The 53,408-nt window shown below is 63.9% G+C and carries 50 protein-coding genes; 24 read left to right on the top strand and 26 right to left on the bottom strand.

The annotated features are described in order from the left end of the window. The 6 genes from VFZ66_11130 to VFZ66_11105 all read right to left on the bottom strand — a co-directional run. Positions 1–265: hypothetical protein (locus tag VFZ66_11130; GenBank protein HEX6289737.1), on the bottom strand; the 265-nt coding region annotated here is incomplete at its 3' end. A gap of 218 nt (positions 266–483) precedes the next feature. After that, positions 484–918 carry a hypothetical protein gene (locus VFZ66_11125; GenBank protein ID HEX6289736.1) on the bottom strand — a complete coding sequence of 145 codons (435 nt, stop codon included), beginning with the start codon at positions 916–918 and terminating at the stop codon, positions 484–486. Between the two features lie 114 nt (positions 919–1,032). Next, a complete protein-coding gene (locus tag VFZ66_11120; protein ID HEX6289735.1) occupies positions 1,033–1,656 on the bottom strand; it encodes a redoxin domain-containing protein in 624 nt (207 codons plus the stop codon). Beyond that, on the bottom strand, positions 1,653–2,177 hold the full coding sequence (locus VFZ66_11115) for a MauE/DoxX family redox-associated membrane protein (protein HEX6289734.1): 525 nt from the start codon (positions 2,175–2,177) through the stop codon (positions 1,653–1,655). The genes VFZ66_11120 and VFZ66_11115 overlap by 4 nt, the downstream gene beginning before the upstream one ends. Positions 2,178–2,680: 503 nt before the next feature. Further along, complete coding sequence (locus VFZ66_11110; protein HEX6289733.1) at positions 2,681–3,265, bottom strand: hypothetical protein; 585 nt, start codon at positions 3,263–3,265, stop codon at positions 2,681–2,683. 158 nt (positions 3,266–3,423) lie between these two features. Further along, complete coding sequence (locus VFZ66_11105) at positions 3,424–3,822, bottom strand: DUF2721 domain-containing protein (GenBank protein ID HEX6289732.1); 399 nt, start codon at positions 3,820–3,822, stop codon at positions 3,424–3,426. 220 nt (positions 3,823–4,042) lie between these two features. Between VFZ66_11105 and VFZ66_11100 the strand changes: the two genes are divergently transcribed. Further along, entirely contained in the window at positions 4,043–4,510 is a 468-nt protein-coding gene (locus VFZ66_11100) for a DUF6789 family protein (protein HEX6289731.1), read from the top strand. Positions 4,511–4,534: 24 nt separating this feature from the next. Here the strand turns inward: VFZ66_11100 and queA are convergent, their stop codons facing one another. Genes queA through VFZ66_11085 form a run of 3 tightly spaced genes read right to left on the bottom strand, consistent with a single transcriptional unit; the run spans position 4,535 to position 7,332 of the window. Then, positions 4,535–5,596, bottom strand: coding sequence for a tRNA preQ1(34) S-adenosylmethionine ribosyltransferase-isomerase QueA (gene queA, locus VFZ66_11095; GenBank protein ID HEX6289730.1), 1,062 nt, complete (start codon positions 5,594–5,596; stop codon positions 4,535–4,537). Positions 5,597–5,656: 60 nt separating this feature from the next. Further along, positions 5,657–6,556: a carbohydrate kinase family protein gene (locus VFZ66_11090; protein HEX6289729.1), complete on the bottom strand. Its 900-nt coding sequence runs from the start codon at positions 6,554–6,556 to the stop codon at positions 5,657–5,659. Beyond that, positions 6,553–7,332 (bottom strand): CPBP family intramembrane glutamic endopeptidase, encoded by a 780-nt coding sequence (locus VFZ66_11085; protein HEX6289728.1) that lies wholly within the window; start codon positions 7,330–7,332, stop codon positions 6,553–6,555. The genes VFZ66_11090 and VFZ66_11085 overlap by 4 nt, the downstream gene beginning before the upstream one ends. 141 nt (positions 7,333–7,473) lie before the next feature. Between VFZ66_11085 and VFZ66_11080 the strand changes: the two genes are divergently transcribed. Next, positions 7,474–7,722, top strand: coding sequence for a hypothetical protein (locus VFZ66_11080; GenBank protein ID HEX6289727.1), 249 nt, complete (start codon positions 7,474–7,476; stop codon positions 7,720–7,722). A gap of 28 nt (positions 7,723–7,750) precedes the next feature. Here VFZ66_11080 and VFZ66_11075 read toward each other — a convergent pair whose 3' ends face one another. The 13 genes from VFZ66_11075 to VFZ66_11015 form a co-directional block, all read right to left on the bottom strand. Next, positions 7,751–9,061: an extracellular solute-binding protein gene (locus VFZ66_11075; GenBank protein HEX6289726.1), complete on the bottom strand. Its 1,311-nt coding sequence runs from the start codon at positions 9,059–9,061 to the stop codon at positions 7,751–7,753. Positions 9,062–9,226: 165 nt separating this feature from the next. Next, the gene (gene fusA, locus VFZ66_11070; protein HEX6289725.1) at positions 9,227–11,329 is read right to left on the bottom strand and encodes an elongation factor G; all 2,103 of its coding nucleotides are present in this window, start codon (positions 11,327–11,329) and stop codon (positions 9,227–9,229) included. A 610-nt stretch (positions 11,330–11,939) separates the two neighbouring features. Then, a complete protein-coding gene (gene meaB / locus VFZ66_11065) occupies positions 11,940–12,893 on the bottom strand; it encodes a methylmalonyl Co-A mutase-associated GTPase MeaB (GenBank protein ID HEX6289724.1) in 954 nt (317 codons plus the stop codon). Positions 12,894–12,900: 7 nt separating this feature from the next. Then, on the bottom strand, positions 12,901–13,323 hold the full coding sequence (locus VFZ66_11060; GenBank protein ID HEX6289723.1) for a cobalamin B12-binding domain-containing protein: 423 nt from the start codon (positions 13,321–13,323) through the stop codon (positions 12,901–12,903). A gap of 100 nt (positions 13,324–13,423) precedes the next feature. Next, a complete protein-coding gene (locus VFZ66_11055; protein HEX6289722.1) occupies positions 13,424–14,410 on the bottom strand; it encodes a prephenate dehydrogenase in 987 nt (328 codons plus the stop codon). A gap of 201 nt (positions 14,411–14,611) precedes the next feature. Then, positions 14,612–15,499, bottom strand: coding sequence for a hypothetical protein (locus VFZ66_11050; GenBank protein ID HEX6289721.1), 888 nt, complete (start codon positions 15,497–15,499; stop codon positions 14,612–14,614). A 5-nt stretch (positions 15,500–15,504) separates the two neighbouring features. Further along, positions 15,505–15,948 (bottom strand): GNAT family N-acetyltransferase, encoded by a 444-nt coding sequence (locus VFZ66_11045; protein ID HEX6289720.1) that lies wholly within the window; start codon positions 15,946–15,948, stop codon positions 15,505–15,507. 54 nt (positions 15,949–16,002) lie between these two features. Next, positions 16,003–17,085 carry a chorismate synthase gene (gene aroC, locus VFZ66_11040; protein ID HEX6289719.1) on the bottom strand — a complete coding sequence of 361 codons (1,083 nt, stop codon included), beginning with the start codon at positions 17,083–17,085 and terminating at the stop codon, positions 16,003–16,005. After that, positions 17,082–18,281 carry a hypothetical protein gene (locus VFZ66_11035; GenBank protein ID HEX6289718.1) on the bottom strand — a complete coding sequence of 400 codons (1,200 nt, stop codon included), beginning with the start codon at positions 18,279–18,281 and terminating at the stop codon, positions 17,082–17,084. Before VFZ66_11035 ends, aroC begins: the two co-directional genes overlap by 4 nt. 213 nt (positions 18,282–18,494) lie before the next feature. Further along, positions 18,495–19,703, bottom strand: a complete 1,209-nt coding sequence (locus VFZ66_11030) for a glycosyltransferase family 4 protein (GenBank protein HEX6289717.1) — start codon at positions 19,701–19,703, stop codon at positions 18,495–18,497. 251 nt (positions 19,704–19,954) lie between these two features. Further along, on the bottom strand, positions 19,955–22,639 hold the full coding sequence (locus VFZ66_11025) for a tetratricopeptide repeat protein (GenBank protein ID HEX6289716.1): 2,685 nt from the start codon (positions 22,637–22,639) through the stop codon (positions 19,955–19,957). Positions 22,640–22,813: 174 nt separating this feature from the next. After that, a complete protein-coding gene (locus tag VFZ66_11020; GenBank protein HEX6289715.1) occupies positions 22,814–24,514 on the bottom strand; it encodes a DUF4938 domain-containing protein in 1,701 nt (566 codons plus the stop codon). A 141-nt stretch (positions 24,515–24,655) separates the two neighbouring features. Next, on the bottom strand, positions 24,656–26,392 hold the full coding sequence (locus VFZ66_11015; GenBank protein HEX6289714.1) for a VWA domain-containing protein: 1,737 nt from the start codon (positions 26,390–26,392) through the stop codon (positions 24,656–24,658). Positions 26,393–26,722: 330 nt separating this feature from the next. Here VFZ66_11015 and VFZ66_11010 point away from each other — a divergent pair, with 330 nt between their 5' ends. The 4 genes from VFZ66_11010 (at position 26,723) to VFZ66_10995 (ending at position 29,893) form a co-directional block, all read left to right on the top strand. Continuing rightward, positions 26,723–27,397, top strand: coding sequence for an alpha/beta fold hydrolase (locus VFZ66_11010; protein ID HEX6289713.1), 675 nt, complete (start codon positions 26,723–26,725; stop codon positions 27,395–27,397). 133 nt (positions 27,398–27,530) lie between these two features. Continuing rightward, a complete protein-coding gene (locus VFZ66_11005; GenBank protein HEX6289712.1) occupies positions 27,531–28,082 on the top strand; it encodes a GNAT family N-acetyltransferase in 552 nt (183 codons plus the stop codon). Beyond that, the gene (locus VFZ66_11000; GenBank protein HEX6289711.1) at positions 28,072–28,512 is read left to right on the top strand and encodes an alpha/beta hydrolase-fold protein; all 441 of its coding nucleotides are present in this window, start codon (positions 28,072–28,074) and stop codon (positions 28,510–28,512) included. Before VFZ66_11005 ends, VFZ66_11000 begins: the two co-directional genes overlap by 11 nt. A 262-nt stretch (positions 28,513–28,774) precedes the next feature. Then, entirely contained in the window at positions 28,775–29,893 is a 1,119-nt protein-coding gene (locus tag VFZ66_10995) for a hypothetical protein (protein ID HEX6289710.1), read from the top strand. A 73-nt stretch (positions 29,894–29,966) separates the two neighbouring features. Here the strand turns inward: VFZ66_10995 and VFZ66_10990 are convergent, their stop codons facing one another. After that, positions 29,967–30,227 carry a hypothetical protein gene (locus tag VFZ66_10990; protein HEX6289709.1) on the bottom strand — a complete coding sequence of 87 codons (261 nt, stop codon included), beginning with the start codon at positions 30,225–30,227 and terminating at the stop codon, positions 29,967–29,969. Between the two features lie 170 nt (positions 30,228–30,397). Between VFZ66_10990 and VFZ66_10985 the strand changes: the two genes are divergently transcribed. From VFZ66_10985 to VFZ66_10970, 4 genes are all read left to right on the top strand, one after another. Next, entirely contained in the window at positions 30,398–31,009 is a 612-nt protein-coding gene (locus VFZ66_10985) for an HAD family phosphatase (GenBank protein HEX6289708.1), read from the top strand. Between the two features lie 10 nt (positions 31,010–31,019). Next, a complete protein-coding gene (locus VFZ66_10980) occupies positions 31,020–32,216 on the top strand; it encodes a glycosyltransferase family 4 protein (protein ID HEX6289707.1) in 1,197 nt (398 codons plus the stop codon). Between the two features lie 156 nt (positions 32,217–32,372). Further along, complete coding sequence (locus tag VFZ66_10975; protein ID HEX6289706.1) at positions 32,373–33,614, top strand: pectin acetylesterase-family hydrolase; 1,242 nt, start codon at positions 32,373–32,375, stop codon at positions 33,612–33,614. A gap of 386 nt (positions 33,615–34,000) precedes the next feature. Next, positions 34,001–34,918 carry a hypothetical protein gene (locus VFZ66_10970; protein HEX6289705.1) on the top strand — a complete coding sequence of 306 codons (918 nt, stop codon included), beginning with the start codon at positions 34,001–34,003 and terminating at the stop codon, positions 34,916–34,918. 66 nt (positions 34,919–34,984) lie between these two features. Here VFZ66_10970 and VFZ66_10965 read toward each other — a convergent pair whose 3' ends face one another. Beyond that, a complete protein-coding gene (locus VFZ66_10965; protein ID HEX6289704.1) occupies positions 34,985–36,487 on the bottom strand; it encodes a hypothetical protein in 1,503 nt (500 codons plus the stop codon). 139 nt (positions 36,488–36,626) lie between these two features. Between VFZ66_10965 and VFZ66_10960 the strand changes: the two genes are divergently transcribed. Next, positions 36,627–37,394 (top strand): polyprenol monophosphomannose synthase, encoded by a 768-nt coding sequence (locus VFZ66_10960; GenBank protein HEX6289703.1) that lies wholly within the window; start codon positions 36,627–36,629, stop codon positions 37,392–37,394. A gap of 329 nt (positions 37,395–37,723) precedes the next feature. After that, positions 37,724–38,800: a histidine kinase gene (locus tag VFZ66_10955; protein HEX6289702.1), complete on the top strand. Its 1,077-nt coding sequence runs from the start codon at positions 37,724–37,726 to the stop codon at positions 38,798–38,800. A 124-nt stretch (positions 38,801–38,924) separates the two neighbouring features. Here VFZ66_10955 and VFZ66_10950 read toward each other — a convergent pair whose 3' ends face one another. Next, the gene (locus tag VFZ66_10950; protein HEX6289701.1) at positions 38,925–39,623 is read right to left on the bottom strand and encodes a response regulator transcription factor; all 699 of its coding nucleotides are present in this window, start codon (positions 39,621–39,623) and stop codon (positions 38,925–38,927) included. Positions 39,624–39,779: 156 nt separating this feature from the next. Here VFZ66_10950 and VFZ66_10945 point away from each other — a divergent pair, with 156 nt between their 5' ends. The 12 genes from VFZ66_10945 (at position 39,780) to VFZ66_10890 (ending at position 52,330) form a co-directional block, all read left to right on the top strand. Next, positions 39,780–40,463: a hypothetical protein gene (locus VFZ66_10945; protein HEX6289700.1), complete on the top strand. Its 684-nt coding sequence runs from the start codon at positions 39,780–39,782 to the stop codon at positions 40,461–40,463. Positions 40,464–40,536: 73 nt separating this feature from the next. Next, positions 40,537–41,502: an alpha/beta hydrolase gene (locus tag VFZ66_10940; protein ID HEX6289699.1), complete on the top strand. Its 966-nt coding sequence runs from the start codon at positions 40,537–40,539 to the stop codon at positions 41,500–41,502. A gap of 128 nt (positions 41,503–41,630) precedes the next feature. Beyond that, positions 41,631–42,263: an ABC transporter ATP-binding protein gene (locus VFZ66_10935; GenBank protein HEX6289698.1), complete on the top strand. Its 633-nt coding sequence runs from the start codon at positions 41,631–41,633 to the stop codon at positions 42,261–42,263. A 2-nt stretch (positions 42,264–42,265) separates the two neighbouring features. Beyond that, positions 42,266–43,006 (top strand): heme exporter protein CcmB, encoded by a 741-nt coding sequence (locus VFZ66_10930; protein HEX6289697.1) that lies wholly within the window; start codon positions 42,266–42,268, stop codon positions 43,004–43,006. A 244-nt stretch (positions 43,007–43,250) separates the two neighbouring features. Continuing rightward, positions 43,251–44,213, top strand: a complete 963-nt coding sequence (gene ccsA, locus VFZ66_10925; GenBank protein HEX6289696.1) for a cytochrome c biogenesis protein CcsA — start codon at positions 43,251–43,253, stop codon at positions 44,211–44,213. Beyond that, positions 44,213–44,461: a hypothetical protein gene (locus tag VFZ66_10920; protein ID HEX6289695.1), complete on the top strand. Its 249-nt coding sequence runs from the start codon at positions 44,213–44,215 to the stop codon at positions 44,459–44,461. The genes ccsA (VFZ66_10925) and VFZ66_10920 overlap by 1 nt, the downstream gene beginning before the upstream one ends. Then, complete coding sequence (locus VFZ66_10915; GenBank protein ID HEX6289694.1) at positions 44,442–44,864, top strand: cytochrome c maturation protein CcmE; 423 nt, start codon at positions 44,442–44,444, stop codon at positions 44,862–44,864. Before VFZ66_10920 ends, VFZ66_10915 begins: the two co-directional genes overlap by 20 nt. 51 nt (positions 44,865–44,915) lie before the next feature. Beyond that, the gene (gene ccsA, locus VFZ66_10910) at positions 44,916–47,267 is read left to right on the top strand and encodes a cytochrome c biogenesis protein CcsA (GenBank protein HEX6289693.1); all 2,352 of its coding nucleotides are present in this window, start codon (positions 44,916–44,918) and stop codon (positions 47,265–47,267) included. Continuing rightward, positions 47,268–48,272: a DnaJ domain-containing protein gene (locus VFZ66_10905; protein HEX6289692.1), complete on the top strand. Its 1,005-nt coding sequence runs from the start codon at positions 47,268–47,270 to the stop codon at positions 48,270–48,272. Between the two features lie 102 nt (positions 48,273–48,374). Further along, the gene (locus VFZ66_10900; GenBank protein ID HEX6289691.1) at positions 48,375–49,148 is read left to right on the top strand and encodes a redoxin domain-containing protein; all 774 of its coding nucleotides are present in this window, start codon (positions 48,375–48,377) and stop codon (positions 49,146–49,148) included. A gap of 24 nt (positions 49,149–49,172) precedes the next feature. After that, complete coding sequence (locus tag VFZ66_10895) at positions 49,173–49,853, top strand: response regulator transcription factor (GenBank protein ID HEX6289690.1); 681 nt, start codon at positions 49,173–49,175, stop codon at positions 49,851–49,853. Positions 49,854–50,077: 224 nt separating this feature from the next. Further along, positions 50,078–52,330 carry a heterodisulfide reductase-related iron-sulfur binding cluster gene (locus VFZ66_10890; GenBank protein HEX6289689.1) on the top strand — a complete coding sequence of 751 codons (2,253 nt, stop codon included), beginning with the start codon at positions 50,078–50,080 and terminating at the stop codon, positions 52,328–52,330. A 76-nt stretch (positions 52,331–52,406) separates the two neighbouring features. On the opposite strand, the gene VFZ66_10885 is transcribed toward VFZ66_10890, so the two are convergent. Then, positions 52,407–53,408, bottom strand: a 1,002-nt coding sequence (locus tag VFZ66_10885; GenBank protein ID HEX6289688.1) for a DUF4173 domain-containing protein, incomplete at its 5' end; no start/stop codon positions are given.

The raw sequence follows: 53,408 nt of genomic DNA, 5'->3' as shown, positions 1-53,408 counted from the left end.
TCCAGGTCAGAAATCCCAGGCCAAGGATCAGACCCCAGAGCGTAGCCGCCCGCTGATCGCCTTTGGCAACCCACGCGGCAGGCACGACGAAGCTGCCAACGGTCCACAGATGCGCCTTGCCCAGGATTTCGAGCATCAATGCCAGGAGCAGCACGGCTGCAAAGAGCATGAGCCGGACATCATGGCCGATAAACGCTCGGAAGATCTGCCCCGCCGAGGAAACGATGACACCCGTGATGAGGCCGCCGACCACCGACGCCAGCACATAGATCAGCGCATATGCTTTTCGATTAATCTTGGAACCATCCAGGCTCCCTATAACATTCAGCCCTCAAGTGCTATCGGTGCCCGCCAGTGCCGCGCCGACCGCTACGAGTATGAGCATTTCAAGCATTGAATGATCCTCTCAGCAATGAATCTGGGTAGCCCGAAACGAAGCGTGCTCGCCTTTCCTGAGCTACCCAGAGTCGTCTGTCGTCCGGGCTAGTAGTGGAGCGTTGACCGGCAGCCGCAGTAGTTACCACCCTTGCACAGGATAGGACCGGAGCGGATACAGTCGCGGCACTTGTGGCGCTGTCCAATGGGGCTGCTCGTGTACCACCAGCCGATCGAGTAGATGCACTGCCCGCTGCTGGTCAGGCGCGTGCCATCGCTGCACACGTCGTTTGATGTCGTGCAGGTCGAGTAGTACGATGGGCAGGTGCTGTCGGCTCCACAGCCTGAGCAGTACACGCCGTAGGGTGGATAGCAGGGCGCGCTGTCGGCAAAGGCCGTCTCGGTGCCCTCCATTTTACCAATCACCGCCGCCGCGATCATGCCTGCTACGGCTGCTGCTCCCCGTGACAGGAAATTCCGGCGGCCCATCTTCCGTGCAAATGCGCCTACTTTTGCCTGGATCTCTAAGTCTTTGTTGTCCATCGTATGTCTCCATAAAACTTATCCAGTCGGCACGGGCGTCTCCGCTATCTACAGATAGCCGATCACGGCAGGCCCGCCAAGACCGCCGTGTCCATTGCGCTTCGATCGCGAGAGCTATCCGTAGTTCACGGCTGTATCGGTGGTGCTCTCTGCGCTAGCTGCCTCCTCAAGCTGAATGATCGGACGATTTTGGGGATATTCGTCGCCCAGAGCGGCCTGTGCAATCGCTTCTAGCTGGCGGCGAGAGTTAACCAGCCCCTTGGCGCGAATAATTCCTTGACTATCGACCCCATACGCGAACGGAGAAACTTCGACGTCGAATTTTGCCCCTAGCTCTTGCGAGGCGATAATCACGTCGTAGCTCAGGTTGTGCCGCTCTGCGTATTTTGCCGACTGTTCAATGTCGGAGAACATCAACAGGATCGGCTGGACGCCAAACATAGTTTGCACCCGGCTCAGATCAGGCATGATCGCGCTACATTCCTTGCAGGTTGTCGAGCCAAAGAGCAACACATGTGGCCGTCCCTTAACGCTCTCCGACGACCAGGGCTTGCCGTGGATCGTGACGCTATTCACAGCGGGCAGCCGCCGACCGGCGGGGATGCCGCTCTGGTTAACGCCGCGCGCGGTACCCATGACCATAATGCCCACCTGTCGAAACAGCAGCAGATTCAAGATGACCAGCGGTACGATCAGCAGCCATAGCGCCACATATGAGGCCCAGAAGAAGGTGCTCACGGTAATAACTCCTTATACCCATTGATCCACGAGCGATACCGCTCGACGGCACGCTGCCCACCCCGCAGGGCATACAATGCATCCGGCAGGCCGGTTGTTACGAGCAGGCCAAGCAAACACATCACGAAGCCGAGAAACAGGCCCGATCCCGGCGCAAAGACCACCTGCTCGCGCGTGCTGAGCAGCGCCGCACAGGCCAGCAGCAGGTCGGCGGCTACCAGCCGCCAGGTCAACGGGTGCTCGCTCTGCGATCCCATGCAACCGCATGGCACATCGCCTTTGGTGAGTTTGAAATATGCCGCGCCGCTGCCAAGCGCCAGGTACATCAGCGCGAGCGCGATCCGCGCCGGAAGCGGATACCATGTCGAGGCCACCCAGGTCGCGATCGTGAGCTGGGCGACGATCAGCAGCACGTGAGCCTGAGGACCGATCGGTGATCGCTCCTCGGCGCCGAAGTAGCGCGACCATGCATAGCTTGCGGCAGAAGCGAACAGTGGAAACGTGAGGACAAGTCCAAACAAGCATAGCCTCCTTGGGTGGCGGACAGACCTTGTAGAGGAGAGCGCATCACGACATACTGCGATGGAGACTCAAGATTTGGCTGGCAAGCCTGCCGTACTGGTGCTATTGAAGCACGGTCATCGTATCAATACCAGGACTGAAGCGGTGGGTACACGTAGCCTGCGGCAGTGCGGTACGTCGTCTTTACGGAAGATGTGCCTTGCTGCCGCAGGCTGAACAATAGGTTAGGCAGAGCAACCGCATAACGATTACGCTAGCTTGCCAGCGGGCTGTTGTGTGCCACTACCAGCAGGGGGGATGTGGTAGAGCATGGGTCAAGGAGATATACGCACAATCAGGAATAGTATAAATCAGGTAAACAGTATACATGATTGTGAGCATCTACGTCAAGTGTTTTTCACACAATGAGTAGTGGAGGTAAGAGCAGGGAACAAAGAATAGAGAACAAAAGAACAAAGGATTGACTCCCTTGTTCCCCTGTTCCCTTGTTCCCGCGCTTTGGCTAGCCGCGACTTCGCTCCAGCAGGATCATCATCAGCACGCTCAGCAGCGCGAGCTGCTCCTCCGCGTCGTGCATGGGCGCTTTCTGCTCCACGGTAAAGCTGCTCTCCAGAAAGGAGCGCTGTTTTTCGATGCGCATCACCGTGGTGCCGTCCGGCCTGGAGATGAGGTAGGCCGGATGGAAGAGATAGCCGGTAAACAGGCCAAGAATCGGCACCTCGCCGACCAGAGCGTCCATAACCTTAATCCAGGGGTTTTCTTCCCTGATGGTCATCACCGGCGTCTCGCCATTGAGAATATCGTAGTGCGCCTTCCAGATCGAGCGCATGCCCTGCCGCTTCACCGCTCCGATCGCCAATCCCTGCGAGTCGGTGATCGTATAGCGGGCCGAGAAGTCCAGCAGGCGGTCGGCGTTGATCGAGAAGAGCTGCCGGGTCTGGCTCTCGTCGGCAAAGATATTTACCGCCTCTTTAAGCTTGAAGAGCTTTTGCTTGACGTAGAGGAGTAGATTACCCTGCCCGTCTCTTACGGAGATCTGGGGGGCAAGCGCGACGATCTTGAACGAGAAGGTAAGCGGGTAGTTCATCAATAATCTCCAAGGGTTCCTTAAACACGTCGCAGCAGTATAGCCTGTTGCTGTCGGTGGTCCAATCACTCGATAGTTGGTGGATCAGGTCGCAAGATGGGTGATGGTGGAGCGTGCAGCAGCGGGCGGCGCTGACATGGTTAAGATTCGGTAATAGCCTACGCCTCATCATCATCCAGATCCGCCACCTGGAGCGTGAGCGCATCGATCGATACCTGGATCTCACGCAGGGAAAGGCCCAGCGAGATCAGCAGCAGGATCAGGCTGCCGCCAAAGATCCACTTGCCAAGGGTCGGCTGTCCGGCGAACAGGACGAACATGCAGAGCACGCAGAAGAAGAAGCTGGAGACGCCAAAGATCTGCATGTCGCGGATAATCACGATGCGATAGCGCAAGTTGGCAAGCTGCCGCTTGATTTTCGGGTCTGGCTGAGCTTTGTAGCGGGTATATAGCTCGCGCATCAGCGCGGCGAGCGTGAGGAAGCGGTTGGTGTAGGCCAGCAGCAGCAGCGAGATCGCCGGGAAGAGGAGCGCGGGTGTCGTCAGGGTCAGTTCCATAGGGATTCGGAGCGCCTCCTCAAGCATCATGGCAGCGCCGCGATTATAGCACGTCCGATGAGTTCGGAGTTTCGAGTTCGGAGTTTCAAGTTTCGAGTTGCAGGTTCTCCTATGTTCCGTTGTTCTGTTGTTCTCTGTTCTTTGTGCTTCCCCGGCTGGCATGAGTGTTGCTCCCCAGGATAGCGCAATGGGATATAGCAGATCGAGGAGTATACGTACGATGGTAGCTACGCACATTCTTTCCGGCGCGCTGGCCGGATTCATCGCTACGGCACCGATGACGGCGTCGATGGAGCTGATGCATCGGCTGCTGCCGCGCCGCGAGCAATATCCGCTGCCGCCGAGCGAGATCACGGCGGAGCTGACCGATCAGATCGGCGTGGGCGACAAGCTCAATCAGGATGAGCATGTTGGGCTGACGCTGCTGAATCACTTTGCCTATGGCGCGGCGGCGGGCGCGCTGTACGCGCCGCTGGCGAATCAGATGCGCATCTCGCCCTCGCTCAAAGGGATCGCCTTTGGGCTGGTGGTCTGGACGGTAAGCTATCTTGGCTGGCTGCCCGCGATGGGCATTCTGCGCCCGGCAACCGAGCATCCGCCCCGGCGGAATCTGCTGATGATCCTGGCGCACGTCGTCTGGGGCTCGGTGACGGGCGTGCTGGTGGAGGCGGCCCGGCGACGCGCCTAAGACTCGATGGCGCTGCCGGATGACTCACACGATCAGCATCGCATCGCCGAAGCTGAAGAAGCGGTAGCGCTCGCGCACGGCCTCCGCGTACGCCGCGAGGATCTGCTCGCGGCTGGCGAGCGCGCTGACGAGCATCAGCAGCGTGGACTTGGGCAGGTGAAAGTTCGTGATCAGCGCATCCACCACACGAAAGCGGTACGGCGGGTAGATAAAGATATTGGTATCGCCGCCGCAGGGCCGGATCGTAGCCAGACCGTCACGCTCAGCCCACTGCGCGGCGGTTTCGAGCACGCGCACGGTCGTCGTGCCCACGGCGATCACCCGCCGTCCCTCCGCCCGCACCTGGTTGATCGCGTCGGCGGTGGCGGCGCTTAGCTCGAAGTACTCGCTGTGCATCGTATGCTGCGCGGGGTCCTCGACCTGGACCGGGCGAAAGGTATCCAGGCCGACATGCAGCGTGACGGTGGTCCAGGCGATGCCCTGCTCCTGCAACGCGGCGATCAGCTGGGCCGTGAAGTGCAGCCCGGCGGTCGGCGCGGCAGCCGATCCCTGCGTCTTGCTGTACACGGTCTGGTAGCGCTCAGGATCGGCGACCTGCTGGTGGATGTAGGGCGGCAGCGGCATCTGCCCAAGCTCCGGCAGCAGCGGCTCGATCGGCGTCTCGAACTGGATCAGCCGCCCGCCATGCGGCAGCGCATCCAGCACCTCGGCGCGCACCGGCCCGTGATGGGTCGCGGCCTGCGGCTCGATCTGAAGCGTGGTGCCGGGCCGCACGCCCTTGCCGCCGACCAGCGCCTCCCAGGTGCGATCGTCGCGACGGCGCAGCAGCAGCACCTCGACTTTGCCGCCGGTCGGTTTGTGGCCGAAGAGCCGCGCCGGAAGCACTCGGCTTTCGTTGGCGACCAGCAGATCGCCTGGCTGGAGGTAGTGCCCGATGTTGAAGAAGCGGTCGTGGTGGAGCGCGCCGGTCTGACGATCCAGCACCAGCAGCCGCGAGGCGTCGCGCGGCTCGACCGGCGTCTGAGCGATTAGCTCCTGAGGCAGATCGTAGTCAAAATCATCTGTGCGTAGCGGTCGTTCGTGCATGGCTGTATTCTAACGCACCGCCGCAGATCGTGAGCTGGTGCCGATAATCTTTGTTCTCATCTACCAGGGAGCCACGCCAACCGTCGGCATCAGCGATTCGATCTCCTCACGAGTCGCGGGATGCTCGCACGGGCCGCGATGGAGGCATTGCAGGCTGGCGGCGGCAATCGCCCAGCGCAACATTTCTTCGATCGGCCACTCATGCAGCCAGCCCATGATCAGCCCGGCCTTGAGCGCGTCACCGGCTCCGGTCGTGTCCACGGGCGCGATCTGCGGCGGCTGCACGCTCCACCATCTGCCGTCGGCAGCCAGCGCCAGCACGGAGCGCGGCCCGTCGCTGACGACGACCAGCGCGCGGCTGACGGCATGAACCGCCTCGATCCACGCCTCGATCTCGCGCACATTGTGCCGCTGCTCCAGCACGGTGCGCGAGGTGGCGACAATCGCCGCGCCCGGCAGCCGGGAATCGTCGGGTCCTGAAATATCAGCGACCGCCAGCGGCAACTGCCAGCGCCGCGCCAGCGCGACCATCGCATCCATGCCGGGGCCATAGATCGACACGCTGACCATCCGCGCCACCCGCATCAGGTCATCACCGGGCAGCATCCAGCCGGTCGGCGTCGGCCACGAGGGTACGATCGTCCGCTCGCCGTCGGGCGTCGTCCAGATGTAGCAGGTTGGCGTCCGAACCTCGGCAGCGCCCTCGACAACCGGCGTAGTGCGCAGGCGCTCACGGAGGCGCGCTCCGACGAACGATCCGAGCGGATCAGTGCCGAGCCGATTGCCCGCGATCACCACGTCCACGCCCCAGGCCGCGAGATGCCCGCCGACGTTGCAGGGCTCGCCGCCGACGTAGAGGTGCTCGCCGAGGGCGTGCATGCCCTCGCCGGGCCGTGGAAAGCGCGGCAGCTCCAGCACCCGGTCGGCGATCAGCGAGCCATAGCAGATCACCGCGCTCATGTCTGCGGCACAAGGTTGGGATACGCCTGAAGCAGAAAAAAGACGCTGATCGCCATCGCATTCTGGAAGAAATGCAGCACGATCGTGATCCAGAGCGATTTGGTCCACTCAAAGACCGCCGCCAGGATCACGCCGACGGCGAAGAGCGGCAGCAGCACCACGGGATAGATATGCACCAGGGAGAAGATCATGCCTGAGACGACGATCGCGGCGACCGCGCTGGTATGCGTGCGCAACCATTGGTAGAGCAGCCCGCGAAAGACTATCTCCTCGACGATCGGCGCGATGATCGCCCCGACGATGAAGACAAAGGCGAAGTTGAGCCAGGAGAAACCCCTGGGATCGGTCAGCGCCGCGATCTGCGGATTCTCGAACTCGCCAATGAGCGTCATGAGGATCACGTTGACGACCATCAGCACGAGCAACTGGCCGAAAAAGAGCAGCGGCGTGAGCAGCAGCGCCAGCAGCGGCGGCATCCGAAAGCCGATCTCGCGCCAACTGCTGCGTCGTCGCCGGACGATCACGATGTAGGTCGCGACGACCGCGAGCAGATAGATCGTGCCGCCGATGATCATGCTCAGCACCAGCGGTCGGTCGTTCAGCAGGTCGCGCACGAGGGTCAGACCAAACAGACCCGGCAGCGCCAGCACCAGCAGCAGCGCGGCGCTCAGCCCGATCGTCAGCAGGCCGGTCAGCACAAGATCGGCCAGGGTCCAGCGCACGCGCGGCTGCACCGGCGGCGCTGGCGGCGCGGAAACAAAAGGTTGGCTACTCATATCTACAGTGTACCCTTAATCGTGGCTGCCGCCGCACACGCCGTGTGGCGGCCACTCAATCTTCTGGCACGCGACATGCTTAGGCGGGCACCAACGGAGGAACAGATGCTTGAGTGGACGATGATAGCAGGAGCAACCGATATGGCACTGGATCGAGACACATCGGATCGGGAGCGCAGCGAGCAGAGCGGAAAGACACCCTCGACGGCTCCCAATGCTTCGTGGGATACGGGCGCGGGCGATGGCACGACCGGCTTCGACTCACCGGCGACCGGGAGCGAATGGCTCTCGAATCCAGAGGTCGACGGCGACACCCACAGCGAGCCGTACTACCCGCCCGGCGGCGGCGCGGACAACGATCCTGATCTGCACGACGAGCGCAAGGGCTGAGCGCCTAGCCACCGTCCTGTGATCGCGCTTATTTGCCGTTCGCCTCGTTCATCGCGGTACAGGCGCTCTGTACGGCGGCGACCGGATCGGCGTTGTTTTCCAGCACCTCCACGAGCGCGCCGTCGAACGGCTGCCAGAAGCGATCAAGCTCGGTGCGCTGCGGGTAGGGCGCGCTTGCTCGCGCCGCCTCGGCCAGACTTGCCAGCGCCGGATCGGCGGTCGCTACCCCCGGATTGGACGGCACGAACGCGCTCTGCTCGACGAAGCGCTGCTGGACCTCCTGGCTGGTAAGCGCCAGCGCCAGCGCGGTCGCCTGCTCGAAGGTGTCGGTGTTGGCGTTGACATACACGCCTGTTCCGCCGAGCAATGGACTGGCCGCTCCACCGGGACCGTCCGGCATCGGCGCGACGCCAAGCTGCTCGCCCAGCGCGGCACGAAAATCATCGAGCAGCCACGAGCCGTTGATCGCCAGATCGACCTGACCTTCCTTGAAGAGCGCCTCCGCCTCGCGTCCGCTGGTGACGAACTGCGCGCCAGCCGCTTTCAGCTCCCGTAAATAGTTGAGCGCCTCTGCAAAGCCGCCCGCGTCGGCAACGCAGCGCCCGCTATCGTCGAAGAGCCGCCCGCCGAACGCGCCGAAAAACCCGAAATTGTGGAATGTGCTGCGGATCAGCGCGATCCTGGCTCCGCCCTTGACGGCGCTCAGCAGCTCGTCGGTGGTGCGCGGTGGGTTTTGGATCGTTCCCGTGTTGTAGTACAGCGCGATCGTCGTCAGCGAGGCCGGAACGCCGTAGAGCTTGCCGTCGACCCTCATGCTGTCGAGCGCGTTCGGCAGGTACCGGCTGGCCTGCGGCGCGACGGCGCTATCCAGGTCGCGCAGCATCCCGGCGCGTGCCTGACGGCCAAGTCCGCTGCTGGACGCGAGCAGCAGATCGGGGCCGCCGCCTGCCGCCGCCTCAGTCTCGAAGCGGTTGACGATCTGATCGCCGGGGATCGACGTTGCCGCGATCTGCATGTCGGGCGCTGCCTGTCGCGCCTGTGCGATCAGGTCGTCGAGGATCTGCGCCGCAGGGCTGTCGGCGGCGTAGCTGTGCCACAGCGTCAGCGCGTTGGGCAGCGTTGGCGTTGGTGCGCTCGTGCGCTCGGCTGTCGCCGCGACCGTCGGCGTCGGATCGCTGGTCGCGGCGGTCGTCGGGGCGGCGCTGGCGGCTCCTGTGGCTGTCGTGCTTGTCGGCGCAGCCGTCGCGTCAGGCTCGACGGGGAGGCGACTTGCGGTGCTACATGCGGCCAGCACCGCAGCTACCAGCACGAGGCTAACGAAGAATGCGATCTGCCGCATGAACGATCAGGCTCCTATCTCGATGGTTCAACGTCTCTGTCAGGTCGCGACATGATAGCACGACTGGCGGACGATGCAGTTTGAACATGTCATTGGGACCCGTCTGGAAAAACCAAGCCCCTCTCCGGTTGCGACAGGAGAGGGGCCGGGCTGAGATCCAGCAGCCTAGGAGGTTGTATTTGCCGCCTGGGTCTGCTCCTTGATCTGCTCCGCCAGATGTGCCGGAACATCCTCATAGTGCTCGAAGCGCATCGAGAACGTGCCGCGTCCCTGCGTGATCGAGCGCAGGTCGGTCGAGTAGCGCTGGCACTCGGCCAGCGGCACATGTGCGGTCACGGTGGTGCGGTTGCCCTCGCTGTTGACACCCATGATCCGCCCGCGCCGCGTGTTGAGATCGCTCATCACGTCGCCGGTAAACTGGTCGGGCACGTTGATCTGGAGCTCGTAGATCGGCTCCATCAGCGCGGGCTGTGCCTTATTGACCGCCTGCCTGAAGCCCTGGTAGCCCGCTGTTTTGAATGCGATTTCCTTGCTGTCGACCGGGTGCTCCTTGCCGTCGAAGACCCCGACGCGCACATCGACCATCGGGCTGCCTGAGATCAGGCCCTCCTGCATCGCCTCGCGCACGCCCTTTTCGATCGCGGGCGCAAAGCCACGGCTGATCACGCCGCCGACGATCTCCCACACAAATTCGAGCGGATCTTCGCGATTCGGATCGGGTGGGAGCGGCTCGACGCGGAGCGAGACGTTGGCGTACTGGCCCGCGCCGCCGGTCTGCTTTTTGTGGATGTAGGTCGAGTCGGCCTTGCCGCGGATCGTCTCGCGGTAGGGCACGCGCGGCAGCTCAAGGTCGATCGATACGTGGAACTTGTGCTTGAGCCGGTCGGCGATGTTTTGGAGATGCGTCTCGCTGATGCCGCTGAGCAGCGTATCGCCCGTGACTGGGTCGCGGCTGACCTGCAACGACGGGTCTTCCTCCATCACGCGGTGCAGGGCCGTGCCCATCTTGTCCTGGTCCGCGCGCGAGTGCGGCTTGACGGCGGCGGTAAAGGCCGGAGCCGGGTACTGAATGCCGCGTAGCTGGAATGGCCGATCCGGCGAGCAGAGCGTATCGCCGCTGGTCGTCTCGGTTAGCTTGATCACCGCGCAGAGATCGCCCGGCCCCGCCGCGTGGATCGGCGTCTGCTCCTTACCCTTGATCGCGTACAGTTGCCCGATGCGCTCTTCTTTGCGGGTGCGGCTGTTGTACACGCTGGAGTTGGATTGGAGCTGGCCGGAGTAGACTCGCACCAGGCTCAGCTTGCCGACGTGTGGATCGACCATCGTCTTGAAGACCAGCGCGCCGAGCGGCTCCTTGGTATCGGGGTGGATCTGGATCGCCTTGTCGCCGTTGAGATCGGTCGCGTTGGCGATCTTGCGCGCCGCCGACGGGAAGCTGTCGAGAATGCCGTCCAGCAGTTGCGCCATACCCGCTATCGCGGTCGCCGAGCCGACGAAGACCGGCACGATCGTGTTGGTGGTGATGCCGACTCGCAGGCCGTCGCGCAGCTCGTCGAGCGTCAGCGCGTCCGCACCGCCTTCGAGATATTTTTCGATCAGCGTGTCGTTGGTGACGGCGATCTTATCGACCAGCGCCTCGCGCATCTCGCTCTCACGATCCGCATAGTCGGCGGGAATCTCCGCCTCCTCAAACGAGCCGTCATGCTTCGCGCTGATCATCCAGGCGCGCTGGCGGCGGAGCGAGATGATCCCGCGAAAATCTTTCTGGCTGCCGATCGGCAACTGCATCGGAATCACCGCGCCGTCGAGGGTCGTCTGCGCGTCCTGCACCGAGCGATCGAAGTCGGCGTTCTCGCGATCCATCTTGTTGATGAAGATCAGCACCGGCACGTTCGCCGCCTTGGCCGCCTGCCAGACCATCTCGGTGCCGACCTCGACGCCCGCCGAGGCATCCATCACGATCACCGCGCCGTCGATCACGCGCATCGCTGCCGCGACCTCCGAGGCATAGTCGGCTGAGCCGGGCACGTCGATCAGATTGATTTTGTCGTCTTTCCACTCAAGCGGGGCGATTGCCAGGTTAATCGATTGCCGACGTTCCTTTTCGTCGGGATCGTAGTCCGTCACGGTGTTGCCGTCCTCGACGCGGCCCAGGCGGGTGGTTGCGTGGGCGGTGAAGAGCAACGCTTCGACGAGCGTGGTCTTGCCACTGCCAGCGTGACCGAAGATGCCGACGTTATGGATTTTTTCAGGGCCGTAGGGCTTCATGTAGTCCTCCTTGACCAAATGCTGCACAACGATACAGATGGACAAAGCACGCTACCGAGCCTTCACACGCAGGTGGGGAGTCTACGCGGCTGATAGCTGAGTTTACATAAACAGAACAAACCTCCTGTCTTGAACGTATGATGCGATTGGAGCCTTCAAGCACGAGACGCAGGCGTACACCGCGCTATGTTACCACCGTTCCTGCATCATCTCGCGACGTTTCTGCTCGAACTCGTCTGCGCCGATCAGCTCGTCGTCGCGGAGCCTCGTCAGCTTGCGCAGACGTATCTCAAAATCGTCTGAGGCAGCCGAGCGCTCTTGTTCGACATCGATCTCGTAGATCGCTCCGCCGCGCCGGGTGAAGAAATTGTAGGCGTACTAGAGTGCGATCCCGCCCACAACCAACGTCCACAAGCTGCCGAATATTCCAAACTATAACGACAAGAATTCCGGTGCCGACAAAGACACTGCCCACAAGCATCCCCAGGAGCGACATCGGCGTGCTCGGCTTGACCCGGCTACGGTATCGCATGGCTGTTCCTTTCCGCCGCATGTCCTCAGCCGCCGGAACGTAAACGGGCTGCGCAGCATCGCGCAGCCCGTCCGGCCTCTATTTCAATTCGGCTACACCGAGCGCTTCGGCCAGTATCCTTTCCGCAGCCGTGTAGGGATCGATCTCCCGCTCCTGGATGCGTGTCAGCAGGGCCTCGCGCTGCGACTCCGGCACGCGCTCACGGACTAGCTCAAGCGCGAGGCCCTGCAAGATCGTCTGGAACTCTCGCACGATCCGGCCCCGTTCGCGCCGCGCCAGGTGGCCGGTCTGCATGAGATGCCGCCAGTGCCCTTCGATCGCCTCGACCGTCTCCGCGATGCCCGTGCCCTTGGTCGCCACGGTCATCACGATCGGCACGCTCCAGCCCTCGCGCGGCGCTGCGCCAAGCTGCATCATCGTTTGCAGGTGCCGACGGGTCTTCTCGGCGTCCTCACGATCGGCCTTGTTGACCACGAACACATCCGCGATCTCCAGAATGCCCGCTTTGATCGCCTGCACGTCGTCGCCCAGGCCCGGCACCTCGACGACCACCGTAGTATGCGCCTCGCGCGCGATCTCGACCTCGGCCTGTCCCGCGCCGACGGTTTCGACGATGATCTTGTCGAAGCCTGCGGCGTCAAGCACTTTGATCACGTCGCCGGTCGCGCGCGCGATGCCGCCGAGCTGGCCCCGGCTTGCCATCGAGCGGACGAAGATTTCCGGATCGTGGCCCAGCGGCTGCATCCGAATGCGGTCGCCCAGGATCGCGCCGCCGGTGAATGGCGATGTCGGATCGACGGCCAGGATGCCCACGCTGTGGCCCCGGCGGCGCAGATCCAGCGTCAGCTCGTTGACCAGCGTGCTCTTGCCCGCGCCGGGCGGGCCGGTGACGCCGATAATATGCGCTTTGCCTGTGTGCTGGTAGAGCTTGGCGAGCGCGCGATGTCCATCGTCCCCGCCGTTCTCGACGATTGTCACCAGCCGTGAGAGCGCGCGACGGTCGCCGCCGCGCATCTGATCGATCAATCCCACGGCGGACCTACACTTCCGCGCCCGAAAATCGTTCGGGCTTGACGTTGCTGCGGATAAACTCAACGATCTCGTTGGTCGAAGCGCCCGGCCCGTAGACCGCCGCGATGCCGTGCTCGTTTCTCAAAATCTCGGCGTCGGTATCGGAGATGATGCCGCCGGCAACGACCAGCACGTCGTCAACACCGGCCTCGCGCAGCAGCTCCGAGATCTTGGGCAGCAGTGTCATGTGCGCGCCCGACAGGATCGACAGGCCGATCACGTCGACATCTTCTTGCAGCGCCGCGTCCACGATCATCTGCGGCGTTTGCTGAAGGCCGGTATAGACAACCTCCATCCCGGCGTCGCGCAACGCCCGCGCGATCACTTTCGCGCCACGGTCGTGCCCGTCGAGGCCCGGCTTCGCGACAAGTACCCGTATTTTACGCTCCATTGCGCTTCCTTCGTTGTCTATGGGACGGTTCATGGCGATACCTCGAACCTTTCTTGTATTCTAGCATCCCGCGTCGATCGGGCGCAACCTGCCGCCGATCTCAGCGCTCGCGATCGCCTCTGGGCTTGCGCCGCCCGAAGAAGAGCGCGCCTAGGCCGCGATCGATCTCCGGCTCGTTCTGCCCATAAAAATCGCTCTCGCCGGGCCGCATATGGGGCTGCGCGGTCATCCACTGCGCGTGAGCGTCGCGGGCATGGGCAAAGATCGCCTCAAGCTGCTCGCCATGCTGAAGAGTATCGCGCAGCTCGACCAGCGTCCGAATCAGGTCGTTGATCCAGCGCTCGATCGCCTCGCTGTTGCTCTGGCAGAGCGCGCGGCTGGCAGCCGGATCGGACGCCGCAAGCTCGGTCATCGCGCCGAACGCTGCTCCGGCGATCGGCTGCATCTCGCGCCAGCCTCGGCTGCGGCTGAGCGTCTCCATCAGCGCGGTCGCGACGATCTGCGGCAGATGGTCGACTCCGGCGATGTAGGCGTCGTGCTCGACGGCGTCGATGTAGTAGGGCTTTGCGCCGATCGCCGTCACCAGGAGATCGAGCGTGTTGAGCGCATTGGGCTGCGCGCTGGTGCCCGCAACCAGGCAGTAGATCGCGCCTTTGAACAGGTCGATCGAGGGCTTGGTGGGCCGCTTCTCCGCGTGGCTCAGCAGCGCGTGCCCGCCGATGAAATCGACGTTGCGCGGCAGGCGCGCCTCGGCGAGAGCTAGCACCTGCGCTTTGCTGCCGAGCGTATCGGTGACGATCGCGCCGTACTTGAGATGCCGCGCAATCCCGTCGAAGGTCGCGGCCAGATCGTCGAACGGCACGTTCACGACCACGATGTCTGCATCGCGCACCGCATCGGCCAGGTCACGCGCCGCCCGGTCGATCATCAAACGCCCGCGCGCGTCCTGTAACGTGCGCTTGTCGTCGTCCCAGCCGGTAATCGCGGGCCGTCCCGTCGGCAGCGCCTCCTGGTCCAGCGTGCCGAGCGCCAGGCCAAGCGATCCGCCCAGCAGATCCAGCCCGATAATCGTAATGTTTAGCGCCATCCTTATCCTCTGCTGCAAGTTCAAAGCTGCGGGTTCAACGTTCAAAATTTTGGGTTTCGGGCCTTCCTTATTTTCGCCGTCTTTTGCGCTGTGCTCGTTGTGGTTTATTCGCTGTTCGTTGTGTTTTGTTCTCGATCCCGCCGAGGGATCGAGGATCAGGGTAATCAAGGCTCCCTTGTTCCTTTGTTCTTTTGTTCTTTCTTACCCCTCAGGCTGCACCTGCGACAGCAGCAGCGCCTCGGTCAGCACGATCACCAGCGCCAGCAGCCCGAACGTGATCGGCGAGAGCACGCGCAGACCGGCCATCACCAGCGCGACGACGATCAGCAGCCCAACCTCGTACGCCTGCCGCCGCGCGCGGCCAACGTCCAGGCGGTGGATGCGCAGCTTGTAGTAGCGCTGGCCCAGCAGGTAGGTCAGCGGCACGATCGCGGCGCTCACGGCGTAGAAGATTGCCAGAAACAGCAGCAGATAGACCGGCAGATCCGGCAGATCGAGCAGCCAGCCGCTCGGCGCGGGCACGAACGCCAGGATATAGCCCAGCAGCCCGAATCCGACGATGCCCTGCCAGCCGACGCCGGGCAGCGCCAGCCGTAGCTGGATCGGCACGAAGGTGATCGCCGCAGCCGTGGCCCAGATCAGCGGTACCAGCAGGCGCAGCAGGCCGGTGACGCGCTCGATCTGCGCGGGAACGCTCATCAGCAGGCCCAGCGCGACGATCCAGGCCACGATCGCCAGGCCGACCACGAACGGCTTTGCTCGCCACGGCCCGGTCATCGGCTCCGGCTCCCAGTCCAGCACCACCGGCTCGCGCACCCGCCTGGGCGGCGCTGCATTCAGCGGCTGCGAGCGGACGCGCGTTTTACGCTCCTGGGCCTGCTGCTCAAGGCGACGTTTGAGCGATCGAGGATGCGAGTGTGACTCGTGGTGCGGCTCGGTAGGCGGTGTGGGCGGCGCGACCGGATGAGATTCGTCGGTGGCAGGCAGCGCCGATGTTGGCTCCGGCTGCGTCTCGACCTCCGGCTGCGCCGCTGCGGGCGCTGATTCGCCGCCGGGAGTCTGCTCGTGTTCTGCTTCGTGTTCAGGCATAGACATTAGCACATCTTCACGTCCAGCCGCGCGACAATCTCGCCCTCTTCGATCTCGCCGGTAGGCGCGAAGCCCAGGCTGTGGTATAACCGTTCGGCCTGGTGATTGTCCGGCTCATAGCTAATCTTTATGGTAGTGCAATCAGGCCGGGCCGTGAGCTTCGCAATCGCCTGCTCCATCGCGGCGCGACCGTAGCCCTTGCCCTGGTGGTCGCGATCGATCATCAGGCGGATGATCCAATCGTGCCCGTGCTCGTCGCGGCCATGCATCAAGAAGCCGACCATCGTATCGCCGTGGTAGATTGCCAGCGGCACAAAGGTCGGCTCGAACTTGGACTCGGCGATCGAGTAGAGATTGGAGGCGACAAAGTGCTCCTGGCCCTCGGCAACCTTGAGCCTGATCGCCTGATGCCAGTTGTCGCGGGTGATCTCGCGTAGCACAACGCTCATCGTCGTCTGTTCCCTGCGGATGCGCGACCGGCACAGCAGCGGCGCGACCTGCGCTTATCCTTCAACCGTCAGCCGCGCCGCGCGCTGTCGCAGCCAGTGATCGGCCAGCACCAGCAGCAGCATCGCCTCGGCGACCGGCACCAGACGCGGTAGGACCGTCGGGTCGTGGCGGCCTTTGACGACGATCGGCGTGGGCTGTCCAGTACGGTCGACGGTCTGCTGCTCCTGGGCGATCGACGCGGGCGGCTTGGCCGCCAGCCGCACGACGATCTCAGCGCCGTTCGAGATGCCGCCCAGGATACCACCAGCGTTGTTGGTCGCCGTGCCGATCGAGCCATCGGGCTGCCGCACAAACGGATCATTGTTGCTGGAGCCGCGCTGGTTGGCAGCATCGAAGCCGCTGCCGATCTCAACGCCTTTGATCGCCGGGATGCTGAACATCGCCTTGCCGATGTCGGCGTCGAGCTTATCGAAGACCGGCTCGCCCAGCCCGGCGGGAACGCCCCGCGCGCGCACCTCGACCACACCGCCGAGCGAGTCTAGCTCGCGGCGCGCCTGCTCCACCAGCGTGATCATCTCCTGCGCTACCTCAGGGTCAGGGCAGCGCATCGGGTTACGCTCGATCTCGGCCTCGTCGATCGTCCGTGCCCGCAGATGCGCCAGTTGCAGCGTGTACCCTACCACGCTCACGCCGATCGTGCCGAGCAGCTTGCGGGCGACCGCTCCGGCGGCTACCCGCCCGATCGTCTCGCGCGCCGAGGCCCGCCCACCGCCGCGATAGTCGCGCATGCCGAACTTGGCATCCCAGGTAAAATCGGCATGTCCGGGCCGGTACAGGTCCTTGATCGCGTCGTAGTCCTGCGAGCGCTGGTTGGTATTTTCCACCATCATCGCGATCGGCGTGCCCGTGGTGCGGCCCTCGAAGACACCCGACAGAATCCGCACGCTGTCAGGCTCGTTGCGCGCGGAGGTCATGCGGCTTTGCCCAACCCGCCGCCGATCGAGATCGCGCTGGATCTCGGCCTCGTCGATCGGCAGACCGGCGGGACAGCCATCCAGCACCACGCCGACCGCCGCGCCGTGCGACTCGCCGAAGGTGGTGATCCGAAAAAGTGTACCGAAGCTACTGCCACTCATGCCCGCTGCTCAACCCGCCGTCGGAAGAAGGCCCGCCGACTTGCAAGAGATAGCAAGAAGAAGACAACCGTAAAGGCCAGCAATCCGCCCAGGATCTGCTCCGCCAGGCTGCCGAGCGTGAAGCCATCCGGCGCAAGCGGATTGGCACCGGCGTAGTCCAGCCCCACGAGGCTAAACAGATTCACGCCAGCGGCGTCCAGCCCCACCAGCGCTGCCGCGCCGAGCATCGCGACCGTGGCGATCAGCGCGTTGAATACCCAGGACCAGCGGCCACGGAAGAGCATGCCCAGGATCAGCATCAGATCGACGACGGCCAGCGCGCCGAGCGCGATCGCCGTGCCAATCCGCGTTGCCTCTACGTCCGCCGGGACCAGCCGCAGCCGGAAGATCGCCAGCACAGGCTGCACGGCTGCCTCGAAGCTGTTTGGAAAGGCCAGGATCATCGCGGCAGAGGTCGCCACAGCGCCCAGGACGAAGAGCCACGTCAGCAGCACCAGCCAGCGCGCCACCTCCGCGCCGACACTGCGCCGATAGACGACCTCGGCGGGCACTGCGGTCGGCGGCGGCACCGTCGCCATCCGATCGGTGCGTCCGCCATCGATCGTCGTCGTGCTCAGCGGCGTGTACGCCGTCATCCGGTCGGTCTGCTGGCCGGGATGCGCCGTCACCGCGTCGGCCTGCGCGCGATAGGTCGGCATCGCCTCGGTCGGGGCCTCATGCGTGGCAGCGCCGGAGCGCGCGGGAATATCGTAGATCGCGGCGTTCGACTCACGGACGGGTTCGGGCGCTGGCCGGTAGGTAGCCTGCTGCTCGTGGCTCGTCGCTGTCCGCCACTCGGCATCGGACGACGTGTGATACACATTCGGCAGCTCGTAGCTGGCCGTCTGCTGCGCTGCCGGACGCGACTCCGCCGTCTCGAAGACCTCAGGATGCGTCTGACGCAGCCAGGCCAGTCCTTGCTGCGCGCGCTGGTTGGCCGGCGCGACGGTCAGCCCTTGCTCCAGGGCGGAGCGCTGCTCGCGCGGATCGGTGGCGATACCGCCAAGCCAGACCCAGGCATCGGCGTTGAAGGGATCGGCGGCGACGATCTGCCGCAGCATACGGAGCGCATCATCGCGGCGGCCCGCGCGGGCGGCGGCAATCGCTTGATCAAGGGTAGCGTGTGTCTCGTCGTTCATAAACGCTTTCTCAGTCATACTTGTCACCTCGCCAGATTGAACAGCCTGCGCTCGCGCAAACCGCTCCTGCGTACACGGCACGGATGCTTTCTCGCGGCCTTCAAGTTGTTCGCGCCGAGGCCCGCAGCTTGGTCCAGGGATCGGGGGTCAGCCGCTCAAAGTTCAACGTGCAGCGTTGCGAGTTCAACGCTCCCGTTGCTCGTTGTTCTTTGTTCTCTGCTCGTCCCCGGCCTAACGACCCCAGGCGCTCTGACGCCATGCTGTCTGAACTCGTCGGTACGTCTCGATCGTCTGCGCCGCGATCCGCTTCCAATTATAGACGCTTTTTACATCGCGTAGTGCATTCGCCGCGCGCATCTCCGCCCAGTCGGGATGGTGCAGCGTATGCAGGATACCCCAGGCCAGCGAGTGCGGATCGCCGGGATGGGTCATAATCCCTGTCTCGTGCGGCCTGATAAACTCGGCGAGGCCGCCGGTTCGCGTCACGACCACCGGGCAATTGTACGCCATTGCCTCAAGCGCGACGATCCCGAACGGCTCGTACAGGCTTGGAAAGACCGCAACGTCCGCCACTTGATACAGCTTATCACGAACAGCGTCGCTGATGTAGCCGGTAAAGACAAAATGATCGGCAAGGCCCTGCGCGGCGACTTGCTGGCGCAGCGGATCGAGCATCGGGCCGGTCCCGGCGATCACAAATTTGAGCCTGGGAACCTCGCGGAGGATCTGCGGCGCGGCCTCGACGAGCACCTGGACGCCTTTTTCGTGGACGATCCGCCCAACGTAGTACACGATCTTCTCGTCGGGATCGGCGTACATCGCGCGAAAGGCCACCTGCTCGCACCACGGCAAGGGCAGCGCATCGGGCACGTGAACGCCGTTGTAGATCACATCCAGCTTATCGGGCGGCACGCCGAAGAAGGTCTGTACCTGCTGCGCCATATACTGGCTGACCGTAACCACGCGCCAGGCTTCGTACGTCAGCCACCACTCGGTGCCGTTGATCGCCAGCGATTGCTCGTTGCTCAGATCGCCCTGACGCCGACCGCGCTCCATCGAGTGGACGGTGACGACCAGCGGACGTTTGAGCGCATATTTGAGCGCGATGCTGCTGTAGGCTACCAGCCAGTCGTGGCCGTGGATCAGATCGAAGCCGCCAAGATCAAGGCTAAGCTCGTGGCCTTTCCGCTCAAGGCTATTGTTGCTGTGCTGGCTAAACGCGACGATACCCTGGTGATCGCGCTGGGTATCAGGCATGACGCGATGCACGGTCGCGCCCGGGCAGATCGTTTCTATCTCGGCGCCACCGCGCAGGTGTGGCGTGACGACATGCACTTCTATGCCGAGGGCCGCTAGCGCTGGCACCAGATCTGCGACATGCTTGCCGAGGCCACCGGCGACATGCGGCGGAAATTCCCACGACAGCAAAAGAATACGCAAGGATAGTTCTCCTTTGGGTGGTTGGTCGATCTGCTGGATGTATCGCGTATTGGGTGCGCTACCTTCGCAGGTTGGTATGGGACGTGCCAGGGTACGGTGGTTCGATGCCTGTATTGTAGATCAAAATCGAGCAGGCATGCGCGGCATAGCAGACCGCGCACCACATTGTGTGGTTGTGGCGAAGGCGAGCGCTGTCCAATTTAAACGTCGTGGGGGCGCTGCGGGATACGGCGCGAGGACTGAGGCGCGGCTTAGGCTTTCGCCGCGCGGAGTTCTGCGTACATGCGGTAGGCTTCGTTGGCGCGATCCGACTGGCCGAGCGCGCCGTACATCTGGCCGAGCGCGTAGTACAACTGCGGATCGTCGCGGTTGATGGTGATCGCCTGCTGTAACATCGTCACGGCGCGACTCTGCTCTCCGGCGCTGTAGAGCGTTTCGGCAAGCTGTGTCAGCGCGGCGGCATTCCTGGGATCGCGCTTGATCGCGGCCTCGAATGCCTCGATCGCCTCGCGCAGCCGCCCGGCGGTGCGGTAGGCAACGCCCAGCGCGAAGTGGGTTTCCGCCTGATCGGGCGCGATGTCTCTGGCGCGGTTGAACGTGCTGATCGCCCGGTCGAGCTGGCGGGCCGCGACATACAGGCTGCCCAGCTCGCGCAGCACGCGCACATTCTGCGGCTCGGCTTTTTGCGCCTGTCGCAGCGTGGTGATCGCCTCGTCGATCTGGTTGTGCTGGCGCTGAATCTGGCTCAACTGGATCAGCGTCGGGACGTGGCCGGGCAAGAGCTCGGCGGCGCGGGTCATGAGCTGGAGCGCCTCGCGGCTCCGGCGCAGGTCGTTGTAGATCGTCGCCAGCAGCCGGTGAGCCTCGCCGTCTTCGGGATTGATGCTGATCGTCTGGCGCAAGGAATCGACCGCCGTGGTGACATCGCCGTCGGTCAGCGCCGCAATCGCCAGGTTGTACTGCGCCGCCGCAAAGCTCGGATCGAGCGCGGTCGCGCGATGGTAGGCGGCGATCGCCTGCTCCAGCGGGGCGCGGCTGCCGCTCTCGCGTGCCTGCGTTGCGCGGATGTTGCCCAGCAGGTAGGCCGTGCGCGCATCGGTGGGCGCGATCCGGAGCGCCTGCTCCAGTGTTTGCGCCGCGCGCTCCAGCTCGCCCTGCTCGGCGCGAAGCTCCGCCAGCTCGTGGTACGTGGTCAGCACGTGCGCGTCGATGTGCAGCGCGGTCTTCAGCTCTTCCAGCGCCTCGGCGGTCCGTCCGTTCCGTCGCAGGAGCTTGCCAAGCTGGACATGCGCCGGAGCATAGAGCGGCTCTTTCTCGATCGCGGCGCGAAACTCGTGCTCCGCCTCGGCGTCGCGGAACTGCTGGAAGTAGGCCAGGCCCAGGTCCATGTGCGCGCGCGCATCCGCCGTCACAACGGGCGTGCGGGCGATCGGGCTGAGCGCTTCGGGACTCCCGCCGGTCTGCTTATAGACTCGCGCCAGCGCGGCGTAGGCGTCGGCGTAGTTGGGCTGGATCGCGATTGCCTGCTCCAGGGCTTCGAGCGCGCCGGTCGTGTCACCGCTCTGCTCGCACAGCAAGCCCAGCAGGTAGTAGGTCGCGGCGTGATGCGGATCGAGCGCGAGCGCCCGCTCAAGCTGCTGCTGCGCCGCGCCGAGGTTGCCGCCGTCGATCAGCAGCGCGGCCAGGTCGCGCCGGGCCTCGACATCCATCGGCTGGATCGCGAGCGCCTGGTCAAGGATCTGCCGTGCCGACGCGGCGTTGCCCTGCGCACGCAGGATCGCCGCCAGGCCACGGTAGCTTTCGCTCAGGCTCGGATCAAGCTCGATCGCGCGGTCGAAGTGCTTTTCGGCCTCGGCCTGGCGGTCGACGCGCTGCTGAAGCACGGCCAGGTTGTGATGAGCCAGCGCCAGCATTGGAGCCTGCTCGACCGCCTGGGTCAGTTGGTCGAGCGCCGCGACGGTTTCGCCGCGCAGCGCGTGGAGCACGCCCAGGTTGACTAGCGCCTGCGCCGAGAAGGTCGGCTCGTCGGCGATGGCGCGATAGGCTTCGATCGCCGCCTCCCAGCGCTCGCCGATCACATGCAGGTTGCCGCTGAGCAGATACGCGGCGGCAATCGCCGGGCTGATATGCCCGTTCGCCTCCGGCGTGACGTGCACGGCGGCCAGCTCGTTGAGCGCCTCCTCGTCGGCGTTGTAGGTATAGAAGATCAGGCCCAGCAGGAACGACCAGAGCTGCTGCACGCCGACGTAGCGCGCCTGCCAGACGCGCATGCGCTGCACCGGCAGCGCGATCGTCTCAAGGCCGCACAGCCGCAGGTCGCTCTGCGGGATCGGCATCTCCAGCCGCTTGGTCAGCGTGATCTGCGGCGCAAAGACCAGCTCGTTGTCTGCGGCTCGCTCCGTCACGCCCCAGAGGACGATGTCGGCGTTGGCGGTATCGCCCGCCAGGATCGCCTCGCGCTCGTCGGCGATGTAGGGCAGCGTCACGAGCGCGACGTTGGGGATCGGCGCGATTAGCTTGCGGATCGCATGGGCCAGCATCTCGCCGACCTCGATCCCGCCGTCCGGCAGCGGCAGGACCGTCTCGCCTTCTTCGTTCAGCACCGGCTCCCAGGTTGGGCGCGGACGCACCCATTGCAGCAGCGTGCGGCGCGGCGCGTGCACCCCCTCAGGCGCGTCGTCGCCGAAGCGCGCCACTCCCACGACGATATGCCCGGTGATCGGCTTGCGCGGCGGAACGTTCAGCAGCGCCCAGACCGCGATCAGCACCAGCGCGGCGATCACGCGCACAATAAAAAAGAGCCAGCTCACCGCCGGGCTGATGCTCGGCAGCGAGTCGACATAGAGCGCAAGTGGTACCAGCAGCAGCGCGATCCCTGCACACGTCAGGAGCGTCGATCGCGAAAAACGCGGGATGGCGAAGTGACCCGATTGCATGGCCCAAGTATAGCAACCGCGCTCGGCACAGCGCTATTACGCAGGGTCGGTATTGGCGATGGGCCAATCGGCGCGCGGGATGTGGACCGATCTAAGTAAGGAACAAAGGAACAAGGAAACAAGGGAACAAGGGGTTTCAGCCGTTGTTGGTTTGCTCGTTTGTTCCTTTGTTCTTTACCCCTGCCACCGCTCCAGCCGATCGAGCACGGTCGCGCGGTGCGCGTGCGCCGCCACCAGCAGCACATCGCCGGTTTGCAGCATCGCCAGCGCGGCGTCGAGCGCGGCGACTTCGTCGGGGAAGATCACGACCTGATCGGCACGTATCCCGGCGGCTAGCGCGCCCTCCTGGTAGAGCCTGGTTGTCTCGCCCAGCTCTCGACCGCGCAGGTAGCGCTCCTCCTCGTGCAGCAGCAGCGTGTCCACCGCCTCAGCCGCGAGCCGACCCTGTTCGCGGATCTGCTCGTCGGGCCGATCGCCGGGACCGCCCAGGATCAGCAGCAGCCGCCCGCCGCGTCGCTGCCGCATCTCCTGGCCGAAGCGCAGCAGCGCGATCAGTCCCGCCTCGTTGTGCGCGTAGTCGAAGGCCACCAGCATGGTGTCGCGGTCGAAGAGATTCAGACGGTTGGCGTTGTGGCTGGCCGAGGGCATGAACGTGCGCAGCGCATCGACGATCGTCGGGAGCGGCACGCCCAGGCCGAGACAGGCCGCCGTCGCCGCCAGGACGTTCTGGACGTTGTGCAGCGCCGCGCCGCCGACGGTGATCGGAATGTCGGCCAGCGCGAAGTGGCCCCGCTGATCGTTAAAGCTGACCTCGACCTGCTGGCCGTCGCTGCGGACGAACGAGCCGCCGATCTGCTGGTGGGCGGCAATCGCGGCGCTCTGCCGATCGTTGCTGAAGAGCACCACCTGCGCAGCGCTCGTCTCGCCCATCGCCCGCACGAGCGGATCGTCGGCGTTGAGGATCGTGTAGCCGTCGGGGTGCGTCACGCGCACCAGCAGGCCCTTGACGCGCGCCATCTTCGCGGGCGTGTCGATCTCGAACTCTCCGAGATGATCCGCCGAGATGTTGGTGATGACGCTGATGGTGCAGGTGTTGAATCCCAGCCCGCGCCGCAGGATGCCGCCGCGCGATGTTTCCAGCACCGCCACATCGACCGCCGGATCGGTCAGCACGCGCCGCGCCCCGGCCCAGCCCGCCCAGTCGCCCTCCTCGACCTGCTGCCCGTCGATGAAGATGCCGTCCGTGTCGGTGTTGCCCACGCGCAGGCCCGTCTCGCGCAGGACGTGCGCGATCAGCCGGACGGTGGTGGTCTTGCCGTTGGTGCCTGTGACCGCGACGATCGGGATCGTGCCGATCTGCTCCCAGGGAACATCGACCGACATGCCCAGGCTGAGCACGCTCGGATCGAGCGCCCAGCCCCGCGCGCCGCTGCCGATCATCACCGTGCCGTCGCCGCGCGGCACCATTGGTAGATCGCGCACTCGCGCCTCGGCGTAGAGCTGAAGCTGCCGGAGCGACGGCTCCTCGTGTTTGCGCGCGTCGATCGCGGCGAAGAGCGCCTCGTCGTGGCTGTACTCCTCGTCGCGCTGCTCGGCGGCCACCAGATCCGCAGCCGCGCCCTCCGCGATGCGCTCGCCCACGTTGGGCAGCGGCGTCGTCCAGGTGGTAGTGATCACGAAGCCGCCGTCGGCTGGCTGCACCTCCTGCCGCAGCGCGCCGATCACCACGCCGACCTGCTGCGCCCAGGTTTTGACGGTATCGCCGATCGTGCGGCTGATGTCGCGGTCGGCCCAGATCTGGAGCTTGACCGTCGGCTGGAACGAGTAGATATTGGGACCTTCGAGCGCCCGCAGATCGCGGATTTCGAGCGGCATTGCCAGGCGTCCTTTCCATGCGATTGTTCGTGCGATTGAACGGTTGACTCGATTGTACCACCGCGCGGGGTGCGCGATAGCAGGGGCCTGAGATGAGACAAGGGCACCTGCGTGCCCCTGTCCGGTAGTGGTGTAGCGATTTTACTCAGCCCGCGCCAGCGACGCGGCGGTTTCGAGCAGCCTGATGAACTCCGTCACGTCTGGATCGCGCTCGAAGTCGCGCTGCGCCTCATGCGCCAGCTCGACCACGTCGTCCAGCGTGCTGCCCTGGAACCAGCGCGAGTGCCGCAGCAGCTCGGCGTACTGCGCCACGCTGACCGCGAGCTTGAAGCGCCCGCTGGCCCTGCCGAAACTGGCCCGCCGATCCTCGCTCCGTAGCGTCTGTGTCTCCTCGATGATCTTCGAGTTGTCGGGCTGGTGGTAGCGAATGCGAACCGTCGCGATGTCGCCTGTGGCGTCGGGGACGCGCCGGATCTCGTAGAGCGCAGTTACGCTATGGCCCGCTCCAACCTCACCGGCATCGACCGAGTCGTTGCGAAAGTCCTGATCGGTGACATCGCGATTCTCGTAGCCGATCAGCCGGTAGTGGCTGACGACATCGGGGTTGAACTCGACCTGAATCTTGGCGTCGCGCGCGATCAGTTGCAGCGTGCCGGTCAGATTGTGGACGAAGACGCGCTCGGCCTCGTCCAGCGTGTCGATGTAGGAGTAGATGCCATTGCCCGCGTCGGCGAGTCGTTCCATCAATTCGTCGTTGAAATTTCCCATTCCAAAGCCATACGTCGAGAGTTTGATGCCCTGCGAGGTGTAGCGCCGGTACGTTTGCAGCAGCGTCTCCGGGTCGGTCACGCCATTGTTGGCGACTCCATCCGAGCAGAGCAGGATCATGTTGTTGCCGTCGGGCACAAACGCTTCTTCGGCCTGGGCGAAGCCAATGTCCAGCCCCGCCTCGACATTGGTCGAGCCGCTTGGCTGTAGCTCGTCGATCGCGCTCAAGATCCGTCCTTTATTCGCGCCGCTAGTCGGCGGCAGGATCGAGCGGGCGTCGCTGCCATAGACCACGATGCCGATCTGATCGTCGGCCCGAAGCTGCTCGACCAGCAGCGCGAGCGCCTGCTTGACCGTCTCCAGACGTTCTTCGCGCTCCATCGATCCCGACACATCGATCACAAACGTCAGCGAGGCGGGCGCGCGATCTTCCTCCTGAATCGTGCGGCCCTGAATCCCGATCTGCACCATGTCGTAGCCTTTACCGCCGAACGGCGACGGCGCGGCCTCGGTGTAGACGGCAAACATGCTGCCATCCTCCGGCTGCGGATAGCGATAGTTGAAGGAGTTGAGATACTCCTCGACGCGCACCGAATCGGGATCGGGCAGGTAGCCGTCGGCGAGATACCGGCGCATCACGCCGTAGGAGGCGGTATCGACATCCATCGCGAACGTCGACCGGGGATCTTCCAGCGTATCCACGAATGGATTGACGCCATAGTTGCGATAAAATGTCGAGTCGTACGGCTCGTCGTCGGGCCGGGGCGAGCGGTCAGGCCGCGCGGTTGGCCGGGGGTGGGCAGCAGGCGGCTGCGCGTCTCTGCTCGAATCTGCCGCAGGTGCTTCTGCCGCTGGTCGTGCCGCTGCGCCCGCCGCGACGGTATTCGGAGGAGGGGAGGCTTGGGGCATGGCTGATGCTGCCGGAGATGCCGCAGGAGATGCGGCGGCGCTGTTTTCTGAAGACTTGTTCTGTCGGTTGGAGTGCTGGTTAGCGGTGTTCGAGCGGTCGGTGGTCGAGCTGGTTGGTGTTCCAGCAGCGCCGCCACATGCCGTCAGCACAAGCGTCAGGCAGATGATGAGCGCGATCAGGATCGAGTTGCGTCGTTTCACGAAACCCTCCTTGAGCATAAGCGGATTGTTCGTTGTGACGCGCCCACGCAATCGAGGTATCATAGAGCAGCTTTTCTGTTTATCTGTCGATGGGGTCTGTCTCCTTTCCTCGTCGGCTGCTGAGGACGATGATCAGCGGGGCCTCCTTTCGGGCGCGTGTGAGCAATAGATGACATCGCGCTGATTTTGGTTCCAGAAGCTCACAGGTTAGACTTGTTTAGGAATCTCCATAACTGGAGGTAGCGCAATCTTCGAGTTCAACGTTCAAAGTTTCGAGTTCAAGGTTCTCTACTTGTTCCTTTGTTCTTTGTTCTCAAAAAGGATTTTCCCATGACCCAACGCGCTCAAACCCTAGAAAAAACGTTCGTCAAGACGTTACGCCTGAGCTACCTGCTCCACCTGCCCGACGGCTATCGCGACGATCCGCAGCGACGCTGGCCGCTGATCCTCTTCTTGCACGGCAGCGGCGAGCGCGGCGACCATATCGAGCAGGTCAAGCGGCATGGCCTGCCAAAGATACTGGACCAGCGCCCGGACTTTCCCGCGATTGTCGTGTCGCCGCAGTGCCGACGCGATTCGGCGTGGGTGGTGGAGATCGAGGCGCTCGACGCGCTTTTTGAGGAGATCACGTCGGCCTACGCCGTGGACCACGACCGGATCTACCTGACCGGGCTGAGCATGGGCGGGTACGGAGCCTGGCACTACGCGGCGCTGCACCCCGATCGGTTTGCCGCGCTGGTGCCGATCTGCGGCGGCGGCCTGTGGTTCGTCGGGTTTCCGGACAAAGCGTGTATCTTAAAAGACGTGCCGACCTGGGTCTTTCACGGCGCGCAAGATGAGGTCGTGCTGCTCAGCGAGTCGCAGGTGCTCGTCGATGCGCTCCAAGCGTGCGGCGGCAACGTGCGCTTCACGGTCTATCCCGATGCAGGCCACGACTCGTGGACGCCCGCCTACAACGATCCCGAATTGTACGAGTGGCTCTTCAAGCAGGTTCGGCGCTCGTAGCCCGCGCGGGCCGCAGCAGGAGCGCGCTCGCTGATCCGGCAGCGCCAAATGCACGCTACCTGGAAGCCCAAAGATGTGGTAAGCTGATGCGGCCCTCACCGATGCAACGGCAGCAGTGACGAAAGGACGATCGATGCAGCAAGAATATGTCGGTCAGCTTGTGCGTCTGCGTCCGCTCGAAGACGACGATCTCGACGCAGTGATGAGCTTGTATCGCTCGACGACCAACTACTGGGCGGCGATCGGCTATGGCCGCGAGCCGGTGAGCAAACTTCAGTTGCAGAGCGATTTTTTGGACGCGCAGCGTACCGAGGGGCGGGTGCTGTTCGCGATCGTTCGCTGCGAGGACAACGCGCTGATCGGCGTGGCCGATGTGCAGCTTGAGGCGATCATGTCGGATACCGCGACAATCGCGCTGCTGCTGGTCGGCGGGCAGTACCAGCAGCATGGCTACGGCAGCGAGGCCGCCGATCTGCTGGAGCGCGCGCTGTTTGCGCAGCCGGAGATCGAGTTTATCATGGCCGGCGTGGCCGAAACCAGCGAGCTTGGTCAGCGATTCTGGCTGCGGCGCGGCTACCACTACTCCGGCTCGACCACGCACGATCCGCAGAGCAGCCGCACGACGATCTGGCTGGCGAAGAAGCGTCCGGCGACAGCCACAGCCCAGCCGGGCCATGATGGCTGATCCGGTCGGCGATTTCGCACGTCTCCGCGCCGAGGTTGCGGCCACTGACGATCGTGATCGCCAGCAGGCGCTTGTCGATGCCTTTGTCTCCGCGCATCCGGTATCGCCCCTGGTTAGCGCCGATCGGGCGATCATCTACTACACAGGCAGCGCCGCTTCGGCGCTGCTGCGCGGCGATATGCTCGACGAGCGCTCCGAGCGGCTGTACGCGCAGCCCGCGCATCTGATCATCGGCACCTATGAAACCGCGATCGGCGCGCCCGACCGGGGCGATGCTGAGGCCGATTTTCTCCGCGCCAACCGTGAGTTCCGCGATCTCCTCGACGCGCAGCGCTACCGCTATGCCTACGCCGAATACCACGAGGGCCACTCGTGGGGCCTGTGGCGGGTACGGCTCGGCGATGCGCTGGCATTTCTCCTCAATCCGTAGTTTGAGTTTCAAGTTTCAAGTTTCAAGTTCCAAGGTTTCACTTGTTCTCTGTTCTTTGTTCTTCGCTCAGTTCTTGGTTCTTGGTTCTTGGTTCTCCGTTTGTTCTCCGCGCTGCCTCCTCCGCGAGCGTTCAAGTTGACATAGTGCCACTGGCATACATGTTGCTATGTCTCGTATAGCATCCCACAGGCTATACGTCTGGTGTGAAGTCGATGCAGCGATCCTGATGCTACATTCGCTGCGTGATGAGGAGGTCTCAGGCATGAAAAACGTAGTAGGCTTATTCGAGAGCATACGGGACGCCGAAGCGGTAGTGCGTGAGCTTCGCGCCGCAGGTATTAGCGATGCCGACATCAGCTTTGCAGGTCGCAATGCCGATGCGGCGACAATGGAAGCGAATACATACACTACCGAAGGCCATAGCGAGGCGGCGGAAGGCGCGGGTTTCGGCGCGACCGGCGGCACGATCGTCGGCGGTCTGACCGGCCTGCTGGTCGGTCTGGGCGCGATCACGATCCCCGGCGTTGGCCCGGTCATCGCGGCTGGTACCCTGGCGACCGCGCTTGGCTCTGCCGCGCTGGGCGCTGGCATCGGCGCGGCGGCGGGCGGCTTGCTCGGCGCGCTGGTCGGCGCTGGTATTCCTGAGGAAGACGCGCATGTCTATTCCGAGGGCATTCGCCGTGGCGGCTCGCTGGTGATGGCCCAGGTCAGCGACAACATGGTCGATACCACGCTTGACATCATGGAGCGGTACAACGTCGTCGATATTGATGAGCGTGGCGCAGAGTACCGCCGCTCCGGCTGGACGCGCTTCGACGAAAATGCCGAGACTTACGCGGGCACGACGGGCACGGGCTACACTACCATGGGCGACGCCGATCGGGCGGTCGGGCAGGACGACTACGATCGCAGCAGCAAGGTCGGAACCGTTGGCGGCGCTGTCGCCGGTGCGGCGACGGGCGCGGCCCTTGGCTCGGCGGGCGGTCCTGTCGGAACCGTGGTCGGCGGCGTCGCTGGCGCAGTGACGGGCGGCGGTGTCGGCGCGGTCGGCGATGCGGTTGGCGCGGAGGCGACGGACGACGATGCGGGACGCCGCACCGATTATGGCACGACGGGCACGAGCTACAGCAGCACGGGCGGCACGGCCTACGGCAGCGCGACCGACTACGGCAGCACGGGCAGCACGATGGGCGATGTTACTCCACGTCGTCGTCGCTCGCGCATGTACGAGGTCGGCGGCACCAGCACCGGCTCCATGACCAGCGAGGGACCGATCGAGAACATGGCGTCACGGATCGAGAACGCCACCGAGCGTGGCCTCGGCGCGGATCTTGATCGCGATGGCGATGTTGGACGACGCGATCCACGCGATAACTACTAATCGTTACGGTCGTTCGACGACAACGCCGGAGAGTAACATCTCCGGCGTTGTTATGTGTGCTCAACAGCACGGCTCAAACATCCTCTGCGCCCTCGATGTAGCGCGCGATCAGCGCCAGCCGATCGATCGACTCCAGAGTGATTGGCTGCGGCTCGGTGTTGGGCAGGTGTAGGACCAGCGTTTGACCAATGTGCATATGTCCCAGGGCGGTCGAGTTGAGCACGATCAAACGGTGCGTGGCCGTCTGGGCTAACACGGGCACGGTATGCCCCTCACGCACTTCCAGTTGTCCGTCTTGCATCACGCGGGGGGTGTTTGGTGGCGGCTGATCCATAAACTTGTTTCCTTCTTGACGCTCTTCGTTCATTCTATGTGCGGATCGGCTCCCGCGCAACCCCGGCAGCCAGGATGCTAGCCGCCTCGACGTTGGTGTTGTCTGTTCCGCACTGCCGCGTCATGCGCTATCATACGCGCTGCTGGATAGAACATCGATGAAGGATGGCGATGATTAAAGGTATTATCTTCGACTTCGGTGGGGTCTTCAATAACGCTCACGAAGCTATGACCGGCTTTGCCGACGCGGCTCAGCGCTTCGGACACACGCCCGCAGCGTTGTACGATCTTTTGTATAGCGGCTCGGCGTGGAAGGCGGCCAAGCTGGGGCAGATCACGAGCATGGCCTACTGGCGGCAGATCATGGGCGAGCTTGGCCTCGACCCGAATGGCGATGTCGATGCGTTTCGGGCCGCGCTGTTTACCGGCGAGCAACTGAACCGCGATGTCGTTGTGCTGGCCGAGCGTCTCAGCCAGCGCTACCCGCTCGCGCTGCTGTCGAACGCCACAGACGAGCTTGAGATGCTGCTCGAAGAGCAATTTGGTATCCATCATCTCTTTGAGGTCGTCGTCAACTCGGCGCGCGCCGGCGTGGCAAAACCCAATCCGCGGGCCTACCATCTGGCCTTGAGCGGGCTGGGCCTGACGCCAGGTGAGGCGCTGTTTATCGACGACAAGCCGCGCAATATTGTGGCGGCGGAGGCGCTGGGCATTCCCTCGATCCTGTTCACCGACGCGCCCACGCTGGAAGATGAGCTACGCCGCCATGAGCTGTTACCCTAATGGAGGTCGCATGAGGGCGCTGCGGATCGCCATGCTTGCACCGTTCGGCATTCGGCCAAAAGGCACGCTGAGCGCGCGGATGCTGCCGCTGGCAAGCGCGCTCTCTCGGCGCGGCTATCGCATCCAGATCGTCGCGCCGTCGTATCTGAATCCGGCGGATGCCGCGACGACCTGCGAGGTGGACGGTGTTTCCGTGACGCATGTCCGCCTGCCTCTGCTGCCGGGTCCGCTCGCGGCGCTAGAGAGCGCCGCGCTGCTGCTCAAGGCCGCGAGCCGGACGCAGCCGGATCTGATCCATCTGTTCAAGCCCAAAGGGTATAGCGGCATCGCGGCGCTGCTGTCGCACGTGCTGTATCCGCATCTGCCGGTGCTGGTCGATACCGACGATTGGGAAGGCTGGGGCGGCTGGAACGATCTCGCGCCATACTCCTACCCGATGAAGCTCTTCTTTGCCTGGCAGGAGCGGACGCTGCCGCGCCTCGCGCGGGGCGTCACCGTGGCCTCGCGCACGCTTGAAACGCAGGTCTGGGGCTTTGGCGTGCCCGCCGCGCGGGTCTGGTACGTGCCCAACGGCGCTCCGGCAGCGCCGCCGCAGCTCCCAGATCGTGAGCAGGCGCGGCGGCAGCTTGGGCTTGGCACCGCGCCGATCGTGCTGCTCTACACGCGCTTCTGGGAGTATCCGCTGCGCGATGTGCTGGCGGTGCTGCACGCTCTCCGTGCGCGGCGTCCTGATGCACGGCTGCTGGTGCTCGGCACGGGCGAGCGCGGCGAAGAGCAAGATCTGGCCTGCCTGGCGCGGCGGGCGGGCGTTGCCGCACAGCTTGATCAGCGCGGCTGGGCCGACCAGCCGACGATCGCGGCGGCCTTTGCGGCGGCGGACGTGGCGCTGGTGCCATTCGCCGATACGCTGATGAATCGTGCCAAGGGCATGGCAAAATTGCTGCAACTGCTGCATGCCGGAGTGCCCGTCGTGGCAAGCCGGGTCGGTCAGGCGCAGGAGTATATCGTCGATGGGCGGGGCGGTGTGCTGGTGCCGCCCGACAATGGCGGCGCGCTGGCTCAGGCCGTCCTCGATCTGCTGGCCGATCCGCAGCGCGCGCGGCAGCTTGGCCTCGCAGGGCAGCGCTATGTCCGCGAGCAGTTCGCGTGGCCGCTCCTGGCTGACCGCCTGGAGACGGCCTACGCGGCGGTGCTGCGGGGCATCTAGGGGTAGCATGGGAACAAGCGAACAAGCGATCAGGGATCAGGGATCAGAGGTCGGGGTAGAAGGTTCTTGGTTCTTCCTTTGTTCTTTTGTTCTTTTGCTCCTTCGTTTGGTTCTCGGTGCTTGGTTCTTGGCCCTTTGTTCTTCTAGGAGGTCGTTTTGCGAAGGTTGCTGGTCGTCCTGATGATCTTTTGTCTGCTGGTCGTTGCGTGTAGCTCGAACACGAGCCGCGAGGTGGGCACGGCGGCTCCCGCCGCGACGAACCCCGTAGCCGCTGCCAGCCCATCGCCCGCGCCGTCTGCGGCGAGCACGCCCTCGGCAGCGCCGAGCGCCGAGCAAACGTCGACCGCGACGAGCGAAACGCCCGCTGCCTCAGCCGAGCCTGCGCAAACCTCCGAAGGAACTGCGGCGGGATTGCCCGAACTGGCATCTGGCTGGACCAGAATCGACGCGGGCGGCGAGGCGATGTGCGCGCGGGGCACGCCCTACTCCTTCTGGGTCCGGCCCGGCACCGTCAATAAGCTGCTGATCTACTTTCAGGGCGGCGGCGGCTGCTGGAGCGCCGAGACGTGCCGCCAGGGCAGCACGTTCTTTCAGGATGCCGCCGACGAGCGCGACAATCCAAGCTACGAGTCGGGGATCTTCGATCTGGAAAATCCTGACAATCCGTTCAAGGATTATTACATCGTCTATGTTCCCTACTGTACCGGCGATGTCCACCTGGGCAACAACGTCTATACCTACAAAGACGCATCCGGCGAAGAGATCGTTATTCATCACAAAGGCTTTGTCAACGCCTCGACGGTCATGGAGTGGGTCTATCAGCAGTTTAAGGCTCCCGAATCGATCTTTGTGAGCGGCTGTAGCGCTGGCAGCGTCGGCTCGATCATGTTCGCGCCGTATGTGATCGAGCACTACCGCTCAGTCCCGGTCGTTCAGATGGGCGACTCCGAGGCGTTCGTGTTTGGGCGTCCGGTCGAATTACAGGAAGACTGGCGCTCCCACGATAATTTTCCCGACTGGATTCCGGCGGTGCGTGCGATCGAGCCGGGGCAGTGGACCGCCGAAAAATTTTACACCGCCATCGCCAACTTCTACCCCGACCGGCGCTTCTCGCAGTACAACACCGCTCATGACTCGGTGCAGATTCGCTATTTCCGCGCGGCAAACGGCGTCGGCTCCTGGGAAGAGGCGCTCGATGCCAGCATGAAGGAGATTCATGCCAAAGCGCCCAACTTCCGCTCGTATCTTGCGGGCGGCAGCAGCCATTGCATCACGCCGTTCGGCTCGTTCTATGCCGTCCAGTCCGATGGCGTGTACTTCCGCGATTGGGTTGATGCGATGGCAAACGGACGCGACGTTGAGAACGTGCGCTGCACCAACTGCGATAGTTCGGAGTAATGCGGGCAAAGCCGGAGGTGAGAGTCCATCGAAGGGTGGGGGTAGGGGGGTGTACCGGGGTGGTAGCCGAGCACCGCGCAGAACGTACCGCTGGAGGGTGTAGTGGCGACACGTTGGTCTGCACAAGTAAGTGTTGGCAGATGAGTGGGGGAGAGCTCATCTGGATCTCATCCTATCATCTCAACCTTACCTGCTACCTTACCGGCTGCGAGCGCTCCCTTGCAGGGAGTGTGCCAGCCGTATTGCGTGGCGTGCCGTCCCTGGGAAGCGGGCCGAGCGCCGCCGGATCGCGTCGTCGCCCGCCGAGGCTGGCGCTGCTGATGCTTGACGATCGCTCGACTGGATATTGCAGATAGGCGCTGAAGGTTGCCGAGCACGAGGAAGATATGCGAGAGCTTTACCAGATCGACTGGCGGATCTTTATGGCTGGCGCTCAAGCCTGGCTAGACGGACGAAATCCCTACGGAGCGCTATCGACGGAATTCAGCGCGGGAGCCTTCGGGTATCCACCTACCGCCCTGACCTGGCTGGCGCTCTTTGTTCCGCTCGGCGCGCTCAGCTTTTATATCTGGACCGGCCTGGAGCTGCTGGGCTGGTGGCTGCTGATCCGCAAGCGCTGTCGCGCACAGCTCTTGCTCCTGCTCTGGTCGCCGATCGTGCTCCATCTGGTCGAAGGGCAGAGCAGCATGGCGATGGTGCTGGTCTTGTGGGCAGCCTCTCTGGCGGATCGTCGGGGCTGGCTGTGGGGGCTGGCGGTAGCGTGGGCGCTCACAAAGCCTCAGGTGGCGATCATTCCCGTTCTCTGGCTGCTGTGGCAGGATCGCGCGTCGCCGCTGCGCTGGCGCTTCTGGGGCGGGATCGTCCTGGGAACGCTGCTGCTGGCGCTGCCGCCGACCGTGATCAATCCTGGCATCTGGATCGATTGGATCGGCTCGCTGGGCAGCTATCGCGCTCGAATTTTACAGATGGCTGCCTGGCAGGGCGTAGGCGTGGTCGTGCTGGCGCTGGCGGCCTACCTGTGGTATCGCAGCGGCTACGGCAATTGGCAGTGGTGGCTGGCGGCGGCGGTCTTTCCTCAGGTCAGCTTCTATGCCGCCGTTACGCTGCTGCCGGTGCTGCGGCCCCGTCAAAATAACTGGACCTTGGCCGGCCTGGGTCTGGCTGGCATCTTACAGGGGCCGATGACGACGTTGACGCTGCCTTTAATTTTATCGGGGCACCTGCTGGCCGCGTGGATGATCATGGGCGGGCCTGCCAAACGTCCGGTCGCGGAGTCGGCCCTCGCCTCAGCCTCGCCGAAGTAGCCCGGCGCGGCGGCAGGATCGCGGACCTGATGCGTCGGCGATCCTGTTCTGCATCGTGGGGTGCGGCTAGCGGTGTGGGCGTGATTGTCCTGCTGCGGCCCGTGGCGCGAAATACACCGCCTGCTCCGCGCTAAAGACCTTCTGCCAGCCTGCGTGTCGCTCCAGCGCTGCCAGCAGGCCCGCCTGGCGCTCAGCGTGGATCAGCCAGCCGTCGAAGCCGTACTTCTGCGCTAGCACATCGACCTCCTGCCCCTGGCCGAGCGTGATGTAGTCGCGCCATTGCTCGAAGGGATAAAGCTCGATGCGCGGATCGATAAAGACGCGCTGCTCCGCGTCCCAGATCAGGTACGAGCCGAAGCCCATCTCGTGAAAAAGGCGCTGCGGCTGTCGATCGAGCGTATGCAGGTGCTCGGTCGCGGCGATCGGGCTGTCGACGCTCACCAGATTGCCGACCGTCGGCGGCAGGCCCAGGCTGCCCTTCCACCAGGGCAGCGTACCGAGCACCATCAGCGCCAGCAGCCCCGCGATCAGCCGGTTCAGCACCGCGATCTCGACGCGCTGCGGCCTGGGTCTTGGCTGCTCCGCGCTCAGCCAGCGCGCGCAGATCGGCGCGGCGATGATGCCAAACCAGAGGATGTTGCGCACCGATTGAAAGGCCAGCAGCGCAAACGGCGCTAGCAGCAGTAGATCCGAAAGCCGCATCCGGCGTCGTCGCCACAGCGCGATAGCCAGCACGCAGGCAAAGACGCCAAAGAAGATCAGCGTCATCGGCTCGTCCAGCAGCCGCAGCGGCGATGCCCACTCGGTGACGAGCTGACCCACCGAGTGATTCGAGAGCAGGCTCGCCACGTAGCCCCAGATGGCGATGCCGCGCGGGTTGATCAGCGTCGTTAGGAGCGCCGCCCCGCTCCACAGCGCCAGCATGCCACATGCGCGCCAGCTTTGCCCGCCGCGCCGCCACAGTTGCTCTCCGACAGCGCCAAGCCAGACCAGGCCGCAGAGCGCCAGCAGCAGCGTGAAGGTGCCGTGCAGATTGGCCCAGATCAGCATGATCGGCGGCAGCAGCCAGAGCGGAGCACGACCGGAGCGCCGCCACGCCAGCAGGATGCCCAGCGTGCCGATGAACAGCGGGACGGCGTAGGTCTGAGGCCGGATCTGCCAGTTGTCCATCGCCACCAGCGCGCCTGCCAGCGCGCAGCCGACCGCCAGCCGCACGCCTGCGCCCTCGCGTCGGCAGATCGCGTACAGCAGCAAAAACGATCCGCCAATCAGCAACGTCTGGATGAAGAGCAGCAGCGCCGCGCCGCCGATCTGGTAGCCGCCGTACATCAGCAGTTGCGCGAGCCACGGCTGGTTGTAGTAGGGCTGTCCGTCCCGCGTGTACGAGAAGCGATCGAGCAGCGGAACATCGCCGGTCTGCGCGATCGTGCGCCCTGTCGCCAGATGCCACCAGAAATCGTTGGGCGCGATCGGCGTGAGCTGGACCCGCAGCGCGACCAGCGCAGCCAGCGCCAGCACCCAGATCTGATCGAGAGACGGCCACGCGGTCGGTCGAGTTGTGCGATTCATACCTGGCCCGTTTCGTGCTAAATGCCGTGAGCGCATATCTCTTTCTATGAGAAGTACGCAAAAGCGTGTGCTACAATGGGCTTTCCTGCCTGTGCCTATTGTACAGGCGACCTGACGAGCTATCTGGAAGGATTTATTAATGGCGATCGATACTGCGCCCGTGTACGCCCCTGCTGCGCATACCTCCGTGGCACGGCGTTTAACGACACCTGCGCTGGTCATTATTCCTACATACAACGAGCGCGAGAATATTCCTACACTGCTGCCCCGCGTGCTGGAGCATCCAGAGCTGAGCGTGCTGGTCGTCGATGACGGATCGCCGGATGGCACGGGCGATCTGGTCGCCGCCGAGGTCGAGCATAACCCACGGGTCCATCTGATCCGGCGCGCAGGCAAGCAGGGCTTGGGCACGGCCTATGTCGCCGGGTTTCGCTACGCGCTGGCACACGGAGCCGACTATGTCTTCGAGATGGATGCCGACTTCTCGCACGATCCGCGCTACCTGCCCGATCTGCTCCACGCCGCCGAGGCCAGCTACGATCTGGTGATCGGCTCGCGCTATATCGCCGGGGGCGGCACCACCGACTGGGGCCTCGGACGGCAATTGATCAGCCGTGGCGGCAATCTCTACGCCCGTCTGATCCTGGGCCTGCCGCTCTCCGACATGACCGGCGGCTACCGCTGCTACCGGCGGCGGGCGCTGGAGGCGATCGATCTGGACCGCATTCGGTCGAACGGCTACTCATTCCAGATCGAGATGGCGTACCGCGTGCATCAGGCTGGTCTGCGTGTCGGCGAAGTGCCGATTATCTTCCCCGACCGGCGCGTCGGCGCGTCGAAGATGAGCAAGCAGATCGTCGCCGAGGCGCTGCTCAACGTGGTCAGGCTGCGCCTCGGCTTGATGTAAGAAGCCCGACGCGGCGGGTGCGTTTAGCCTTCGGCAGAGCGGTAGCGCATTTTGTGTTGTGTGTCAGCGCGCATCCATCACACGTGAAACGAGGTTGGCCCATGCTGCCGCAGGCCCGTGCTGGAAACCGCGTAACTCCTGTGATGTAACCTCGTGCTGGCAGTATAGGAAGGCCGTGTGGGCAGGTCAACGACGGGGTCATCCCCTCGGACCTGCCCACATCGTTTAGCTTAACATAGGACCAGACGCCCAACGTGGGCGCGGACAGGAGGCGTGGCGCTGGCTATAATGAAGGCCAATCGACATCCCTTTCCAAAGCGAGGTTTTTTGTGGTCGATACGAGCACGGTTGCTGAGCAGTTACAGGAATTGCGCGAACAATATCGCCAGGAACAAGAGCGTAATCGGCGCGAGATTGATGAGATTGAGCGGCTGCTGCGCCAGACGCAGACCGAGGCTGAAAAGCTGGCTCAGCGCGATCTGAGCGCGTCCAGCCAGTTGCGCAACTTGCAGGCAAATATCGATCGCTTCTCGAAAGATGATATTCGCAACGTCTATACGATGGTGCAGGAGGTGCAGGTGCGCCTCTCATCGGTGCGCGGCCAGGTCGAGCAGTTGCAGGCCAAGCAGCAGCGCCTGCGCAGCCGCCAGGAGGAGCTAAGCTCGCTCTTGAGCGTGCTGACGCCGATCGAGGAGAGCTTCCGCGATCTCACCAGCGCCACTCCCACCAACGCCAATCCGGTCAACGACGCGCTGATCAGCGAGGTGATTCAGGCGCAGGAAAAGGAGCGCCTGCGGATCTCGCTACAGATGCACGACGGCCCCGCGCAGACGCTATCGAACCTGATCCTCAGAGCAGAGATCTGCGAGCGGCTCGTCGATCGCGATGTCACCCAGGCGCGCGCCGAGCTGGCCTCGCTCAAAAAGGCGATCAACACGACGCTGCAAGAGACACGGCGCTTCATCTTCGATCTGCGCCCGATGATTCTCGACGATCTCGGCCTGGTGCCGACGCTCCGGCGCTATGCCCAGGACTTTGGCGAGAAGTACAGCCTTGAGATTTCAGTCGCCGTCCAGAATATGGATAATCGCCTGCCGCGTCACTACGAGGTCGCGCTCTTCCGCTTCGTGCAGGAGGCGCTGAATAATGTCGCCAAGCACGCCAGCGCTGCCTCGGCGCGCGTGGTGCTGGATGCCTTCGGCAACCAGGCGCAGTTGTTGGTCGAGGATGACGGCACCGGCTTCAATATCAGCGAGGCGATGTCCGATCGTCCGGGCCGTCCCGCGATGGGCTTTGCCGTGATGCGCCAGCAGATCGAGACGCTGCTGCACGGCCAGCTTGGCGTCGAGAGCGCGCCGGGCCGGGGCACGCGCGTCGTCGCGACCGTGCCAATGCCGGTGATGTAGCGGACGGAGTTCAAAGTTCAAAGTTTCCGGTTCTTGGCGCGCCGGGTGCCCAGGCCGGGTGCCCTTTGGGCATGGCACCCGCATGGCACCTGTATGGCACCGGGTTCTTGGTTCTTTCGGCTCCCTATGGCTCGCTCCAGCGATAGCCAACGCCCCACTCGGTCTGGATCGGCTCCGACTCGGCAGTGACGGCGGCAAGCTTGGCCCGCAGGCGTCTGATGTGAACATCCACAGTGCGCGCGTCGATATGCTGGTCGGTGCCCCACACCTGCCGCAGCAGCGCCTCGCGCGTCCAGACCTGGCCGGGATGCGTCGCCAGCAGCGCCAGCAGATCGAACTCGCGTGGCCGTAGATCGAGCGTCTGGCCGTGGAAATGCGCGATGCGGCGCTTGGGATCGAGGTGCAATGCGGCTGGGCCTGGGCTGGCTGGCTGAAGCTGCGCGCGGAGCGCTGTCGCCTCGGCTGTGCGGCGCAGCAGCGCGCGGACGCGCGCCACCAGCTCGCGGGGCGAGAATGGCTTGACGACATAATCGTCGGCACCAAGCTCCAGCCCGACCACCCGATCGACCTCTTCGCCGCGCGCGGTGAGCATAATCACCGGGACGTTGAAGCCCTCGGCTCGCAGCCGCCGCAGCACTTCAAAGCCATCGATGTCGGGCAGGCCGATGTCGAGCAGCACAGCGGCAGGCTCGTGCTCGCGCAGCGCCGCTAACGCTCCCGCGCCGCTCGTCGCGCTATACACGTCGAAGCCATCGCGGCGCAGGCGTTGTTCTACAATTTGGACGATGGTACGCTCGTCGTCGACGACTAAAATCCGTTGCATATGTGTATTGTAGCCCTGTAATGGAGATGTAATCGCTGTTGTTCCTGCAACATTGACCGGGCCTCGGACAGCTTTCTATAATGCCAGTGTTGATGACGTTTCCCCATGTGGGTTTGACCGCCAGCTTGAATTGGCATCGACGGGAGGCACCGGTCCATGCAAGACTACGTTCCGTATTTTATTGTCGCAGCGATTGCGCTCAATGTGCTGCTGTTGTTTGGCCTGATCGTCATGATGCCGCGCATCATGTCGCGCCAGGAGTCGCGAGCCACCGAGGAAGCGGCGCGTCTGCGCGAAATGCTGCTTGACGTATTGAGCGAGCAAGAGGCCGTCACCTTACGGCAGGCGCAGATCGGCAGCTCGATCGCCTACATGCACGACCAGATCGGGCAGATCGCGACGCAGGAGACGACGGCCAGGCTGTCGATCTCAGCCGATGAGATCGCCGAGGCAACCGGATTGCCGCAGTTGCAGCGGCGCATCGAAGCGCTGCAAGGGCAGCTCGGCGAGTGGTTCGACGGTCGCTCGCAGGTCCACCACCAGCAGCGAGTTGCCGATAGCGAAAGTTGGAGTAATCTGGTAGGATTGCTTGCGACAATGCAGGATCGCATCGCCGTGCTCAACCAGGCGCTGGTCGTTCAGCAGACACAGCCAACGCTGGCGGTCGAGCGGGTTGTCGAGGCGCTGGAAAGCGAGATGCAACATCTGCGCGGCATCGCCGACGAAATTGCCAGTCTGCAATGGAAGCTCCGCCGCTCGGTGATCGAGCGCGAGACGAATCTCGCATCGCTGCGGGCACAGGTTGGCAGCGCGCTCAAGGTCGATCACCGCGCCGCCTGACTGATGGCACGCGATGGTCCTCGTCGTTGCCAACCACCTACAACTGGAACGTCGTCAACATAAAGGACTTCGCATGAGCGTCGTCTACATCGATCAGCAAGCAGTTCACTACGAAGTCTTCGGTAAAGGCCGGCCAGTGCTCTTTTTGCACGGCTGGCTTGGCTCTTGGCGCTACTGGCTGCCGTCCATGGAGGTGGCTTCGGCGCATTTTCGCACCTACGCCTTCGATCTGATCGGCTTCGGCGATACCTATCAGCGGCATATCGAGCCGTCGATCGCCGCCTACGCCGAACAGGTGATCCGTTTCCTCGACGAGCTGGGCATCGAGCAGGTGGCGCTGGTCGGTCACTCGATGGGCGGGATGGTCGCGCTCAAAACGGCGATCGAGCATCCCAACCGCATCGAGCGCGTGGTGACGGTCGGCGCTCCGATCGTCGGATCGTCGCTGGCGCTGCTGCTGAAGCTGACGGCCTTTCGTCCGATCGCGCGCGGCATGGATGCGCTGCCCGGGCTGACCAAGCGGCTCTTCCGCTATTTTCTGGCGTCGGCGGACGAGCAGGCGATGCTCGAAATTCTGGAAGATAGCATCAAGGCCACCGCCGACAGCATTCGCGCCTCGATCCGCTCGATGATGCGCACCGATCTGCGCCCCGAACTTCCCCGTCTACGTGTTCCGTCCCTGGTCCTGCACGGCACGCGCGACGATATTGTGATGCCCAGCCAGATTGATGTGATTCGCCGCGCTATGGCTACCTCGCCCTACCTGCGGCAGCGCAGCATCGACGGCTCGCGCCACTTCCCCTGGGTCGATCAGCCGGATGTGTTCCACGATCAGCTTCTCGCCTTCTTGCGCGCGCCACGCGACCAATTGCTGCCTATCACGGCGAAGGAGATCCAGGCCCAGGCTGCGCCGCCGCCCGCCGAGGCCGCAGCCACGCCTGCGGCGCTGGAGCCAGCCGATGCGGCAAGCCCTCCTGCCGTGCTGGAGCTACCTTCCAGCGTCAGCCCTTCACCTGGCGCGATCGATCCGGTTGCCTGAGATCGCCCTACGATCGTCACCCCCGGCTGCTTCGGATCGTGAACCGAGCTAAAAACACTTTACACTCCCGATATGCGATGCCCCCAAATGCTTTTGACATAAGGGGGCATTATGCTACAATGCTGCCAGTGAAAACGGCATCTGATCGGCTTATTCTTGACGGCGTCAGTAAACTGTATAACTCGCGCCGCGTTTTGTATAACATTGCCGCCGAGCTGGCGACGGGCGACGTGCTGCTGGTGACGGGTCATAACGGCGTCGGCAAATCAACGCTCCTGCGTCTGCTGGCGGGCGTCCAGCAGCCCAGCGGCGGCACGATCGAGTATCAGATCGCCGGAGCGCGGTACACGCCCTACGAGGCGCACGCCGCGATCGGGATGGTCGGCGCGGATATTCAGCTCTACCGCGAGCTGACAGCACGTGAACATCTTGCCTTTGTCGCCGATGTGCGCGGCCTGCACGCCGACGCAGCGACCGTCGAGCGCGCGCTGGCTGAGGTCGGGCTTGACGGTCGCGCCGATGAATTTATCGCTAGTTTTTCGTCAGGTATGCTCCAGCGGCTACGCTATGCGCTGGCGCTGCTGCACCGGCCCGCCGTGCTGCTGCTGGACGAGCCGACGACGAATCTGGATGCGGCTGGGATCGCGCTGGTCGATCGGGTGGTGGCGGAGCAGCGGGCGCGCGGCATCACGGTGATCGCCACGAACGACCGCCGCGACCATCGCTACGGCGATCTGGTGCTGGCGCTTGGTGAGGCGTAGCCGTGGCAGAAGAGATCGAACGACGGGTATCAGGTGTAGAATCGCGTGAGCGTCATGCGCTGCGCTTCTGGCGTGCGGCCTGGGCGGTGTTTCGTAAAGATGTCCGCAGCGAGCTTCGCACGCGCTATGCCCTGAACGCGCTGGCGGTCTTCGCGCTCACAGTCGTGCTGGTCGTCAGCTTTTATCTCGGCCCGCGCCTATCGCCCCGCGATCCCGTCACCCCGGCCACGAGCGCGGCGCTGCTGTGGATCGCGCTCTTCTTCGCGGCGCTGACCGGCCTGGGGCGCGCGTTCGTCCACGAGGAGGAGGCGCAGACCGCGACGTTTCTACGCCTGAACGCGCCGCCGCTGGCCGTGTTCGTCGGCAAGTGGCTGCTGAATGTGCTGCTGCTGGCCGGGCTGAGCGTCGTGGTAACGCTGCTGCTGAGCCTGTTTATGAATCTGCGGATCGTCAATCCCGCGATGTTGCTCCTGACGCTGCTGCTCGGCGGCCTGGGTCTGGCGGCGACGATCACGCTGATCGCGGCGATTATCGCGAAGGCATCGGCGCGCTCGGCGCTCTTTGCGGTGCTGGCGTTTCCGGTTGTGTTTCCGATGCTGGCCGTGGCGATGACCGCGACCGAGCAGGCGTTGATCGGGGCGCAGTGGAGCGCAGCGCTGCCGCAGCTTCAAGGGCTCGGCGCGTACGCGGTGGCGATGAGCGCGGCGGCGGTCTTGTTGTTTCCGTACGTGTGGGAAGTCTAGGGCGGAGAGCAAAGAACAAGAGAACAAAGGAACAAAGAATAAAGAATAAAGGAACAAGGGGAGAACTGGGTGCCATGCCGGGGTACCATGCCCAAAGGGCGCCCGGTCTGGCACCCGGCGCACCAAGAACTAACGGCTCCCCCTCGCCTACGCAGTGGGAGAGGGGGTGGCGCGCAAGCGCCGGGGGTGAGGGCCTGGAACGCGAAACTTGAAACTTTGAACGCGAAACTTAGGTTGATATACGATGAATGCGAGAAGACAATCGATTGCAACTGCCGCCAAGTGGCTGGTGACACTCTGGATGCTGGCGGTTGTCGTCGCGATGTTTCTGTGGGTGCCTGAGTACGAGGGGCTGGGCAATACGGGCCGGATCGTGATGATGCACGTGCCCACGGCCTGGCTCTCGACCTTCGCGTTTGCGATTGCGGCCTGGTATAGCCTGATGTTTCTACGCCGCCGACAGCCGCGCGACGACGATCGGGCGCTGGCCGCGACGGAGCTTGGCTTTTTGTTCTCGATCCTGGCAACCGTCACCGGCTCGATGTTCGCCAAGATTGTGTGGGGCTCGTACTGGAACTGGGAGCCGCGCGAAACATCGATCTTGATCTTGCTGCTGATCTACGGCGCGTACTTCGCGCTGCGCACCGCGATCGAAGATGCCGAGCGGCGACGGCAGCTCGCGGCGGTCTATGCGCTCTTCGCGTTTGCGACCGCGCCGCTGCTGACGTTTGTGGTGCCGCGCCTGTACGACAGCACGCTCCATCCCAACTGCGCGTTTCTTCCCGGCTCGAAATGTAACGGCATCACGCTCCAGCAGAACGGCGTCGGCGCGCTCGGCGATCGGCGGCTGCAACTGCTCGACGTGCAGCGCGACGGCGATACCGTCACGGCGGTCGTCGAGGTTTCGGGCGTCGGCTTCTCGAACGTCGCCACGCTGCGGCCAACGCTCAACCTGACGACGCAGGAGCGCACCACGCCAAGCTTTCCCGAAAGCCGCTTTATGCTGGCGCTGCAATCGGCGGACGATGCGGGCGTGCGGCTGAATATTCAAGCGCCGGGAAATTCCAGCCAGCGTGGTAACATTCGTACGACAACAACATTGTTTGCATCGCTGTTGGGGTTTACGGGACTATTCTTCTGGGTTTACAATTTGCGTACAACGCTGCTGCGCTTGCGGCGGCGGGTTGAAGTACAGGGGCTTGCCTAATGCCTGGCGTGATCAATAATCCAGCCGTGGCGATGTATGTCGCAGCCGCCGTGGCGCTCGTGGTGATGATCGGCTTCTTCATCTATCTCTGGCGCATGGACCGTCATGTGCGCGAGCTACAGCGCGCGCTGGAGTCGGGCGCGGATGGCTCGGCGGAGCGCGTCGCGCGTACCAGACCGGAAGCAGCCGAGCCGTTAAAGCCGCAGCGCATCGAGAAGGAGTTGAGCAATGGCCTCGATCGTCGCTGAGCCTGCCGCTCGTGGACGTAGATTTGGACTCAAGCCGGTACAATGGATGATGCTGGCGGTGATCGCGCTCGCGCTGGGCTTTGGCGGCTGGTCGCTGCGCGGCTCGCTGGCTCGCACCGTGACGATCGCGGAGGCCAAAGAGGCCAGCGGCACCGTCCAGGTCTTTGGCTATCTGCACAGCAAGGGCGCGTACGATGATCACCATAACTGGACCTTTGACATTCAAGGCCACGACGGATCGACGCTGAAGGTCGTTCATCCGACGAAGCCCGGCAACTTCGAGGACGCGATCAGCGTGGCCGCGACCGGGCGCTTCAACGCCGAGAAGGGCGTGTTCGAGGCCGAGCAACTGCTGGTCAAGTGCCCGTCGAAATACCAGGAGCAAGAGCAGGCGGGCATGTGAGCGCCGCCTGTCGCGCTTGATCATGACGACGCAACTGCCTGAAGATACACTATGTATATCATTGGTTCAACGCTAATCTATGGCGCGATCCTGGCCGCGCTCTGCTCGTCGATCTGCTATGCGCTGGTCGTCGGCGGGCGGCCACGGCTGATCCGCTGGGGTCGTGCCGGGGCGTGGAGCTCGCTGGCGCTGGCGCTGAGCGCGGCGGCGCTGCTGCTGGCGCTGTTTGTGTTGCAGCGCTACGACATCCGCTATGTCTACGACTATAGCTCGACCGATCTCGAAATGCGCTACCGGATCGCGGCGATCTGGGCCGGGCAGCCCGGCAGCCTCGTTGTCTGGGCGCTGGTCGGGCTGATCTGCGCGCCGTTCCTGATGCGCCGCACGCGCCAATTCGAGCCGTACATTCTGTCGCCGCTGATGCTGCTTCAGACGATCCTGCTCGTCTTTATGCTGGTGCGTAACCCGTTCTTGCCCACGGTGATCGAAGGGCTGAGCGGCCCGATCACCGAGGGACGCGGCCTGAATCCGCAGCTTCACAACGTCTGGATGGTAATCCACCCGCCGACGCTGTTTACGGCCTATGGGCTGCTGGGCGTGCCCTTCTGCATGGCGCTGGCGGGCCTGTGGCGGCGCGACTACGACACCTGGGCGCGTATGGCGCTGCCGTGGACCGTCGCGGGCTGGACGATCCTGGGGCTGGCGCTGACGATGGGCGGCTACTGGGCGTATGAGTCGCTGGGCTGGGGCGGCTACTGGGGCTGGGACCCGGTGGAGAACTCGTCGCTGGTGCCGTGGCTGACGGGCGGTGCCCTGCTGCATGGCCTGCTGGCACAGCGCACCCACGGCGGTCTGCGCCGCGCGAACTTCTTTCTGGCGGTGCTGACCTACGGCTTCGTCTTCTATGCCTCGTTCCTGACGCGCTCCGGCGTGCTGTCGAACTTCTCGGTTCACTCGTTCGTCGAAGAGGGCTTGAAGTACATCATGATCGGCGCGCTGGTCGCACTGCTGATCCTGGGCTTCGGCCTTCTGAGCCTGCGCTGGCGCGACGTGCCGCGCAAGCCGCTGTCGGAGGCGGTGCTCTCGCGCGATACGGCCTTTGTGCTGCTGATGCTGACGTTCGTGATGATCGGCGTGGTGATCGCCTTCGGCACGTCGATGCCCTGGATCACCTCGATCGAGGGGCTGAGCTACAACCTGGAGCGCATCTTTAGCCGCGCCTTCGATCTGGACAACGGCACGCGCTTCGGCGGGCAGCCCTTCAGCGATGGTCGCTTCTCGCTGCTCCCCGACTTCTTCAAAAAGACCACACCGCCGCTCGGCCTGATCCTGGCGGTGCTGATGTCGGTCGGGCCGCTCTTGGGCTGGCGCGACACTAACGCACGCAAGCTGCTGCTATCGCTGCGCTGGCCCTTCGTGGCGGCGGTGCTGCTGACCAGCGTGGCGATCGTGCTGGGCGTGCGCGATGGCATGTCGATCGCGTACGTGGCGATTGCGACGTTTGCGCTCGGCACCAATCTGCTGATGATCGCGCGCACGCTGCGGTCGGGCTGGCTGCGGATCGGCGGCTACGTGGCGCATGTCGGCATGGCCCTGCTGCTCGTCGGCGTGGTCGGCTCGTATGCCTACTCGTCCGAGGAAGAGAAGCTGGTGATTCCCCAGGCCGAGACGCAGAGCATCTTCGGGCATAGCTTCACCTTCTGGGGCTACGACGAGCGCGAGAACGGCAAGCATGTGCTGCGGCTGGAAGTCGATAAGGAGAGCGATACGCCGTTTATCGCCGCGCCCGATGTATATTTCAACAGCCGCATGGGCGCGTGGGTGCGCACGCCCGCGATCAAGCGCTACCTGTGGCAAGATCTGTACATCTCGCCCGAAGAGTACCTGCCCGCCGACGATCCGAGCACGGTCGATCTGGCTCCGGGCCAGCAGGCGCAGATCGGGCCGTACGCGCTGCGCTTCGATAAGTTCGACGTGCAGGATCATCTCGCGACCGACAACAGCGCGCTGGTTGGCGCGACGGTGACGATCACGCACGAGAACACGGTGCAGGTGCTCACGCCGCAGATGCGGCTGGAGCCGAATAAAGCCTTGCGAGAGCTGGCGGTCGCGCTGCCGAGCGGTAAGAAGCTGGCGCTGGAAAACTTCAATCCACGCGAGCAGGTCGCGCGGCTGCGCGTCGATGGGCTGAACCTGCCGGTGGTTCCCGCGCGGGCGGTCTTTACCGTCAGCATCAAGCCCGCGATTGCGCTGGTCTGGATCGGCACGCTGCTGATGGCCCTCGGCGGCCTGCTGGCGGTCGTGCGGCGGCGCTGGGAATCGCTGCCGGTGCGCGCGCCCGCGCGCGCGCCTGTCGGCGGCTGGAGCCAGCGGGTGCTCGGCTGGCGTGGTATGTATCGATAGATGGCACACCGTCGAAGCGAGCCAGATTATTACACGCTGTTGCAGGTGCCGCCGAAAGCGTCTGGACCTGAGATCGACGCGGCCTATGCGCGGCTCAGCGATCTGTACAGCGCCGAGCGGATGGCGGATGCCGCGCCGGAGTTTCAAGAGCAGGCCGCGCAGAAGCGCGAGCAGCTCGCGGCGGCGTATCAGGTGCTGATCCAGCCCGACCGCCGCGCGGCCTACGATCGGCAGCGCGGCTTCTCGCAGGCTGGCGTGGCCGACGCGACCGACGCGATCGACTATCGACCCTTGCCGCCCGCGCGCGGTCAGGAGCGCGCCGTGTCTGCTGCGCCGGCTGTCGAGCGTCCGGTTCGGAGGGCACAGCCTCAGGGCGTGCGCGGCTGGCTGCCAGGTGTGGTCGTTCTAACCGGCCTGCTGGCGGTGCTGCTGCTGATTGTGCTGAGCGGCGTGCGTACCAGCGGCAGCGCAGAGGCGCTAGCCACGCCGACGCCGCTGCTGCGCGGCGGGCAACTGCCGTTCACAGCGCAGCAGATCGCGCAGTTCCGGTCGGCGGCTGAGACGAGCAACACGGCTGCAACCTGGCGGGCGCTCGGCAACGCGCTCTTCGACAATTTGCAGACGCTCCGCGAAAACGCGCCTCAGTCGCCGCAGTATCGCAGCGGGCTGCAAGGCTGGCTTGAGGTGGTGCAGGCATACGATCGCTCGCTGTCGCTGGAAGATCATCCGGTGGTGCGCGCCGACCGCGCCGTGGCGCTATTCAACTACGGCACCGACGCGCCCGACACGCAGCGGGTGGCGGAGGCGCTGGCCGAGGTCGAGCGCGGTATTCAGAGCGGCGTGACCGAGCCGCGCGCGCTGCTCAACTACGGTTTGATCCTGATCGCACACGATCCGCCGCGCACGCAAGAGGCACTTGCGCAATGGCGTACAATACTTGAAATCGCTCCACAATCGAGCGAGGCACAGCAGGCTCAGGTATTGCTGCAAACATACGAGCCCTAATGCGCCGTGAGGCTGGGGATGTGGGGGTAGCCCCCGCGAAGCCTCCGTCCCAGGGTCGAGACACAACATCGTATGGCTACAGAGGTGTCTTGAGTAAGCACGATGAGTATGACACAGAACTACTATACATTGCTTGGCGTTTCGCCCACCGCCACTACCGAAGAGATTTTAGCGGCCTATCAGGCCCGGCGTTCGGCGTCGGAGGAGGCAGGGGAGCGGCAGCTTCAGATGGCGGTGGATGTGCTGACCGATCCTGAGCAGCGCCAGAGCTATGATCGGGAGCATGGCCTGGCTCAGCCGGAGCCGCGCGCCATGAGCGGGCGCGAGATCCTGTTTGGAGTGCTCGGCGTGCTGGTCGGATTGTTGGTGTTGAGCGGCGTCTGGCTGATCGCCGGGCGGGACGAGGCAAACGTTCCGACGATCACTGAGGTGCAGCCCTATGACGCGCCCGATTTTACGCTTCAAAATCTTGACGGCACGCCGGTACGTCTCAGCGATTTCAAAGGAAAGGTGGTTCTGCTCAACTTTTGGGGTACGTGGTGCGATCCGTGCAAAGAAGAAACACCGGCGCTGGAGGCGGCCTACCGGCGGCTCAAGGATCAGGGCCTGGTGATCGTCGGCGTCGATCTCTTCAACGCGGAGCGAAGTCGGAACTATGGCGTCCAGGAAGTGCGGCAGTTTGCCAGCCGCTACGGTGTCACCTATCCAATCGTCCTGGATGAGAGCGGCGGCGTGGGGCAAGCCTACGCGATCCATCCGATCCCAACGTCATACTTTATTGACCCGCAGGGCAAGGTACGTTATCTTAAAGTGGGCCAACTGAACACCGCCGATGTCGAGCGCGTGTTTCGTAGTTTGCAGGCTACTGGCAGTTGAACTATGCAGCAATAGGAGTGGAGCATGGCTGAACGGCGCATCCTGATCATTGATGATGATCCGCAGCTTCGCGAGACGGTGACGATCGTCTTGAACACGCAGGAGTACGACGTTCAAGCCGCCCCGACGGGGAAAGAGGGAATCTCCGTGGCCGCTGAACGTGCTCCTGATCTGATTATTCTGGATGTGAATCTCCCCGATATGCTTGGGTTCGAGGTCGTGCGCGAGCTGCGGCGGTTCTCCAACGTGCCCGTGCTGATGCTGACGGGCCGCGCGGAAAGCTCCGACATCGTGAGCGGCCTCGACAGCGGCGCGGATGATTACCTGACCAAACCGTTCAAGTCCGACGAGCTGTTAGCGCGGGTTCGGGCGCTGCTGCGGCGCGTGCCCAGCTCCGAGCAACCGATCGTCGCCGCGGAGGGGCAGCTTGAGCTAGATACCAAGATGCGGATCGTGCGCGTGCGCGGCGAGCAGGTCGATCTTACGCCCACCGAGTACCAACTGCTGCTGCTGCTGGCGCAGCATCCCGGCGAGGTGCTCGATCATCACACGCTGCTTCAGCGGGTGTGGGGCGAGGAGTACGTCAACGATACGGCCTATCTCAAGGTCTATATCTGGCACCTGCGCCGTAAGCTCGAGCAGAATCCGCACGATCCCAAGATCGTGATGACCGAGTGGGGCGTCGGCTACCGGCTCGCTCCGTAGCGCGCCGCCAGCCTGGGAGCCGTCAGGCCGGGGAAAGGCAAAAAAACGCCCTGGCTGATGCGATCTCATGGGTTGAGCCGTGTATTGAGTCATACAGGGGTGGCGCTGGCTACCCCTTTTGACGTGTACCAGCATCGCTGGTAGGATACGCGGAGCCGGATAGCCAGCAGCCCTCATTGATTCGTAGGTGCTGACCACACTGTAGTGAAAGTATTGCAGCCGCTATGAACGACTCGATCGTCCCCGTTCGCGAGATCTATTGGAACATCCAGGGCCATATTCCTTTTATTCAGACGTTCTTGTACCTGCTCGCCATCGCGTCGATTGGAGTGTTGAGCTACGGCATCTGGCGCGATGTCCGGCGCTGGCGGCTTGGTCGTCCGACACAGCGCGCCACCAGCTTGGCTGCGCGTCTGTCGGAGTTTTTGCAGCAGATTTTTGGGCAGAAGCGCGTGCTGCGTGATCGCGCGCCCGGCATCATGCATACGATGATCTTCTATGGCTTTCTGGCGCTGTTCATCGGCACCGATATTATCGCTATGGAAGAGGACTTTACGATCCCGACGCTTGGCCCCGACGCGGGGCGTATCCTGGCGGGTCCGTTCTACCCGTTCTACGAGTTCATTCTCGACACGATGGGCCTGCTGTTCGTGATCGGCCTGCTGTGGGCGACCTACCGGCGCTATGTGAGCAAGCCCAACCGGCTTGATAACCGCGTCACGGATGCGTGGGTGCTCGGCGCGATGCTCTTCATCGGCATCGGCGGCTTCCTGATCGAGGGCATTCGTATTCTCAACCAGGAGATCGGCGGCGTGCGCGTGATGGAGCAGAGCTGGGCGCGCTGGAACGTGATCGGCTATCCGCTGGCGCTCTTCTTCCGGCAGATCGGCCTTGAGGGGCAGGCGGGCCTCGTCTTCCATCGCCTCCTCTGGGTGCCGCATATGATCACCACGTTCGCGTTCGTGGCGTCGATCCCCTACACCAAGTTCAAGCATATCTTCTACACGCCGCTCAACAGCTTCTTCCGCGACATCGAGCCGAAGGGCGCGCTCGACAAGATCGAAGACATCGAGGACAAGGAAGAGGAAGATCTGGGCGTTAACCGCATCGCCGATCTGACCTGGAAGGAGCGGCTGAGCCTGGATGCGTGTATGCGCTGCGGTCGCTGCCAGGCCAACTGCCCGGCCTATGCCTCAGGCTCGGATCTGTCGCCCAAGTGGCTGATCACCAAGATGGACGACCTGATGCGCGGCGCTCCGGTGCTGATGAGAGACGGCACGATCGTGCATGTGACGCAGGACGAGAGCGCGCTGGCGGCTGCCGATCGCGCGCCGACCGAGGCGGTTCACGAGGGCGGCAACGGCGAGCTGCATGGCCTGAATCGGCTCAAGGGCGGCGGCGTCAAGTTCGTCAAGGGCGATCGTGAGACGCTGCCGCTCTACGGCACGCTGATCTCGGAGAACGAGCTGTGGAGCTGCACCACCTGCCGCGCGTGTATGAGCGAGTGTCCGGCGATGATCGAGCATGTCGACGACATCGTGAATCTTCGCCGGAAGCTGGCGCTGGTCGAGGGCGAGGTGCCTGAGGGCGTGTCGACTGTGCTGACCGGCATCGAGCGCAACGGCAATCCGTGGAAGCTGCCGCAGCGTGAGCGCGCCGCGTGGGCCGAGGGCCTGGACGTGCCGGTGCTGGCCGAGGTCGAGGAAGTCGATGTGCTCTACTGGGTCGGGTGCGCGCCGAGCTACGATGCGCGCTCGCGCAAGACGGCCCGCGCGATGGTCCAGCTCATGCAGCGGGCGGGCGTCAGCTTCGCGATCCTGGGCGAAGAAGAAACGTGTACCGGCGATCCCGCGCGGCGCATGGGCGAGGAGTTTCTCTACCAGACCCAGGCGCAGACCAACATCGAGACGATGCAGCAGTACAAGTTTAAGCAGGTCGTGACGACGTGCGCGCACTGCTTCAACACGATCAAGAACGAGTATCCGCAGTTCGGCGGCGGCGCTGGCAAAGACTACGAGGTGATCCATCACACCCAATTCCTGGCGCGGCTGGTCAAGCAGGGCAAGCTCAAGCCCACCGAGCAGGTCGACGAGCGGGTGGCCTACCACGATCCATGCTACGTCGGGCGCTACAACGACATCTACGACGATCCGCGCGACCTGCTGGCGGCGATCCCTGGCGTGGAGCTGGTCGAAGCGCCCGATCGCAATCGCGAGAAGGCGATGTGCTGCGGCGGCGGCGGCGGTAACGTCTGGATGGAAGGCTGGGGCACCAAGGGCATCAACGTGATCCGCCTTGAGCAGCTTCAGCAGGCCAAGCCGACGACGGTCGCGATGGGCTGTCCCTTCTGCATGGTCATGTTCGAGGACGCCGCGAAGAATACCGGCGTGGGCGATACGCTTGGCCGCAAGGACGTTGCCGAGTTGCTGCTGGATGCGCTGCCCAGGCAGGACGGCTCGACCGCAGCTTCGGCGTAGCAGCTTCCTTTTCGAGCGTATAGCTGGCAGCATTCGCTCCATCGCAGGTGCGGTGGAGCACCTCAATGTGGGTTCTCTAGCTACTCGGCGGAGGATCGCCGTAGCGCTGGAGCAAGGCGGCGAGCGCCCGCATCCTTGCCACATGCCAGCTCGGCCAGCCGTCGTCTGCGGCGATGGCGCGCAGCGTGTGCAACTGCCGGATCAAGTGCTGGTCGAGGCTGGCTCGCGCCTGATCGCTGAGCGTATCCAGTCCCGCAACCAGCGTCGGCGTCGCGTCGACCGACAGCGTTTGCAGGTAATCGACATCGAGCTTGCCGCTGGCCTGGTAGCGCCGAATATTCTCGCGCACGATCAGCGCGTCGGTGTTGACGACGTTCAGCAGCGCCAGGTAGATCAATGCGGTTGCCATGCTGCCCGCAACGAACAGCCGGAAGCGGGTACGCCAGAGCGCGAACAGGCAGATGAGCAGGATGACCGCCAGCCAGATCATGAAGCCGTGCGTGTAAAGGCGCAGACGGGTGTAGCCGTAGTAATCCTCGTAGAGCAGCAGCCGCTTAAAGGCCGAGGCAAGCATGCCCAGCATCAGCAGGATCAAGATGCCGCTGCTGGTGTTAAAGGCGCGCTGCTTCCAGACCAGCACGCGCTGCGTCAAGAAGGCCAGCAGCCAGATCAGGCCCAGCGCCAGACATGTCGCAGCAACCAGCTCGAAGAAGCCGCGTCGGGCATACTCGGCGTAGCCCATTCCCGTGCGCTCAAGCGTGCTGATCCCGCCGAAGAGATACGCCGCCTGGATCGCCATAAAGCCGCCGAAGAGCACATCGACCGCGACGAGGACCGTCAGCGCCTCGGTAAAGCCCAGGAAGCGACGGCCCCGCCTGCCGAGCTTCTGAGTCTCGCCTTCCGCAGGCTCCACCGGCAGATCGCCGGGAGTCAGGCTTTGCGCAGGCGTTGACTGATCTTGCGTCAGAGCGGTCAGCAGCGCACCGGCGGAGACGTAGGTCGCGACCAGCACGAAGAGCAGGTGCCCGAACCAGCGCATCACGTCGACCGACCAGTCGAACGGCAGGTCGGTCAGATC

This window comes from Herpetosiphonaceae bacterium (assembly GCA_036374795.1).
In the GTDB taxonomy this organism is placed as follows: domain Bacteria; phylum Chloroflexota; class Chloroflexia; order Chloroflexales; family Kallotenuaceae; genus LB3-1.
Note: the sequence above shows the minus strand (reverse complement) of the source record. Positions and strands in the feature narration are given on the sequence as shown.

Bases quoted from the DNA above. Each gene is read 5' to 3' on its own strand.
- VFZ66_11085 (HEX6289728.1), bottom strand. From the start codon at position 7,332: ATGAGTAGCCAACCTTTTGTTTCCGCGCCGCCAGCGCCGCCGGTGCAG.
- VFZ66_10895 (HEX6289690.1), top strand. From the start codon at position 49,173: ATGGCTGAACGGCGCATCCTGATCATTGATGATGATCCGCAGCTTCGC.
- VFZ66_10890 (HEX6289689.1), top strand. From the start codon at position 50,078: ATGAACGACTCGATCGTCCCCGTTCGCGAGATCTATTGGAACATCCAG.
- VFZ66_11005 (HEX6289712.1), top strand. From the start codon at position 27,531: ATGCAGCAAGAATATGTCGGTCAGCTTGTGCGTCTGCGTCCGCTCGAA.
- aroC (HEX6289719.1), bottom strand. From the start codon at position 17,085: ATGAGTGGCAGTAGCTTCGGTACACTTTTTCGGATCACCACCTTCGGC.
- VFZ66_10950 (HEX6289701.1), bottom strand. From the start codon at position 39,623: ATGCAACGGATTTTAGTCGTCGACGACGAGCGTACCATCGTCCAAATT.
- VFZ66_11010 (HEX6289713.1), top strand. From the start codon at position 26,723: ATGACCCAACGCGCTCAAACCCTAGAAAAAACGTTCGTCAAGACGTTA.
- VFZ66_11025 (HEX6289716.1), bottom strand. From the start codon at position 22,639: ATGCAATCGGGTCACTTCGCCATCCCGCGTTTTTCGCGATCGACGCTC.
- VFZ66_10970 (HEX6289705.1), top strand. From the start codon at position 34,001: ATGCGAGAGCTTTACCAGATCGACTGGCGGATCTTTATGGCTGGCGCT.
- ccsA (HEX6289696.1), top strand. From the start codon at position 43,251: ATGAATGCGAGAAGACAATCGATTGCAACTGCCGCCAAGTGGCTGGTG.
- VFZ66_10905 (HEX6289692.1), top strand. From the start codon at position 47,268: ATGGCACACCGTCGAAGCGAGCCAGATTATTACACGCTGTTGCAGGTG.
- queA (HEX6289730.1), bottom strand. From the start codon at position 5,596: ATGCACGAACGACCGCTACGCACAGATGATTTTGACTACGATCTGCCT.
- fusA (HEX6289725.1), bottom strand. From the start codon at position 11,329: ATGAAGCCCTACGGCCCTGAAAAAATCCATAACGTCGGCATCTTCGGT.
- VFZ66_11045 (HEX6289720.1), bottom strand. From the start codon at position 15,948: ATGAGCGTTGTGCTACGCGAGATCACCCGCGACAACTGGCATCAGGCG.
- VFZ66_11055 (HEX6289722.1), bottom strand. From the start codon at position 14,410: ATGGCGCTAAACATTACGATTATCGGGCTGGATCTGCTGGGCGGATCG.
- VFZ66_11090 (HEX6289729.1), bottom strand. From the start codon at position 6,556: ATGAGCGCGGTGATCTGCTATGGCTCGCTGATCGCCGACCGGGTGCTG.
- VFZ66_10960 (HEX6289703.1), top strand. From the start codon at position 36,627: ATGGCGATCGATACTGCGCCCGTGTACGCCCCTGCTGCGCATACCTCC.
- VFZ66_10980 (HEX6289707.1), top strand. From the start codon at position 31,020: ATGAGGGCGCTGCGGATCGCCATGCTTGCACCGTTCGGCATTCGGCCA.
- VFZ66_11050 (HEX6289721.1), bottom strand. From the start codon at position 15,499: ATGCCTGAACACGAAGCAGAACACGAGCAGACTCCCGGCGGCGAATCA.
- VFZ66_11110 (HEX6289733.1), bottom strand. From the start codon at position 3,265: ATGAACTACCCGCTTACCTTCTCGTTCAAGATCGTCGCGCTTGCCCCC.
- VFZ66_10900 (HEX6289691.1), top strand. From the start codon at position 48,375: ATGAGTATGACACAGAACTACTATACATTGCTTGGCGTTTCGCCCACC.
- VFZ66_10940 (HEX6289699.1), top strand. From the start codon at position 40,537: ATGAGCGTCGTCTACATCGATCAGCAAGCAGTTCACTACGAAGTCTTC.
- VFZ66_10985 (HEX6289708.1), top strand. From the start codon at position 30,398: ATGATTAAAGGTATTATCTTCGACTTCGGTGGGGTCTTCAATAACGCT.
- VFZ66_10945 (HEX6289700.1), top strand. From the start codon at position 39,780: ATGCAAGACTACGTTCCGTATTTTATTGTCGCAGCGATTGCGCTCAAT.
- VFZ66_11035 (HEX6289718.1), bottom strand. From the start codon at position 18,281: ATGACTGAGAAAGCGTTTATGAACGACGAGACACACGCTACCCTTGAT.
- VFZ66_11080 (HEX6289727.1), top strand. From the start codon at position 7,474: ATGGCACTGGATCGAGACACATCGGATCGGGAGCGCAGCGAGCAGAGC.
- VFZ66_10920 (HEX6289695.1), top strand. From the start codon at position 44,213: ATGCCTGGCGTGATCAATAATCCAGCCGTGGCGATGTATGTCGCAGCC.
- VFZ66_10995 (HEX6289710.1), top strand. From the start codon at position 28,775: ATGAAAAACGTAGTAGGCTTATTCGAGAGCATACGGGACGCCGAAGCG.
- VFZ66_11105 (HEX6289732.1), bottom strand. From the start codon at position 3,822: ATGGAACTGACCCTGACGACACCCGCGCTCCTCTTCCCGGCGATCTCG.
- VFZ66_11060 (HEX6289723.1), bottom strand. From the start codon at position 13,323: ATGGAGCGTAAAATACGGGTACTTGTCGCGAAGCCGGGCCTCGACGGG.
- ccsA (HEX6289693.1), top strand. From the start codon at position 44,916: ATGTATATCATTGGTTCAACGCTAATCTATGGCGCGATCCTGGCCGCG.
- VFZ66_11075 (HEX6289726.1), bottom strand. From the start codon at position 9,061: ATGCGGCAGATCGCATTCTTCGTTAGCCTCGTGCTGGTAGCTGCGGTG.
- VFZ66_10965 (HEX6289704.1), bottom strand. From the start codon at position 36,487: ATGAATCGCACAACTCGACCGACCGCGTGGCCGTCTCTCGATCAGATC.
- VFZ66_11125 (HEX6289736.1), bottom strand. From the start codon at position 918: ATGGACAACAAAGACTTAGAGATCCAGGCAAAAGTAGGCGCATTTGCA.
- VFZ66_11020 (HEX6289715.1), bottom strand. From the start codon at position 24,514: ATGCCGCTCGAAATCCGCGATCTGCGGGCGCTCGAAGGTCCCAATATC.
- VFZ66_10990 (HEX6289709.1), bottom strand. From the start codon at position 30,227: ATGGATCAGCCGCCACCAAACACCCCCCGCGTGATGCAAGACGGACAA.
- VFZ66_10915 (HEX6289694.1), top strand. From the start codon at position 44,442: ATGGCCTCGATCGTCGCTGAGCCTGCCGCTCGTGGACGTAGATTTGGA.
- VFZ66_11100 (HEX6289731.1), top strand. From the start codon at position 4,043: ATGGTAGCTACGCACATTCTTTCCGGCGCGCTGGCCGGATTCATCGCT.
- VFZ66_11000 (HEX6289711.1), top strand. From the start codon at position 28,072: ATGATGGCTGATCCGGTCGGCGATTTCGCACGTCTCCGCGCCGAGGTT.